Here is a 57671-nt window from a genome sequence, read left to right on the forward strand (position 1 = left end):
GTACGAGCCGGGGCCGGGCGAGCAGGTGGCCGTGGTGCTCTGCGGCGCGAACACCGACCCTTCGGACCTGATCGCCGGGGCCGGATCCGGCACGGTCTAGGGACCGGAGCCAGGACCGGGGCCGATCACCACGGTGCCGGGGCCGGGGCCGGCGAGTGCCTCGTCGACGGCGGGCGCGAGGTGGACGGTGACAAGATTGCCGAGATCCCGGGAGAGCAGGGCGGCCAGCGCGTCGAGCCGGGCGGGCCAGTCGGCGGGAGCGCCGTCGGGGGCGACGGCCACGATCTCCAGCAGGTCGGCGGGGTGGGCGGCGGTGCCGTCGGCGACCTTGCCCCGGACGGCGAGCAGCGCGGGCGGCGGCGCGAGGCCCTCGGCGGCCCGCCGCCGCACCTCGTCCACCAGCCGCCCGCGCAGATCCGCGAGCTGCCCCACCGCGTCCCACACGATGTGCCCCTCGACCACGCGCACGTCCTCGCCGCGTCGGCGCGGCTCGACCATGCCCAGCAGACCGAGCCGGAAAAGCACGCTCTCCAGCTGGGTGGCGGCCACCGAGGACTCCCGGGCCAGCTCCGGCACGCTCAGGGCGGTGCCGCCCGCCGTCTCACGATGGGCGGAGAGGGCGGTCACCGTACGGCCGGAAGCGCCCGGGAAGAGGGCGGTGAGCGGGCTGTCGAAGTTCACGGAGGTCCTCGGTGGGAGTGCTGCGTACGGGTGCCCCGCCGGCCTCGCCAGGTGATGTTGGGCATCGACGCGGGCCGGCGGGGAGTTCTCCGCGCCCGTGACCGGGCGGGCCAGCCCCTCAGGGGCCTGCGGCCATCGCGTGCGCGCCGCCCAGCAGCGCGTCGAAGGCGTCGAGCAGCTCCCGGAGCGGGGTCTCGCCCCAGGAGGTGAGCGCCAGGGCCGTCGCGAACACGGCCCCCGCGTGCAGACCGCCGGAGCCGTCGGGGCCGCCGGAACCGCCAGGGCCGTCGGGGCCGTCGGGGCCGTCGCTCATGAGCGTCCGCAGCGGCCCCTGGTCGCCGCCCGCCCAGGCGCGTACGGCCCGCGAGAGCGCGGGCCGGTGCCGGGCCGGGGCCGCCTCGGTGATCCGTTCGGCGGTACGCACCACATCGGCCGGGGCGAACGCGCGGGGCGCGGACATCACCGTGCCGACGACGACGCCCAGCATCTCGCAGAGCACCGCGCGCAGTTCGGTCCGCGCGGCCGGGCCGAGTCCGCCGAGGACCGAGGAGACGGCCGGGGCGTCCTCGCGGGCGTACGCCCGCACCAGCGCCACGCCCCGGTGCGCGGCCTCGCGCCGGAGCGCCGCCCCCGGCTCGGCGGCGCGGCGGCCGTCGGGCCCGGGCGGGCGGCCGTCGGCCGCCGGGCGGCTTTCAGGAACGCGACGCAAGGCCGTACCCCTTCCTCTGGAGACTCCCCGATTCTCGGACTTCAAGTCGACTTGAAGTCAAGCGCCCGGCCGGAAGGGTCAGCCCTGAAGCCGGGCGGTGATGGTCGCGAGGCGCTGTCCCTGGTAGCGGGCGGCGTCCAGGATGTTCTCGCCGGGCAGATCGCCGGCGCCGGAGGCGTGGGCGGTGCCGTACGGGTTGCCGGTGGCCGCGTAGACGCTCTGGTCGGTGTAGCCGGGCGGCACGATGAGCGAGCCCCAGTGGTAGAAGGTGTTGTAGAGGGCCAGCAGGGTCGACTCATTGCCACCGTGCAGGTTGGAGGCGCTGGCGAAGGCGCTGGCGGGCTTGTCGGCGAAGACGCCGCGCTGCCAGAGGCCGCCCGTGCCGTCGATGAACTGCTTGAGCTGCGACGCGACATTGCCGAAGCGGGTCGGCGTGCCAAAGGCGTAGGCGTCGGCCCACTCCAGGTCCTCGTGGGACGCGATCTCGACGTCCTTGGCGGCGTCGACATGGGCGCGCCAGGCCGGGTTGGAGTCGATGGCGGCGTCGGGGGCCAGCTCGGTCACCCGGCGCAGCCGGACCTCGGCCCCCGCCTTCTCCGCGCCTTCCGCGACGGCCTGGGCGAGGTGGTGCACGCTCCCGGTCGACGAGTAGTAGATGACGGCGATCTTGGGGGATACGGCGGCGGTCATGACGGCCCTCTCTGCAACGACGCACAAGAATGGAAACGGATAGCTATCCGCTTCAGTGAAGGTACGTGATTCAATGAAGCCTTGGCAAGCGGCAACCGGATACTTATCCGTTAGTCTTGTACCCGGAGAAACCCACCAAAGCGCCCCGAGCCAGGCAGCACGCCGGGCGGCCGAACGAACAGAACGGAGCCCCTGTTCGTGCACCCTTCCGAGCCCGGGCCTGAGCCCTGTCCGCCCGATTCAGCCCCTCCGGGCGTCCGCTCGTCCGGCGCCGACGGTCACCGCGCCGACGGCCGTCGCGTGGACGTCGCGATCATCGGCCACTCGCTCCTGGGCGGCCCCGACCCCGCGCCCGCCGCCCCCCGCGCCGACGCCGTGCACAACCGCCGCAAGATCCTGGACGCGGCCGCCCGCATCGTGGCCGACGAGGGCCCCGAGGCCCTCACCATGAACGCGGTCGCCCGCGCCTCCGGCGTCGGGGTGGGCACCGTCTACCGGCGCTTCGGCGATGTGGCCCAGCTCTTCGCGGCCCTCCTGGACGAGCGGGAGCGGCAGTTCCAGACGGCGTTCATGGCCGGGCCGCCGCCGCTCGGGCCCGGCGCCCCGCCCGGGGAGCGGCTGCGCGCCTTCCTCCACGCGATGGTGGACCGCGTCGTCGAACAGCGGGAGCTGCTGCTCGCCGGGGAGAGCGCCTCCCCCGTCGGCCACTACGACCACGACGCCCATCTGGCCCGGCACACCCATGTGACGATGCTCGTCCGTCTCCTCCGCCCCTCGGCCGACGCCGCGCTGACGGCGCATCTGCTGCTCGCGCCGACCGCCGCCGGCCTGATCACCCATCTCACCCTCGGCAGGGGCCGGAGCCCGCAGCAGCTCAAGGACGGGCTGGACACCCTGCTCGACGGGGTGCTGAGCGGCTGACGCCTCGCCGGCGGGACGGTACGCCGACGGGGCGTCGCGCCGCGCGGCGAACACGCGGCACGACGCCCCGGCGGGAGCGGCTCAGAGCGCCAGCAGGGCGCGTACAGGAACGCTGGAGTCGGCCAGCGGCCGTATCGCGATCCGTACCAGGGCCAGGGCGTTGTCGTCCCCGGCGATCCGGTTGGCGCTCAGCTCCCCGCAGGAGAGACAGGAGTGGATGATCATCCACTCGCCGTCCTCCCGTACTGACATGCTCAGCGCGGTCATCCGCCCCCGGCACGCCGAGTCGCGGTCGCCCGGCACCCGCCGGTCGACATGGAGACTGGCGAGACAGTTCGGGCAGTGATTGCGGTGGGCGGTGCCGGGCGCGGCCAGCGGCACATCGAGCCGGCAGCCGACGCAGCGGAACGCGTCCCCCGCCTCGCCGCCCCGGCCGTGCAGCACGTCCTTGTGCCGCTGGGGCCGGGTGGATCCCCGCCGTCCGTGACGGTGGTTGTCGTCGCTCTTCTTCTTTCGTGGCACGGCCGTCTCTCCTCCGTCCTTTCCGTTCCGTCCTTCTTCCGCCGTCTCACATGTCCCCGAAGACTTCGAGCGGGAAGGGCGGCTGGGCCAGCGGCCGGACGGCCATGCGCATCAGGATGAGCTGGTTGTCGTCGGCGCAGACGGGACTGGAGGTGAGTTCGTCGCAGCGGGTGCAGCGGTGCACCACCATCCAGTCGCCGTTTCTGAGCACGGCGATGGAGATGGGCGTCATCCGCGACCGGCAGTCGGAGGGGCCGCCCTCGACATGGTCGTGGATGTGCTGGGAGTGCAGACAACTGGGGCAGTGGTTGCGGTGGGACCCGTCGGGCCCGAGGGTGGCCACGGTCAGTCCGCAGCGTACGCAGGTGAATGTGCTGGTGCGCAGCGCCGGGCTGGGGTCGGCGACCGGTCCGGTCGGGGAGAGGCGGTGATGAAGGTTCGGCTTGTCGATGGACACTCGGATGGCTCCTTGCTGGGGCTTGTCGCATGGGCAGCAAGAGGAGGCCGAGCGGTCTTCGGCGAGGCGTTGGCCGGTGGCGTCCGGGCGGCAGGGCACGGCCGCGCACCGTCGTACGTCCGACGTCGGTGACGTGAGCTCAGATCAGTTCAGGCCAAAGAAGGCGGGCTGACACCCAAAAGGTCAGGGTCAGCGGCCGGACGGTCGGACGGTTCGCCGAGAGGGGCTCGGCGCGGGCCGGGGCATACATCACTGCTTTCCAGGGCTCGACCGAGCCCGGTGAGGTCCATCGGGGGGACACCGGTGAAGGCGGCGGCCAACGTAACAACAGTCCGCCGGGCCGCACCACCGAATTACGGCTCGCCGTCATCGCGGCTCCCCGTCCGCCGGGGGCCGGCCGCTCAGCTGCTCGTCCAGCTCGTCGAAGAGCAGCCCCTCCCGGCCCACATGGCCGGTGCGATAGGCGACCCGGGCCACCAGATGGGCGGCGACCGGGCCGGTCAGGAGCTGGAAGAAGCCGATGAGCCCGAGCGTCCCGAGGTCGATGCCGCTGCGGAGCCGCAGCGCCACCCCGGCGAGCACCAGCAGCATGCCGAGCGACTGGGGGTTGGTGGCGGCGTGGCCCCGGGAGAGCACATCGGGCAGCCGCAGCATGCCGATCGCGCCCAGCAGGCTGACCGCCGCGCCGAGGAGGAGGAGCACCGCTCCGGCGGTGTCGGCGGTCTGCTCCCAGCCGCTCACCGGCGCTCATCCCGTACGCCCGGCCCCGACCCCGTACCCGTGGGGCTGTCCGGGGCGCGGTCGCGGACCGCGATGAAGCGGGCGATGCCGACCGAGCCGGTGAACCCGAGGAACGCCACCACCAGCATGATCGGGAAGTAGTAGGCGTCCCGGGTGAAGGCGGACCGCACCCCGATCCCCGCGATCATGAGCGCGGCGAAGACATCGAGGGCCATCGCCCGGTCCAGCATCGAGGGGCCGCGCCAGATGCGGTAGAGCACCAGCGCCCCCGCGACGACGATCATCACCGCCGCCGTCGTCAGCAGCGCCTGGTCCACGGTCTCGGCGGCGCTCATCGCCCGCCCCCCTCGGGGCGCGGCGCACGGCTGACGCGGGCGATCTCGTCCCGGTCACCGAAGGCCCGTACGGTCAGCTCCTCCATCCGCCACACCGAGCGCCGGGCGCGGTCCGCCGCGTCCGGGTCGTCGGCCTCCAGGATGTGGACGAAGAGGGTGGCGTTGGAGCGGCGCACCTCCACCACCGATCCGTCGGGGACGTTGGAGACGGCGACCGCCGTCGCGGTGAGCATCAGATCGCTGCGGCAGCGCAGCGGGACCGCGAGCACGGCCGCCCGGTAGGGCCTGCTGTCGAACATCTGCCGGGAGACCTTCAGCCCGGAGGTGTACATGTCCCACAGCAGATGGACCACCAGCCGGGCGATGCCCAGCGGATGGAGCCGCAGCCCCAGATCGACCGAGGGCAGCGGGAAGAGCAGGCAGAGGACCACGGCCACCGCGAACCCGGTGATGACATTGGCCCAGCTGAGATTGCCCCACAGCAGCACCCAGACGACGGCGAGCCAGGTGATCAGCGGCAGCTCCAGCACCCGGCCGTGCCCCACCGCACAGCTGAGCGGGGGCAGTTCCGGATCACGGAACTTCAATGTCATCGGCCGAGCACCGCCTCGATGTAGGGGGAACGTTCCAGGAGTTCGGCCGCCGCCCGGTCGGTGAGCGAGGTGAAGGGGTCGCCCAGCACGGTGTACGCGAGCGAGAGCAGCACCAGGGCCGCCGTCGCCCAGGTCATGGTGGCCGGCAGCCGGTCGGTGGTGGTCGTGATGGTCCGGCCGAAGAGGGTCGCGGTCACGGCCTGTCCGGCGGGCCGCCCCCGGCTCCTTTCCCTTTCCCTTTCCCTTTCCCTTTCCCTTTCCCTTTCCCGGTCCCGGTCCCGATCCGCGTCCCGGTCGCGGTCGCCACCCGCCTCCCGGTGCACATCGCCCGTCTCGTCGCCGCAGTCGTCGTGGGTGTCCCGTTCCTCCAGGACCGTGCCCCGGGCGGGCTCCTCCGGCGGCGCGGTCCGCCAGAAGGCGAGGTTCCAGACCTTGGCCATGACGTACAGCGTGATCAGACTGGTCAGGGACGCGGCGGCGACCAGGGTGTACGACCAGCCGTCGGCCGTGGCGACACCGGCCCGCAGCAGCTGGAGCTTGCCGATGAAGCCCGACATCGGCGGGATCCCGGCGAGGTTCAGCGCGGGCAGGAAGAAGAGCACCGCGAGCGCCGGGGCCGCCCGGGCGAGACCGCCGACCCGGGTCAGCTCGGTGGTCCCGGCGCGCCGCTCGATCAGCCCGGCGACCAGGAACAGGGCGGTCTGCACGGTGATGTGGTGGACGACGTAGACGATCGCGCCGCCGATCCCGTCGCGGGTGCCGAGTCCGATGCCGAAGACCATGTACCCGATGTGGCTGATCAGTACGAAGGAGAGCAGCCGCTTCAGATCGGTCTGGGCCACCGCCCCGAGCACCCCCACCAGCAGCGAGGCCAGGGCGGCGGCGAGCAGCAGATGCCCCAGCCGGTTGCCGGGGAAGAGGAGGGTCTCGGTGCGGAGCATGCAGTACACGCCGACCTTGGTGAGCAGTCCGGCGAAGACGGCCGTCACCGGGGCGGGCGCGGTGGGGTACGAGTCGGGCAGCCAGGCCGCCAGCGGGAAGACGGCCGCCTTGACCGCGAACACGGTCAGCAGCGCGGCCTCCAGCAGGGTGCGTACGCCGACGGGCAGTTCCGCCAGCCGCAGGGCGAGCTGCGCGAAGTTGACCGTGCCGGCCGCCGCGTAGGTCAGGGCGACGGCGGTGAAGAAGATCATGGACGAGATCAGCGAGACGACGACATAGGTCGAACCGGCCCGCAGCCGGGAGGCGGTGCCGCCGAGGGTGAGCAGGACGAAGCTGGAGACCAGCATGATCTCAAAGCCGACGTACAGATTGACCAGGTCACCGGCGAGGAAGATGCACGAGACCCCGGACACCAGCACCAGATAGGCCGGGTGGAAGACGGCGATCGGGGTGCGGTCGTCCCGGTCGGCCATGCCCTGGCCGAGGGAGTACACCAGTACGCACAGGGTCACGGCCGACGAGACGGTCAGCATCAGCGCCGACAGCCGGTCCGCGACCAGGGTGATGCCCAGCGGCGGCGCGAAGTCCCCGAGGTGGACGGCGAGCGGGCCGCCGGTGTCGGCGGCGATCAGCAGGGTCACGGAGAGCGCGAGCACGGCGGAGAGCACCACCACGCTGACGATCCGCTGGCCGCGCGGAAAGCGGATTCCCAGGGTCAGCCCGAAGCCGGTCGCGAGCAGCGGGAGCAGCACGGGCAGCGGTACGAGAGCGTTCATCCGGAACCTTTCTCACCCGGCCCCGGGGGGACGGACGGACCGGCCGCGCGGTCCTCCGGGTCCTCGCCCAGGATGTCGTCCCACAGATCGCCGGAGGCGTCGCGCGCCCTGGCCTGGAGTGCCCGGTCCTCGCGGAGCACGGCGCGCAGCCGGCGGCGCTCGGAGCGGTATTCGGCGAGGTCCCCCTCGGGTCCCCGGCCTCGGGGCCCGTGCCGCTCGCGCAGGGCGGCCCGCTGCTCCTGGACCTCCGCGCGGAGCGCGACCCGGCGGTCCTCGATGTCGTCCTGGACCTCGTCACTGCCGCTGACGCGCTGGCTGCGGTACGCCATGGCCAGCAGGAACGCCGTGGTGGCGAGGGTGATGACGATGGCGGTGAGCGCGATCGCCTGGGGCAGCGGATCGGTGACCCGGGACAGCTCCACCCCCGGGTAGAGCAGCGGTGCGAGCCCGGCCGCGCCGCCCGCGCCCAGCATCAGCAGATTGATCCCGTTACCGAGGATCACCGCGCCGATCAGGATCCGGCTGAGCGCGCGCATCAGCAGCAGCACCCCGCCGACCGCGCAGAGCACCCCGGCGGTCACCAGCAGACTGAGGCTGACGGTCACCGGCCCGCCCCCCGGCCCGCGGCTTCGCGCTCGGCGGCCTCGCGCTCGATCTGGCGGTCGACCCGGGCCCCGAGCGCCCGCACGATGTCCAGCACCACGCCGAGCACCAGCAGATAGACCCCGAGGTCGAAGAGGACCGGCGTACCGAGGTGGACCTCGCCGAAGACCGGCCAGTGCCCCTCGTACGACAGGGCGCGCAGCGCGGTCCCGTCGACGAGTCCGAGCAGCGCGACGCCCGTGGAGAGGAAGAGCCCGAGGCCGGTGAAGAGCCCGGGGTGGCCGGGGGCCGCCTCGCCGAGTTCGTACCGTCCGCCCGCGAGATAGCGCGCGGTCATCGCGACGCCCGCCACCAGTCCGCCGACGAAGCCGCCGCCGGGCAGATTCTCCGCGCAGAACAGCAGATAGACGGAGAGGACGAGGATCGGGTGGAAGACCAGCCGGGCCACCACCTCGAAGACCACCGAGCGGTGCTCGGGGGCGAGGGTGCGCCCGGCGGCGAGCCAGGTGCGCTCGGGCGCGGTGTCGTCGGCGGCGGCGGTGGGTACGGGGGTGCGGGCGCCGGATCCGAAGGACCAGGCGGTACGGCCGCCCGGGGGCACGGCCGGGGCGGGCATCCGGGGCGCGGTGGCCGCCTCGCCCACGAGGTCGTCGGGGGAGCCGGTCCGGCGGTGGAAGTAGATCAGGCTGGTCACGCCCACGGCGGCGACGGCGAGCACGGCCGACTCGCCCAGGGTGTCCCAGGCCCGGTACTCGACCAGGATCGTCGCCACCACGTCCTTCACCCCGTGGTGCGCGGTCTCGTACACCAGTGCCCGGCCCGCAGGATCGGCGTGCCGGGCGGCGGCCACCACCCAGAGCACGAACGAGACGCCTGCGGCCACCGCGAGCGCCAGCGGCACCCGCACCATCAGCCGCCAGCGGCTGATCGTCTCCTGGAAGTACACCGGCATCCGCCGCATGACCAGCACGAACACCAGCAGGGACACCGTCTCCACACAGAATTGGGTGAGCGCCAGATCGGGCGCGCCGTGCACCACGAAGAGCAGGGCGGTGCCGTAGCCGGTCATCCCCGCCATCACCACGGCCTTCATCCGGCGGTGCACCTGGAGACAGAGCAGCGCCGCCAGACAGGTGAGCAGGGCGATCGCGCCCTGGACGGGCGAGTCCCACAGCCGGGGCGGCGGCGCGCCGTGCCAGGGCCGGTCCACGGCGAGGACGGCGAGCTGTCCGACGAGCAGCACCAGCAGCACGGTGGCCAGATAGACGGAGAGCGAACCGCGCTGGAAGAAACCGGTCACCTGGAGCGCGAGGCGCTCCAGCCCCAGCAGCCCCAGGCCGAAGACCCGGTCGGCGGTCGGCCACGCCACCCGGCGGGAGAATCTGATCACCGGCCCGCGCGCCAGGAACAGTGCGAGGCCGCCCGCCCACGCGGCTCCCGAGAACAGCAGCGCGAGGCCGAGTCCGTGCCAGAGCGAGAGCCGGTACGGGTGCGCGGGGGCCGGGAAGGCGTCGGCGTACGCCCCCAGCAGGCCGTTCAGCCACACCACACCGGGCCCCAGGAGGACACAGCCCGCCGCGAGCAGCGCGGGCGGCGCGAGGAACGCCGGTCCCACGCGGTGCACGGGGATGTCCGCGAGGCCGGGCTTACGGGCGAACGCCCCCCACAGAAAGCGCAGGGTGTACGCGGCGGTCAGCGCCGAACCCACGACGCAGCAGGCCAGCGCCCACCTTTGTGCCGTACCGCCGTGCTCCAGCGCGGTGAAGGCCGCCTCCTTGGCGGCGAAGCCGAGCAGCGGCGGCAGGCCCGCCATCGACGCCCCGGCGACGGCGGCGACCGCCGCGACCTGGGGCAGGGACCGTCCGACGCCGGAGAGTTCGCGCAGGTCGCGGGTGCCCGTCGCGTGGTCGACGATCCCGGTGACGAGGAAGAGCGGGGCCTTGAAGAGCGCGTGCGCGAGGATCATCGCGGCGGCGGCCAGCGCGGTGTCCCGGGTGCCGGACCCGGCGAGCACGGTGAGGAAGCCGAGCTGGCTGACGGTGCCGTAGGCGAGCACCAGCTTGAGGTCGTTGAGCCGTAGCGCCCGCCAGCCGCCGAGCAGCATGGTCAGCGCCCCGAGGACCAGCAGTATCGGCCGCCAGGGCGGGGCGTCGGCGAAGGCGGGGGCGAGCCGGGCGATGAGATAGACGCCCGCCTTCACCATCGCGGCGGCGTGCAGATAGGCGCTCACGGGCGTCGGCGCGGCCATCGCGTTGGGCAGCCAGAGGCTGAACGGCCAGATCGCCGACTTCGACAGGGCCCCCAGCAGGACGAGCACGACGGCGACCGAGACGGTGGTGGAGGGCGCGGGCGGGTCGGCGACCAGGGCGGAGATCCGGTAGGTGCCCGCCGCCCGTCCCAGCATCAGAAAGCCGACGAGCATCGCCAGCCCGCCGAGGGTGGTGACGGTCAGCGCCTGGAGCGCCGAGCGGCGGTTCTGTTTGCGCTCGCTGCCGTGGCCGATGAGCAGATAGGAGAAGACCGTGGTCAGCTCCCAGAACACATAGAGCAGCACCAGATCGTCGGCGAGCACCAGTCCGAGCATCGCCCCGGCGAAGGCCAGCAGATTGCCGGCGAACCGGCCGAGCAGCGGGTCCCCGGCGGAGAAGTACCGTACGCAGTAGAGCAGCACCAGCGCGCCGACCCCGGCCGCGAGCAGCGTCATCAGCAGCGACAGCGCGTCCAGCCGGAGCGCGAGCCAGACTCCGTACTCCGGCAGCCACGCCAGCGACCAGCTCACCGAGGAGCCGGCGGCAGCGCCGCTCCAGTGGGCGAGGGCCCAGGCCAGAGCGGCGGCGGGCGGCAGCGCCAGCACGGCGAAGGCGCGGGTGCCCAGCCGCTTGACCAGCGGTCCCGCGCAGGCGGCGAGCAGGAAGTGACAGAGGATCAGCGCGGCCATGCGGCCCCGGACATCGGCCCGCCGCCGTCGGCGGCCACCAAGCAGAGCACACGCACAGAAGGCACGGAGACATTGCTATAAGCACCCGGGCCGCTTCCCCCTCCGGCGCGCCGACGAGCCGCCATCCGGAGCCGAGGTCGACCCCCGCCGGCCCAGTACGCACCTGTACGGGGGGCTCAGCCGCCGGAGCGGGGTCCGCCGTCCCGGTACTCGTCCGCGAGCAGGTCGTCCATGGTCGTACGGAGACGGGCGACGAGCTCCTCGAACTCCCTCAGCCGCTCGGGCGGGTACCGCGCCGTCACGGCGGCCATGCGCTCGGCGTACGGCGCGAAGAACTCCTCGGCCCGGGGCCTCACATGGGGGCTGCTGCGCAGGGTGACGATCCGGCGGTCGGTCTCCTCACGGGTGCGTACGACATGTCCGGCCGCTTCGAGACGGTTGACCAGCGCGGTCGTCGCACCCGACGACAGGGACACCCGCTCGCTGAGCCGGGCGGGCGAGAGCGGGCGGCCCTTGTCCTCCGCGTACAGGATCTCCGCCAGGGCGGCGGCGTCCGTGGAGTGGAGCCCGAGCCAGGAGGCGAAGCGCCGGGTGAACTCGGTGTAGTGGGCGCCGAAGGACCGCAGCCCCTCCATGAGGCCCTCGTACCGAGCCGCGAGCTCCCCGGACTCCGGTGTCTCCATCGCCGTGCCGCCCTGCCTTCCGGTCTGCGCGGGTGACTCGCTCCACCGCGCGGTTTGACAACCTATCGCAAGCAATTTACCTTCACCGCAAAGATACTTCACCATGGAGGTAACTTGTCCGGCGAACCTCTCCTCTCCCCTTCCCCCTCCCCTTCACCGACCTCCCCCTCACCGACACCGTCGGCGCGCCACTGGCTCGGCCTCATCGCCGTCTCCCTGGGCGTGGCGCTGATCGTCGTGGACATCACCATCGTCAATGTGATCCTCGCGCCGATCATCGAGGACCTCTCGATCGACTCGGTCGAGGCCCAGTGGATCCAGGAGTCCTACGCGATCGTCTTCGCCGCGCTGGTCCTGCTCACCGGACGCCTCTCCGATCTGCACGGCGCGCGCAAGATCTTCCTCATCGGCCTCGCCGTGTTCGGCGTGACCAGCCTGCTGGCCGCGGCCGCCCCCAGCGGCGGACTGCTGATCCTCGCGCGCTTCCTCCAGGGCGTCGGCGGGGCGATGATCCTCCCGGCCTCCCTGGCGCTGGTGAACGCGACCTTCACCGGCAAGGCCCGCAACCAGGCCTTCGCCATCTGGGGTTCGACCATCGGCGCGGCGGCGGCCGTCGGCCCGCTGCTGGGCGGCAGGCTCGCGGACATCCACTGGCGGTGGGCCTTCGGCATCAACATCCCGCTGGTGGCGCTGATCGTCGTGGGCACCCTGATGTTCCTGCCCGCGTCACCGCGCGTCCGGGGCCGGGTCGACGCCGCAGGGGCCGTGCTCTCCGCGATCGGGCTCGGACTGCTCGCCTTCGGCCTGATCGAGGGGCGCGACCACGGCTGGCTCGCCACCACCGCGCCGCTGGACATCGGCGGGCTCTCCTGGCGGAGCGGCCCGTCCCCGGTCCTTGTCGCGCTGATCCTCTCGGCCCTCGCGCTGTACGCGTTCTGGCGGCGGCAGACCTCGCTCGGCCGCCGGGGCGAAGAGCCGCTGATGGACGTACGGCTCTTCTCCATCAGCTCGTTCCGCAACGGCAACCTGGTGACCCTGTTCGTCGGCCTCGGCGAGTTCGGGATCATCGCGGTACTGCCGCTCTGGCTCCAGTTCGCCCTGGACTACAGCGCGCTCCAGGCGGGGCTGGCGCTCCTCGCCCTCGCCGTGGGCAGCTTCTGCGCCAGCGGCGGAAGCTTCGCGCTGGCCGCCACCGCCTCCCCGCTGACCCAGGTGCGGCTGGGGCTCCTCCTGGAGGCCGCCGGACTGGCGATGCTGGGGCTGATAGCCGCCGCCGACAGCGCCTGGTGGCTGATCGCGCTCGCCCTGTTCGTCTACGGAGTCGGCGTCGGCTTCGCCACCGCCCAGGTCACCAATATCGTCCTCGCCGATGTGCCCGCCCACAGCGCCGGACAGGGCTCAGGCATCCAGAGCGCGGCCCGCGAACTCGGCTCCGCGCTGGGCATCGCCGTCCTCACCACCCTCTTCTTCAGCACCCTCGCCGCCTCCCTGGCCGACCGCCTCGGCGGCTCCGCCGGGCTCCCGGAGCAGGACGCCGAACAACTCAGCCGGACCGTCACGGAGAGCGCCGGGTCGGCCATCCCCCATCTCGCCGAGGACCCGGGGACCGCGCCGGTCGCGGACGCCGCCCGCGAGGCGATGACCAGCGCCCTCGAACTCTCCAGCTACATCTGCGCGGGCCTGCTGCTCCTGGCCCTCGCCGCCACCCTCTTCGTCAGGCCGCGCCCCGACGCCGGGGCCGAAGCCCGCGCCGGGGCCGGGGCCGGGGCCGGGGCCGGTCACGACGGCTGACCGACCCGGCGGGCCCGGCGACCCCGTCAGCCCGGTCAGCCCCCGTGCCTCCGCGCGGACTCGCTCTCCTGGGCGAGCCGCCGCAGCGCCAGCAGCACCGGCTCCAGCAGCACTGTCAGCACCAGGGCCCGCTCGGCCTGTTCGAGCGGGTCGTCGGCGTCCCGGAGCTGATCCAGGTCGAGCACAGCGGTCCGGCCGGCGAGTTCCGCGTACGGCAGGAGGGTCCGCCAGTCCACGTCCGCGCCGAGCGAGCGCAGGGTCGTCAGCGTCTCGGCGATGACCCGCTTGGCGGGGGCGTGCTCGGAGACCTCCCAGCCCGTACGCTCCAGCAGCTCGTCGACCTCGGCGAGCCCCTCCGCCAGGGGGTCGTCCCCGGCCTCGGCCTCGGCCTCCTTCTCGCCCTTCTCCTTGTCGACGGGACGGGCCCCGATCACCAGCCCGAGCATCTGATGCGTGTCGTCCACGTTCTCCGAGACGGCGGCGAGGATCTCCTTGGCGGTGCCGACCGACAGCCCCCGGATCCCGACCAGGGCGCGGATCAGCCGCAGCCGGCGCAGATGCTGCTCGCCGTACTCCGCCTGATTGGCCGCCGTCGGCTGCCCCGGCGGCAGCAGCCCCTCACGCAGATAGAACTTGATCGTCGCGATCGGCACCCCGCCGGTCCGGCTCAGCTCGGAGATTCGCACAGCCACCCACCCTTGACTAGATACTGGATAGCACCACACTCTATTATAGGTAGTGCAACTTCCTATTCCCTACCCGTGAGGGCGGCCACGCCATGCCCACACTGCCCTGGACACCCCTGAACCCCACCACACCCGGCACCCGTGCGTACGCGATGGCCGGCTGCTTCCAGGCGGCCACCCCGAGCCAGGTGCCCCGCTTCCTCCTGAAATCACTCGCCGCCTGGAACCAGATCAAGCACGCACCGGGCGCGATCGGCGCGTCCCTCATCGCCCAGCCCCTGGAGCGGACCTTCTACACCCTCTCGGCCTGGGAGGACCGCGACGCCCTCTACACCTACGTCAGAACCGAGCCGCACCGGAGCATCATGACCGAGCTGCGGCCGTCGACACGGAGAGCGGTCTTCACCTTCTGGGAGACACCGGTCGAGGAACTCCCGATCAGCTGGGACGAGGCCCGGCGCAGGCTGCGGGAACAGGAGTCGGCCGACCGGGCCGGGCAGATCCTCCGGCAGTACTGACCCGGCACCGCCCCCGGCACCGGGAAGACCGCCCACGGCACCGCACGGCACCGCACCGCCGCTCCCGTCACCGCGGGGGCGCCCCCGCCCACCCGAGCCAAGGACTTCTCATGCCCCAGCAGCACGCCTCCGGCGAGAGCGGCCCGGCGGACCGGACACCGGCCGCCCCCGGCCGGGCCGTACCCCTCTGGCTGACCATCGTCGCCACCGGCCTCCCGATGTTCATGGTCGCGCTCGACAACCTCGTGGTCTCCGCGGCGCTGCGCACCCTCGCCGTCGAACTCGACGCCACCACCTCCGACCTCCAGTGGTTCGTCAACGCCTATGTACTGACCTTCGCCTGCCTGCTCCTCACCGGCGCGGCGCTCGGCGACCGCTTCGGACGGCGCGGGGTCTTCATCCTCGGCATCGCCGTCTTCACCCTCTCCTCCATCGGCTGCGGCCTGGCCGACACCACCGGCGAACTCATCGCCGGACGCGCGCTCCAGGGCATCGGCGCCGCGGCCGTCATGCCGCTGTCGCTGACCCTGCTCTCGGCCGCCGTCCCCGAGCGCAGGCGCGGCCTCGCCCTCGGCATGTGGTCCGCGATCAGCGGTACGGCCGTGGCCTGCGGCCCCGTGGTCGGCGGCGCGGTGGTCGACGGGCTCGCCTGGCAGTGGATCTTCTGGGTGAACATCCCCGTCGGCATCGTGGCGATACCGCTGGCCCTGCGCGTACTCAAGGAGGGCTCCCTCCCGAACACCCGGCTCGACCTGCCCGGCATGCTCTTCGCCACCGGTGCCGTCGTCGGCCTGGTCTGGGCGATCGTCCGGGGCCCCGAGGACGGCTGGACCTCGGCCGGCGTCCTCGGCGGCTTCGCCGTCAGCGCCGCGCTGTTCGTGGTCTTCGTCGTCTGGGAGGGCCGCGCGCCCCACCCCGTGCTGCCCCTGGGCTTCTACCGGGTCCGCGCCTTCGTCCTCTGCAACATCGCCTCCGGAGCCATGTACTTCGGCGTCTTCGGCTCCATCTTCCTGCTCTCCCAGTACCTCCAGATCGCCCCGGCGCGCACCCCGCTGGAAGCCGGTGTGCTGACCCTGGCCTGGACCCTGATGCCCATGGTGATCGCCCCCGTCGCCGGCGCCCTCACCGACCGCGTCGGCGGCGGCCGTCTGATGGCCTTCGGCCTCTTCACCCAGGCCGCCGGCCTGGCCTGGATCAATCTCGCCGCCACCGACGACACCCCCTACCACCGGCTCGTGGCCGCCATGGTCCTCGGCGGCATCGGCATGGGCTTCGCCTTCGCCCCGACCGCCGCCGTCGTCCTCGGTTCCGTCTCCCCCCAGCACCAGGGCAAGGCCTCCGGAGCCAACACCACCGTCCGCGAGATCGGCGGCGCGCTCGGCATCGCCATCCTGAGCAGCGTCTTCACCCAGAACGGCAGCGACCGCAGCGCCCAGGAATTCGTCGACGGCCTCCACCCCGCCGTCTGGGTCGGCGTCGGCGTCGTCCTCCTCGGCGCGATCAGCGCCCTGTTCATCCCCCACCGCCCCACCCCGCCGCCGCCGTACCCGTCCGACAGCGGCCCCCACCCGGCGGAGGAGCCCCTCCGGCTCCCCCTCGTTCAGGAGGAGCCACTCCGCAGCATCCGCTCCATGGCGGCGACATCCTCGGTGAAGGAGTCCCGCCGCCGGTGAGGACCACAGCCCTGGACCAAGCGGGCGTAATCGGCCGCCGCACGGCCGATGCGCTCACCCAGGGCCGCGCCGCTCTCACGGGAGCCGAAGTCGTCGGTGGCCGCGTAGACCCCTCGGGGCGACACGATCGCGTGCAGATAGGAGAACATCGGCCGCAGCGCGTGTTCGAGTACGAGGGAGTGCCGCTCGGTGCCACCGGTCGCGCCGATGAGCACGGGCATGTCCGCGAGAGTGTCTTCCGGCAGCACATCGAAGAACGCCTTGAACAGCCCGCTGAAGGAGGCGTTGAACGCCGGAGTCACCGCGATGACCCCATCCGCCGCGGCCACCTTCCCGAACGCCTCCTCCAGAGGCTCGGCGGGAAAACCGCTCAGCATCGCGTCGATGATCGCGTGCCCCACCGGCCGCAGTTCGACGAACGCCGACTCGACCTCACCGCCGGCCCGCGCGAGTTCCTCCCGCACCGACGCCTCAAGCCGATCGGCCAGCATCCGCGTCGAGGACGGCTCCCTCAGCCCGGCTGTGACGACCGCGATCCTGGTGACCATCTCAGTCCTCCGGGGTCTGCGGCGCTTGCTGCGGCTGCGGCTCGGTCCCGGTCCCCTCGTCGCGCGCCCGCAGCAGCGACTGATGCGTCGGGGCGTCGGGCGCGTCGGGCGACCTCCCGACGGCGAACTCCTTCCGGAGCACCGGCACGACCTCCCCGCCCAGGAGATCCAGCTGCTCCAGCACCGTCTTGAGCGGCAGCCCGGCATGATCGACGAGAAAGAGCTGACGCTGGTAGTCCCCCGCGTACTCCCGGAAGCCGAGCGTCTTCTCGATCACCTGCTGGGGAGATCCCACCGTCAGGGGCGTCATCGAGCTGAAATCCTCCAGCGACGGCCCATGCCCGTACACCGGCGCGTTGTCGAAGTACGGCCTGAACTCCCGTACCGCGTCCTGACTGTTGGGCCGGATGAAGACCTGCCCTCCCAGCCCGACGATCGCCGCCTCCCGTGTGCCGTGCCCATAGTGCTCGAAGCGCTTCCGATACAGCTCGATCATCGTGCGGGTGTGGGACGAGGGCCAGAAGATGTGATTGGCGAAGTATCCGTCCCCGTAATACGCCGCCAGCTCCGCTATCTCCGGCGTACGAATCGAGCCGTGCCACACAAAGGGCGGAATGCCGTCCAGCGGGCGGGGAGCCAGCGTAAAACTCTGCAACGGAGTCCGCAGCTTCCCCTCCCAGTCGACCACCTCCTCCCGCCACAGCCTGCGCAGCAGCCCGTAATGCTCGACCGTCAGAGGAATCGCCTGGCGAATGTCCTGCCCGAACCACGGGTACACCGGACCGGTGTTCCCCCTCCCCAGCATCACATCGGTCCGCCCGTCGGCCAGATGCTGGAGCACACTGAAGTCCTCGGCTATCTTCACCGGGTCATTCGTGGTGATCAGCGTCGTCGACGTGGACAGAATGATCCGCTCCGTCAGCGCCGCGACATAGCCCAGCAGCGTCGTCGGCGACGACGGCACAAACGGCGGATTGTGATGCTCCCCCGTCGCGAACACATCCAGACCGACCTCCTCCACCTTCCTCGCGATGGCCACCGTGTCCCGGATCCGCTCCGCCTCGGTCGGCTCACGATTCGTGGTCGGGTCGGGGGTCACATCCCCCACCGTGAAGATGCCGAACTGCATTCCACTCATAGCGCTGCCACTCTCCCTCCTTGTGCGTCACACGCACTCGGGGAACTACCGCAACACCTGCCTCACCAGCCTCATGGCACACCTGAGTGTTCCCCCTACGGGCCGAAACCGAACCAGACCCGCGCCTCGAAGAAGCTCGCCCCCGCCCCGGAAAAACGAAAAAACCCGGGATAGTCTGCTGCGTGGCACTGATCAGAAGTACAGGAATGCAGAGCCAGGCAGCCTTCCAAGGAGAGAAAACGGTGGACCGGTTGCCAAGCGTCCACACTTGCGCTAGCCACGCTGGAGCCGGGAGCCGGGAGCCGGGAGCCGGGAGCCGGGAGCCGGGAGCCGGGAGCCGGGAGCCGGGGGTGTGCGATCCTGCCGTCGGGCGGAGGTACGCGATGGAGTCCGACGAGCGCATTCTCGTCCCCGTAGGACCTGATGCCGCGCGCTGGCGGACCTTCGGCAGCGTACGCACGCTGGTGGTCGCCGCGCGGACGATGACGTCGCTGGTGCGCGTACTGGACGTGGTCCCGGAGATCGTGCCCGACGACCCGCGGATCGCCGTGGTGTTCGCGTACGACCCGACATCCGCTTTCAACGACGGTGTGCTCGATCTGCTCCGGTCGCTGGGCTGCCGTACGCTGCCGTGGTCGCAGCTCGCGGACATCTCGCCCGACCTGCTGATCTCCGCCTCCGAGAACATCTCGGTGCCGCCCGGCGACTATCCGGTGGTGGTGCTGCCGCACGGGATCGGGTTCCAGAAGCAGGTCCCGGATTCCGCCGGGCGGGGAACCCGCCTGTCCGGGCTCGTCCAGGACGATCTGCTGGCGGCCGGCCGGGCCTGGCTCGCCGTCTCCCATCCCGACCAGGAGGCCCAGCTCGCGGCCGCCCACCCCGGCACGGTCGGGAGGACGGTGCTCGTGGGCGACCCCTGCTTCGACCGGCTCCGGGCGAGTGTCCGATGGCGGGAGCGCTACCGGGCGGCCCTTGGCGTGCTTCCGGGGCGTCGACTGGTGGTGGTCAGCTCGACCTGGGGCGAGGAATCGCTGGTCGGGTCCCGGCCGGGACTTCCGGCGGACCTGCTGTCGCAGCTCCCTTCCGACGAGTTCCGCGTGGCGCTGATCCTGCACCCGAACGTCTGGTCCGGTCACGGCGCCTGGCAGGTCCGGGTCATGCAGCAGCGCGCCGCGGAAGCCGGTCTGATCGCCGTGGACCCCGCGGACGGCTGGCAGCAGACCCTGGTGGCCTCGGACGTGATCATCGGCGATCACGGGTCGGTGACGCTCTACGGGGCGGCCCTCGGACGCCCCGTGGTGCTCGGCGCGTTCGGTTCGGAAGCCGTTCCCCGGACCGCCGGTCACGCGCTCCGCTCGGCCGCGAGCCGGCTGGAAACAGACAGGCCGCTGCGGGAGCAGCTGGAGACGGCCATGGCCGTACACCGGGCGGACCGCTTCACGGCGGTCGCCGACAGCGCCTTCGCGGAGCCGGGGGAAGCCCTGCCCCGGCTGCGGAAGCTGGTCTACGGCCTCCTCGGCCTCCCCCGGCCCGAACATCCCGCTCGCGGGCCGCGCGCCTTCCCGCTCCCGGCGCCGGACACCGCACGGGCCCGGTCCCTGATGGTGCGCACCTCCGTCGTACCCGGGGCCGAAGGCGAACTCTGGGCGGAGGTAAGCCGCTTCCCCGCCGCGCTCACCGGGGAGAGCGCCGAGAGCGAAGCGTCGTTCTGGCACTTGGCATGCGATGTCGACGAGCCGGACACGCGTCTCGTCGACAGTGCCACCGTCGTGTGCTCGGCCTCGGAGATCCTCGCTCCCGGGACCGGGCGGCAGCGCGTGGCGGCTCTCCTGGCCGACTTCCCCGGGGCCCGGATCGCCGCGCTGACCGGGGACGCCGGGGAGGCCGGCTGCGTCGTCGGACTGCGCGACGGACGGCTGGTGCGCGTTCGCGCCGCCGACGGTACGGTGCCGGACCCGGGCACCGCCGCGACGGCGGTCTATGTGTGCCTGCGCCTCGGCTCACCGCTGGACGGCGCGGTGGTGGTCCTGCTCCACGGCGCGCGGCGGCAGAGGCTGCTGCTCGGCCCCGCCCGGCCGGCCGCGGATCAGCCCTCGGTGAGCCTGGCCAGGACCTCGGCCGCCCGGGGACTGCCGCCCTCCTCATAGACCGTGAGGGCACGGCGGAGACAGTCCCGGATCTCCACCGGGTCGTCCAGCAGGTCCGCGAGGTCTTCCAGGGCCCCGGCCTCATAGTGCGAGGCCCCGACGCGGTGCAGATCGTCGGCGGCCCGGGACAGGGCGGCGGCCGCCTCGGCGAGGTCACCGCTCCGGGCCAGGGTCCGGCCGGTGTCGGCCAGCGACCGCGCCGCCATCCGCTCGTCGCCCAGCGCGAGGAACGTCTCCCGCGCCCGGCCGAGGGCGGTCAGCGCCGTGGCGTGGTCACCGGCCGCGCTCTGCGCACAGCCCAGGAAGTAGCGGGCCAGCGCCTCGCCCCTCGGCTCCTCCGCCTCGATGTTGAGAGCGAGCGAGGCGCGGTACGCGTCCACCGCACGGGCCGGATCGTGCCGGTCCCAGTAACGGCCCAGGAACTCCTGCACCGACGCTTGGAGGACGGTGTGCCCCGACTCCACCGCGAGCTGCTCGGCCCTGTCGAGTTCCGCCTTCGCCCGCACATCCTGCCGCAGGTCGAGGAGCGGCCGGGACAGCAGACTCCGCAGGCGCGCCTCGGCCGCCGCGGCGCCGTCGAGCCGCGCGGCTTCGGCGCCCAGTTCGAGCGACTCACGCCAGTCCGCGAGGTGTCGATGGTGGAGGAAGAGGACGGTGAACCCCTCGGCGAGCTGCCACACCGGACGGTGGAGGCCGAATCCGGACGCGGCCCTGAGCACGGCGAGGATGTTGGCCCGCTCGGCCTCCAGCCAGCTGATCGCGTCACTCCCGGGATCGCTCGCACCGGCGAACGGCCCCGGGGCGGCGGGACCGGAGACCTCACCGGAACCGGAGAGAAGGGGCGGCTCGGCGATCCGAAGCCGGTCGGCCCGGACCGCGCGGTCCGCCGAACCGGTCAGCGCGAGATAGTGGCCCGTGACCGCGCGTACCGTCTCCCGTTCCGCTCCGGGCGGGTCGTCGAGGGCGCGGGCGGTGTCCCGGGCGTGCAGCCGGACCAGGCCGTGCAGCACATACCTCCGGTCGTCGGCGACGGACAGCAGACTGGCGGCTTCCAGCACATCCAGCGCTTCCTGAGCCTCGGCCGCCGAGCGCAGCCCGGCCGCCACCGCGGCGACGGCGGTGTCGAAGCTGAGGCCGGGCAGCCGGCCGAGGACCCGGTACATGCGGGCGGCGGCGTCAGGGAGGTCCCGGTAGGCGAGTTCAAGGGCTGCGGACACGGTGCGCTCCTCGTGGGCTGAGGACACGGCGAGACGGCTCAGACGGCTCTGTTCGTCGGAGAGTTCGGCGGCCAGCGAGCCGATCGTCAGACGGCGGTGGATCAGCAGCCGCGCGCCGCAGATGCGCAGGGCGACCGGAAGGCCGCCGCAGAGTTCCACCAGCCGTGCCGCCGCCTCCGGTTCGTCCATGACGCGCTGCCGGCCGCAGAGGGCCGACAGCAGCTCCAGAGCGCTGTCCGCGTCCAGGACGTCGAGCTGGAGGAGGGCCGCCCCGTCGAGGACGAGTTCGCCCAGCCGCCATGTGCTGGTCGCCAGTACGGCGCTGCCCACCCCCTGGGGCAGCAGAGTGGTGACCTGAGCCGGGCGCGTCACATCGTCCAGCACCACCAGCATCCGCTGCCCGGCCGACAGATCGCGGTAGAGGGCCGCACGGTCGGCGAGGCTCGCGGGAAGGTACTGGTCCCGCACTCCCAGGGCGCGCAGACAGACGGCGAGTGCCTCCGAGACGTCCCCTCCGGCGCCCGAACGCAGCCCGGCGAAGTCGATGAAGATCTGACCGCCGGGAAATCGCCGCTGGTTGTTGTGGGCCCATTGGCAGGCGGCGGCCGTCTTGCCGATTCCGGGGAGCCCGCTGAAGACGCCGATCCGGCAGCCGTCGGCGTCGCCGTACCCGAGTAAGCCGTCCAGCTCGGCCAGCACCCGGTGGCGGTTCACAAACCCGCGTGGCGGTCTCGGCACCTGGTCGGGACGGCGGCCGAGGTGCGGTTCCCGTACCTCGTGGTAGTTGAAGGTGATACCGCCGTGGACGACGCCCGCTTGTACGAGCTGCCCTTCGACATGACCCGGGATGCTGTTCGTGATCCCCGGCGCCGCCGGGCGATCCGGCTCGCCTCGCGTGCTCATGAACCACCGCCTTCGAGATCTCGGACCACTCGTCACCGTACTGGACACCGGACGAGAAGGAATGCGTTTCCGCAGCCACTACGATCGGGCGCATGCCGCACCGGGCTCCAGACAACCCCTCCGAATCACCTGTTCCGCCCGCACCTCGCCATATGGGTATAATTAACACTTTTCGGACAGCGGACAGCGGACAGCGGACAGTGCTGGTCGCTGTGCGCTCCGCGGGAGCCCTGCACCGGCTTCTCGACGTACTGCCCGCCTTCGACGGCGACAGCCGCGTCGTCACGCGGTTCACGCTGGTGCCGGGCTCGCGCTTCGACGTCGACGCGCTCTCGGCCCTGGACCGCGCAGGCGCCCGCACCCTGCCCTGGGAAGAGGCGCTTCGTGGCGCGCACGATCTGATCCTGGCGGCGAGCCCGAAGGGAGAACTCCGACGGCTGTCGGGCCCCCGGGCGCTGCTGCCGCACGGAGCCGGGTTCAACAAGACGATCACCGACGACGGATCGGCCGGGGTCCCCTCGGGCCTCGATCCCCACTATCTCCTCGCCGACGGCGGGCCATGGGCCGGGCTGCACGCCCTGGCGCACGAGGAGCAGGTGTCCCGTCTGGAGCGTACGAGCCCCGTCGCCGCGCGGCACGCCGCGGTGGTCGGCGATCCCACCCTGGACCGCCTCCTCGCGTCCGCCCCCCGTCGTGAGGACTTCCGCGACGCCTTGGAGACCGGGCCCCGCAGACTCATCGTCCTGACCTCCACCTGGGGACCGGAATCGCTGGTGTCCCGCCGCCCCGGGCTGGCGGCCGACCTCAGTGGGCTCCTGCCGTACGACTCCTTCCAGCTCGCCCTCGTCCTGCACCCCAACGAGCACAGCGACACGGGGCTGTTCGACCTGTCCCGGCGGCTCGCCCCGGCGCTCTCGGCGGGCCTCGTCCTCTCCCGCCCCCATGAGGAGTGGGCCGCGCTGCTGATCGCCGCCGACGCCGTGATCACCGACCACGGCTCCACCGCTCTGTACGCCGCGGCTCTCGGCCGCCCGGTCATCGACGCCTACGACGGCGGCCACGAACTGATACCGGACAGTCCGATGGCACGGCTGCTGGCCGCCTCGCCCGGGCTCCCGGCCGCCCCGGAACTCCCGGACGCCCTCCGGGCCGCCCTGGCGGTGGACACCCGTACTCTCGCCGCCGGCGCGTTCTCCCGACAGGGCCAGGCCCTGACCCGGCTGAGGCACCACCTCTACCGGCTCCTCGGGCTCACCCCTCCGCCCGGGCCGGTCAGGACGCGGGCGTTCCCCCGCCCTTCGACGGCACCCCGCAGGCCGTCGGCCTTCGCGGTACGGACAGAGGTGTCGGGTGAGCGGATCACCGTCCAGCGCTTCCCCGCGCACACGCGCGAGCACGTCCACCACCTGGCGGCCGAGCATCCCACCGCCGGACAGCGCGAGGCGCAGAGCGCCTCCGTACTGTGGCGACGCGCCCAAGACACCGCCGCGCACCCGCACTCGACCGCGTGGACGGTGTGGACGGCGGGCGGCTGGACCGCGCACGCCCTGGCGGAGTCACCGGCCTGCCGCACCGCGGTCGCGGTCCTGACGCCCCGGCGATGTCTGCTGAGGCACCGCGCAGCCGGACTGTTCAGCCTCCGGCTGGAGCCCCATCGCGACGCGGGCCGCGTCTCCTACGCCGATCCGGCGGCCGTGGCCTCCGCGGTCCACGCGTGGCTGGGCACCGGCGCGTCCCACGCTCCACCCGTGTCGCTGCTGTGCGACACGGGCGCGATCACCGTACGCGTGCACCTGGAAACCGCGGTGGCGGACGACCTCGACTACGAGCTCTGATCTCCGGGGGAGGCTCCCCCGTACTGAACCGCGATACGGTTCGCGGCCGTACGGTGCTCCCGCGCGACACGTGTATCGCCGCGGTCGTCCGCCAGGCTCGCCAGCTCCTCCAGGACACGGACCTCGTCCGTACGGGAACCACGCGCCCGGGCGCCGTCCAGAGCGGCGCTGACCAGAGGGTGAGCTTCTTCCGGGCGCCCCGCCAACCGCAGCGCGCGGCCCAGCTCGAACCCCGCCCGCGCCGTCATCCGCTCCCGTTCCTGAAGCCCGGCCATCCGATGTGCCTCGCCGAGGAGGGCGACGGCCTCCTGATGCCGCCCGCTCCGCAGAGCGGTCCGTCCCAGCAGATAGGTCTGAAGCAGCACCCCGTACACATTGCCGATCTCCGCATGGGCCGCTTTCGCCGCCTCGAAGTCGGCGGCGGCCCCGGCCCAGTCCCCCGTCTCGGCCTTGAACAGGCCCTGGAACTCCACCGTCGACGCCCGCAGCTTGAGCTCCCCGGGCGACTCCCCAAGAGCCGCCGCGGCGGCGAGAGCATGTCGAAGCTGCTCGGCCGCCTCGTCGTACAACCGCTGCTCCCACAGCGGGCGGGCCAGCTGGCACCTCATGCGCACCATCGCCGGCAGGTGCTCCATACGGTCGGCCGCGGCCACCCCCGTACGGAAGGCGTCCGTGATGTCCGCGTAGTGCGGATGGTCGAGGAAGTGCGTCCACAACGGCTCGCACAGCGCCCACGCGTCCTCGTACAGACCGTCCTCGAAAGCCAGGCGGACACACCCGTACAGAGCCGACCGGTGGGACTCCAGCCACCGGAGCGCTTCCGGTTTGCCCGGCAGGCCGACATCGGGCACGGAGGCCGCGACGGGCTCCGGCGTCGTCGCGAAGGTCATCCGCTCCCCGGCGGCGAGCAGGTCCGCGCGGGCGGCCTGGCGCCGGTACCACGCGATCAGCGAGCGCCGCGCCCCCGCTCGCTCCGTCCCGTCCCGGTCCTCCTGCCGCGCGCGGCGCTCGGCGTGCCCCCGCAAGAGGCTGTGCATGCGCCAGCCCTCGGCCGAACCCTCCAGCAGCCCGGCGGACTCCAGTTCCTCCAAGGCATCGCCCGCGGCGGCGGGATCGCGGCCGAGCAGAGCGGCGGCGGTCAGCTCCTGGATCCGCTGGCCCGGAAGCTGGGGCAGCACACGGTACAACCGCGCCGAATCCGGTGCCAGACTCGCGTACGCCGCGTCCCACACCGCTTCGACCATGGGAATCCCCTTGCCGCGCAGCTCCGCCGCGAGCTCCTCGACGAGCCGGGACAAGCTGCGCCTGCGGTACTTGCGGACCCACTGCCCGGCCACCTGGAGCGCGGCCGGCAGTCCGCCGCAGCCCCGCGCCAGATCGACCGCCGCGTCGGGCTCCTCCGTCAGCCGTGGGTCGGCCACCAAGCGCCCCAGCAGCCGTACCGCGTCATCCACCGCCAGCGGCCCCACCGGCACCTCGACCGCGGCGGTGCCGTCGAGGTCGTACAGCGCGCCCTGACTGGTGACGATCACCAGCCCCCGGTCCGACGCCGGGAGGAGCGGGACGACCTCGGCCCCGTAGCGGGCGTTGTCGACGACCACGACGATCCGCTTGTCCCGGGTCCGGCTCCACAGCTGCTTCGTACGGCCGCCGAGCGATCTCTCCCACCACTCCGGCGACACTCCCAGACCGCTCAGGAGTTCCCCGACCGCGTCGGACACCTCGACGACACCGTCCCGGCGCAGATCGTCCAGATCGACATAGAGCACCCCGTCGGGATACCGGTCCACGAGCCCCCTGGCCACATGAAACCCCAGAGCCGTCTTGCCGATGCCGCCGATACCGGTCAACGCGACGACCAGAGGCCCCTGTTGAGCGGGGTGATCCCGGACCGCACGGGCGATGCGCTCCTGCTCGTCGCGCCTGTTCTCGAACCATGCCGGCGCTGGCGGAAGTTGGAAGGGGACGGGCTGAGCAGGCGCTTCCCCGGCATACAGATGCTGGTGCAGCTCGCCGATGCGCCCCGCTTGGACAACCGCGTCCGCACGACCGTCCAGACTGTTCCACGTCTCCTCAGCCATGCGCCAACAGTAGGGGCTCACCGGCTCCATGACGACGACGCGCGAGTTTTCCGGATGCGCCGGAGCATCCCCGTCCCCCCATGCGGCAGACCTAAGGTAGAACAATCCGACGTCGACCCAGGGAGACCAGCATGGACCCGATCACCGCAGCGACCCTCGCCGCACTGGCCGGCGGCATCGGAAGCGAGGCCGGACGCCACGCATGGCAAGGACTCACCGCACTGGTACGACGCCCGTTCCAGCGGGGATCCGCACAGGGGACGGAAGAAGACGGACCGTCCCAGATCAGCTCCGGCGAACTCGAAGCCGCCGCCCTGCAGAACGACCCCACCGACCCACTGCGCGCCCAGGCCCTCGCCACGGCCCTCGGGGTACGGGCCGCCCTGGACGGGGAGTTCCGCGCACTGCTGGAAGAGTGGCAGCGGCAGTCCGAGCCCAAGCCCTCGGGCGGTGTGGCCCACAACAGCGTCGGCAACGCCCACGACAGCACGGTCGTCCAGGGCCAGTCCTTCTCCGGCCCCTTCACCATGCACATGACGCGCAACTCCGCCGCTTCCGGCCGGGAGTAGCCGGCCTCGCCCGATCGGGGTGCCGTGTGGGGCTAGCGGATCGAACCGGCCACGGCCCGGACCACCGAGATCGCATCAGCACATCGCCGACCCACTCGGCCGATCACGAATAGCGGACGAGGGCGGACTCAAAGGTCCGCCCCGCTCCGCCCGTAACCCCTCGCCGCACGGACCCACGCTCCGGCCGCCCGTTTCGATGCGATCGGCCATCGCGCCCCCCATTCGGCGACCTCGCCGAGCGCCCCGATCGGGATCACGGTGCACTCCTACCGGGCCGCCCGACGGCGGCGCGGCTTGGACCTCCCCGGCTTCCGCCTCTTGCCCAAGAAGGGACGCGGCTCCGATCCCTGAGCGAGCGAGGGCAGGAGGGGGAAGACGTTGATGCCGAGATTCCTCAGGGCTGCGTCCTGAGCGGTCTTGCCCCAGTGGGGCATCCTCCTCAGTTCCTCTTCGTACTCCATCAAGTCCCGGCGGTAACGCTGGCGGACCCTCTCGGCCGCATCTGCTGTCACCTCAGCCAGCGCATTCCATGGAAGCACCTCTCGATGGCGAGCCCACCTGTTCGTCACCAGGTGCTGGCGCTGTTCCCGGTGCCACACCCGACGCCACGCCTCCACCCACGCCGCCTCCTCCTCCCAAGGAACCTCGCAGACCTCCAGGAAGGCGCGGAGCTGGTCGATGGTAAGCATGGTGGCACCGTGGAGCATGCGGTGCAGGGTGCTATGCGGCAGGCGGTTGAGTCCCGCCCGCGACTCCATCTCCGCCAACGGCATGGAACCTGCGCGGTAGTAGAGGTGACGGAGGCCGGCGAGGAGGTCGGCGGAGTTGCCGACCAAGTGCGCCTTCGGCACCGTCTTTCCACCTTGGTGCGGGTTGGGGTGGTCCAGGACGCGGGCGTCGCGCCAGTACTTGCGCGCCACGCTCGGGCTGGCCCCGCACGCCTTGGCGTACGCCTCCACAACGGGCAGTCGCGGTATCGCGTCACCCGACGCCGCGCGGCGCAAGGTGGAGGCGGAGCAGTCAACGGCGTGCAACTCGGTGCACCGCTGAGCGAGCTGCGCGTAGGTCAGGCCCGCCTCCGTGCGCCACCGGCGCAGATGCGCGGCGAGCATCAGGTGGCCGGGGTTGGCACCGCCGACCGGCAACGGCTTCTCGGGACGTCCCATCGGTACCCCCCCTCACACCAGGCGCAGGGCGCTGAGGTGGGCGCGGCGCATGAAGCGGAGGGTGGCGACGACTCCCATACCGATGAGTGCGGCCCCAGCCACAAGCTGGAGGACCGTCGTGAGGTCCAGCCGCTGTGCGTCTGGACCGGGAGAGGCATACAGGGCGGTGGCGGTGAGAACGATGACGATCACCACGACCGCCTCGGTGCCCCGCAGGCGGTGGGGTGCGGGCGGCGGGACGGGGCGGGAGGCATGACGAGAGCGGCTCACTGGCAGGTTCCCTCAGGATCATGTCGGGGGCGACTGCGATGCGGTACCCCCGGACGGATGCGGACTCCTTCGTCACCGAAGGGCGGTGGTAGACGCCCCGTGGTGTGATCAGTAATCCTGCCTCATGAGCCACGGAGGGTGGGGAGTTGATGCAGTGACATCCCGCCCCCTGGGTCCCGTGCCCAGCTGGTCAGCTCACGCTGCCACCTCGCAAGTACCTGACCTGCTGTTTTCTTTATCTGGCCAGATTTACCGGATGAACGTGATTGAGGTTGAGCCACCTGCGTCCCTCTTCAGCTTGCTCCCAGGCCTGCACGGGTGCGACGCTTCTTGGACCGGCTCGCGGGACGCGAACGTCTCGATTCCCCTCATGCGGACTCCTTCGAAAACTTCGCGAGGTTCAAGGTCGGTAGCAACGGATCGTGTGTGGTAGCACGCCGTGGCATCGTTGAGGGCTGGACCATTGAGGTCCAGCCCTCACGCGTTTCACTGGGCGTATGACCACGTCGTCATCTCGCCACTGGCACTAGCGATGCCCGGCACTCCGGCTTCCCGCCCAGGGCCCAGGGCCCAGGGCCCAGGTAGGCGTACGCGGCCCACCAGCGCACCGCCTGGTCGGCACCGTTGAAGATCTGAAGCACAGGGGAGGAACGGCCCAGCCCTGCGAAGGCGTCGCCGGCACGGCTTGCGCGTCCGCCGCACGCGCGGCCACCCCTTGGCCACCCCTGGGCTCACGCGCCCTCGGTCCGGGGGTCCGGCGGGCCCGTCCCCTGGCCCCGAAAAAGCGAAAAACCCCAGGTCACGGCGAGTGAGTCCTGAGGTTCTTCAGAGCCGCCTTCGGGATTCGAACCCGAGACCTACGCATTACGAGTGCGTTGCTCTGGCCAACTGAGCTAAGGCGGCAAACTGCCGATAGAGCCATCCCCGCAGAGGGAGGTTCTCATCAGCAGCGGCACCAAGTCTACAGGCTTGTTTCGGGTGCCCCGGACCACCCCGGAGCGGTCTCGCGGGGCTGCGACCTGGCTCTCGACTTGCACACCGCGGGGGAGATCCCTCAATACTGGCCGAGAAGTACATAGGCGGGCATAGCGCTACTTTCACCCCGAAGGGATGGAGCCGTGGCCCAAGCCGTGAACCCCGGGGGCACCGCGGAGGGCAGTCCGGGGGCCGGGCGGTGGGCGGTGCTCGCCGTGTTGTGCGCGAGTCTGCTGTTGGTCGCGATGGACGCGACGATCTTGAATGTGGCGCTGCCGTCGCTCATCGACGATCTGCGGCCGAGCGCGATCGAGCAGCTGTGGATCATCGATGTGTACGGGCTGGTGCTCGGCGGGCTCCTGGTCACCACGGGGGCGGTCGGGGACCGGTACGGGCGGAAGCGGCTCTTCATCGTGGGGATCGTGATCTTCGGGCTGGCGTCGGTGGTCGCCGCGACGGCCGAGACCACATGGCAGCTGATCGGTGGGCGGGTGCTGCTGGGGATCGGGGGCGCGATGGTGATGCCGTCGACGCTGTCGCTGATCAGGAATGTCTTCACCGACGCCCGGGAGCGCGCGCTCGCCATCGGGATCTGGGCGGCGGTCGCCGGGGCCGGGGCCGCGATCGGGCCGCTGGTCGGCGGGGTGCTGGTGGAGGAGTACGGGTGGGCGGCGGCCTTCTGGGTCAATGTGCCGGTGGTCGTGGTGACCGTCGTCGCGGGGCTCTGGCTGCTGCCCGAGTTCAAGGACGCGGGGCACGGGCCGCTCGACCGGGTGGGCGCGGTGCTGTCGGTGGTCGGGATCGTGGCGCTGGCCTGGGGGATCAAGCATGTGGCGAAGGGGAGCCCGGGCGCGGTGGACATCGTGGTGCTGGCGGCCGGGATCGCGGCGCTGTGGCTCTTCGCCCGCCGGCAGCTCACACTCGCCGATCCGCTGCTGGACGTACGGCTCTTCAAGAACCGCACCTTCACCGCCGCCGCGCTGGTCATCCTGATGGCGATGCTGGCGATCGGCGCGGCGCTCTTCCTGGTCTCGCTCTGGCTCCAGTACGTCCATGGCTACTCCCCCTCCCAGGCCGGGCTGCGCACGCTGCCCGCCGCGCTGGCCATGCTGATCGGGGCGCTGCTCGCGCCGTGGGCGATGGAACGGGCCGGGGTCAGAACGGTCATGGCGGTGGGGCTGAGCGGGGTGGTGGCCGGTTTCCTGGTGCTCGCGCTGTCGCCGGAGCCCACCACGTACGGCTATGTCGCCGCCGTGCTGGTGCTGCTCGGACTGGGCGACGGGATGGCGATCACCACCGCCTCGTCGGTGCTGGTCTCCTCGGTCCCCGCCGAGCGCGCCGGGCAGGCGGGGGCGGTCTCCGAGACCAATTACGAGCTGGGCGTCGGCCTCGGGGTGGCGCTGCTCGGCTCGATCCACGGCGCGGTGTACGCGTCGCACATGGCCGGGCAGCCGGAGCTGGCGCGCGAGTCGATCGGCGGGGCGTACGAGCTGGCCACCGGCGAGGGCGGCGGCGCGGGCGAGGCGGTGCTGGCCGCCGGGCGGGCCGCCTTCGACAGCGCGCTGACGACCACGGCGTTCGTCTCGGTCGGGATCGTCGGCGCCGTCACCCTGCTGGTGGTGTGGCTCGTACCCGGTGGTCTGCGCGCCAGTGCCGGCCACCACTGACACGGGCGGACGCGGGCGGGCTCAGCGGCAGCGCTTGCCCTTCGGCGGAACCGTGCCTTCCAGCAGATAGGCGTTGATCGCCGTGTCGACGCAGTCGCTGCCCCGGCCGTACGCGGTGTGGCCGTCGCCGTCGTAGGTGAGCAGCCTGCCCGAGGAGAGCTGCGAAGCGAGCCCGCGCGCCCAGGTGTACGGCGTCGCCGGGTCGCGGGTGGTGCCCACGACCAGGATCGGGGCCGCGCCCTCGGCCTCGATGCGGTGCGGCTTCCCGGTGGCCGGGGTGGGCCAGTACGCGCAGTTCAGGGCGGCCCAGGCGAAGCCCCGGCCGAAGACGGGCGAGGCCTTCTCGAACTCCCCGACCGCGGCCGAGGCCTGCTTCGGGCCGGTGAAGGCGGGCGGCAGGTCCAGACAGTTCACAGCGGCGTTCGCGTACATCAGATTGGAGTAGGAGCCGTCGGGGTCGCGCTCGTAGTAGCTGTCGGCGAGGGTCAGCAGGGAGGCTCCGTCGCCCTTCATCGCGGCGGCCAGTGCCTCGCGGAGCTGCGGCCAGGCGCCCTCGTCGTACATCGCTGCCAGCACTCCCGTGGTCGCCAGCGCCTCGCCCAGCCGGCGGCTCTCCCCGGTGGGGATCGGCCGCGCGTCGAGTTCGGCGAAGAACGCCTTGAGCCGGTCGGAGGCGTCCCGCTCGGAGCCGGTGCCGAGGGGGCAGTCCGCCCGCTCGACGCAGTCGGCGGCGAAGGACTGGAACGCGGTTTCAAAGCCGGCCGTCTGATCGCGGTTGACCTGGCGGGCGGGGAGCGCCGGGTCCAGCGCGCCGTCGAGCACGAGCCGGCCGGTGCGGGCGGGGAACAGCTCGGCGTAGGTCGCGCCGAGGAAGGTGCCGTACGAAGCGCCCACGTACGTCAGCTTCCGATCGCCCAGCACACCCCGCAGCACATCGAGGTCGCGGGCCGTCTCGACGGTGGAGACATGCGGCAGGACCGTGCCGGAGCGCTTCGCGCAGCCCTGCGCGAACTTCTGGAAAGCGCGGGTGAGGAGGGTGGTCTCGGCGGCGTCGTCCGGGGTCTGGTCGGTCTGGGTGTACGCGTCCATCTCCTTCCCGTCGAGACACTCCACGGGCTCGCTGCGCGCCACCCCGCGCGGGTCGACGGCGACCATGTCGTAGCGGGCTCGGACCGGGGCGGGGTAGCCGATGCCCGCGTACATCTGGAGATAGCCGACGGCCGAGCCCCCGGGGCCGCCGGGGTTGACCATCAGGGAGCCGAGCCGCTTCCCGGGGCCGGTGGCCCGTTTGCGGGCCACGGCGAGCTCGATGGACTCGCCGCCGGGCTCGGCGTAGTCGAGCGGCACCTTCAGCGAGGCGCACTGGAAGCCGGAGGCCCCGCACTCGCGCCAGGAGAGCTTCTGCCCGTAGTACGGACGGAGCTTCTCGGACGGCTCGGCGACGGCAACCGCCCCCGCGCCGTCGGGGGTGGACGCCGAGGCGCTGGACGAGGAGCCCCCTCCCGTGCACCCGGAGGCAAGCAGGGCCGCTGCGGCCACCGCGAGGACGGAACTGCGGAATGTGCGCCTTGGGTCCATCCCCGGAGCGTAGGGGACGATGCGCGAGGAATGCCGTTTTCCGCCCGGACGGGTGAAGCGCGTCGTTGACGAGGAGACGGGACGGGGACTGCGAGTACGGGGGACGGGTGTGCGGTACGGAGCCGTCGAGCCGGTCGGCAGGCCGGACGGACGGCGGGCCGGGGAGCGTCAGCCCGCGCGCAGGGCCATCGTCATCGCCTCGACCGCCAGCAGCGGAGCCACATTCGCCTCCAGCGCGCCCCGGCAGGCGACCACGGCCTCTATCCGGCGCAGGGTGCGCTCGGGGGTGGAGCCTTGGGCGACCCGGTCGAGCGCGTCCCGTACGTCGCCGTTGGCGATGGCGATCTCGGAGCCCAGCTGAAGCGCGAGCACATCGCGGTAGAAACCGGTCAGATCGCTGAGCGCCAGATCGAGGCTGTCGCGCTGGGTACGCGTCTTGCGGCGCTTCTGCTTCTCCTCCAGCTCCTTCATCGCCCCGGCGGTACCGCGCGGCATCCGGCCGCCCTGGCCCGCGCCGAGCGCCGCCTTCAGATCCTCGGTCTCCTTGACGTCGGTCTCCTCCGAGGCCTGCTTGGAATCCTCGGCGGCGGCGTCGATCAGCTCCTGGGCCGCCTTGAGGCAGGCGCCGACGTCGTCGACCCGCAGGGGCAGCTTCAGCACGGTGGCCCGGCGGGTGCGGGCCCGCTCGTCGGTGGCCAGCCGGCGGGCCCGGTCGATGTGCCCCTGGGTGGCGCGCGCGGCGGCCTGTGCCCGCTCGGGCTCGATGCCGTCGCGGCGGATCAGCACATCGGCGACGGCCGCGACCGGGGGCGTACGCAGGGTCAGATGGCGGCAGCGGGAGCGGATCGTCGGCAGCACGTCCTCCAGCGAGGGCGCGCACAGCAGCCACACGGTGCGGGGAGCGGGCTCCTCCACCGCCTTCAGCAGGACATTGCCCGCGCCCTCGGTGAGCCGGTCGGCGTCCTCCATGATGATCACCTGCCAGCGGCCCACGGCCGGGGAGAGCTGGGCGCGGCGGACCAGGTCCCTGGTCTCCTTCACTCCGATGGAGAGCAGATCTGTGCGGATGACCTGGACATCGGCGTGGGTGCCGATGAGGGCGGTGTGGCAGCCGTCGCAGAAGCCGCAGCCGGGGATCCCGCCCAGGGCCCGGTCGGGGCTGACGCACTGGAGCGCGGCGGCGAACGCGCGGGCGGCGGTGGCCCGCCCGGAGCCCGGGGGGCCGGTGAACAGCCACGCGTGCGTCATCTTGGAGGCGTCGGGGCCCTGCTCGCCCTCCGCCACGGCGGTGACCAGCGCATCGGCGTCCCGCGCGGCGGCGGCGAGCTGCTCCTGCACCCGCTCCTGACCGACGAGGTCGTCCCACACGGCCATCTGACGTCACCTGCCTTGTGTGCTGCCCACCTGCCATGGGCCGCCATGGGCTCCCATGGCTCTCCCATTGTGGGGCAGAGGTCTGACAACGCCCTCCCCCCAGGCCCCGGACGTGCCCTCAGCGCCGCCGCGGGCGGCCGTCCTCGTCGTCGCGCGGGCCGCCCAGCAGCTCGTCGGCCAGCGTCGGCAGATCGTCGAGCGGGGTCTCCTCGGCCCAGTCCGAACGCCGTCGTGGACGGCCCGTCTCCGGGTCGATCTGCGGAAGCTCACGGGTGCGGTCGTTGGGACCACGAGAACCCCGGTCGTCCCGACCGTCCCAGCCGTCCCGACCATCCCGTTCGTCCCGTTCGTCGCGGAAGAACCCGGGCGGCACCCGGTCCGCCGGCCGCTCGTCGCGCACCGCCGGAAGGATCGCGGTCTGCTCGGTCGGCGAGAAGGCGGAATCCGGTGAGAAGGCCGCGTCCGGCTTCGCCGGGACCCTCGGCACCTGCTGGGTCTCGTCGTCCGGCCGGACGACGGGCGTGGCCACGGTGGCCGCGTCGGCCGACGGGTCCCCGGGGCGCACCAGCGGCGTGGTCACGGTCGTCTCATGGGCCGCGGCCTCGGCGGCCGCCGCCGCCTTCACCGCCGCGGCCTTCGCGGCGGCCCGCTCGCGCTCGGCCTCCCGCTCCGCCTCGCGCCTGGCCTCCTCGACGGCGGCCTGTCGCGCCTCCTCGGCGCGCAGCAGGGCCTCCTCCGCCCTGCGCTGCTTCTCCAGGCGGCGCTCCTCGGCCTCGGCGCGGAGCCTGGTCTGCTCCTCCGCGAGCTTGCGCAGCCTCTCCTGCTCGTCCAGCCTGGCCTGCTCCTCCGCCTCGCGCTTGCGGCGCTCCTCGTCGGCAAGCCGGCGGGCCTCCTCGGCGCGCTGCCGGGCCTCCTCCGCGAGCCGTTCGGCCTCGCGCTGCCGCGTGGCCTCCTCCTCGGCCTTGCGGCGGGCCTCCTCCTCGGCGCGGAGCTTGGCGAGCTGCTCCTGGCGCTCGCGCTCCAGCCGCTCCTCCTCCGCCTTGCGCGCGGCCTCTTCCTCGGCCTTGCGGCGGATCTCCTCCTCGGCCTTGCGCCGCGCCTCCTCCCGGGCCCGGATCTCGGCCTCGGAGAGCGGAAGCATCCGGTCCAGCCGATGGCGTACGACCGTGGTGACGTCCTCCGGGTCCTGCCCGGCGTCCACCACCAGATAGCGGGCCGGGTCGCTCGCCGCCAGCGTCAGAAAGCCCGCGCGGACCCGCCGGTGGAACTCGGCGGGCTCCGACTCCAGCCGGTCGGGGGCCTCCGTGAAGCGTTCCCGCGCGGTCTCGGGGGAGACGTCCAGCAGTACGGTCAGATGCGGTACGAGGCCGTCCGTGGCCCATCGGGAGATCCTGGCGATCTCGGTCGGCGCGAGATCGCGGCCGGCCCCCTGGTAGGCGACCGAGGAGTCGATGTACCGGTCGGTGATCACGATCGCGCCCCGCTCCAGCGCGGGCCGGACCACCGAGTCGATGTGCTCGGCGCGGTCGGCCGCGTACAGCAGCGCCTCCGCGCGGTTGGAGAGACCGGCGGACTCCACGTCCAGCAGGATCGAGCGGAGCCGCTTGCCGATCGGGGTCGCGCCCGGCTCGCGGGTGACGACGACCTCGTGGCCCTTGTTGCGGATCCACTCGGCGAGCGCCTTGGCCTGGGTGGACTTCCCCGCGCCGTCGCCGCCCTCCAGGGCGATGAAGAAGCCCTTGGCGGAGGTGGCCTGGGCGGGGTCCGCGCCGCCGCGGAGCGCCTCGCCCAGATCGCGGCGGAGCGGCACTCCGGCGCGGTCGTCGGTCTTGGCGAGGACGACCGCGGCGACCGGCAGCAGCAGCGCGCCGGCCAGCATCAGGGCGAAGGCCGCGCCGCCGTGGGCGAAGACGAAGTCCCCGGCGGCGAGACGGTGCGGTCCGATCGCGGCGGCGAGCAGCGGGGCGGCGATCGCGCCGAGCGCGACGGCGACCCTGACGACCGCCTGGAGGTGCTCGGTGGTCCTGGCCCGCCGGGGGGCCTCGGACTCCTGATCGATGAGGGCGTGGCCGATGTTCGCGGCGACGCCCGCCGACGCTCCGGCGAGCAGCGCGAGGAAGAGGACGGTCGCGGTGTCCGGGACCAGCGCCATCGCGAGCAGCGCGATTCCCGTGGCGGCGAGCGCGAGGGCGAGCAGCCTCCGGCGGGACAGGGTGGGCAGTACGGACTCTGCTCCCCGGATGCCCACGGCGGTGCCGCCGGTCAGCGCGAGGACGAGCAGCGCGAAGGCGACGGGCCCGCCGCCGAGGTCGACGGCGTGGAGTACGGAGACGGCGACGGCCGCCGAGATCGCGGCCGCGACCGCGGCGCAGGCGAGGACGAAGACCGGCAGGGCGCCGGTGCGCCCCTTGTCGGAGCCGCCCTGCGGGGTGGACGGGCGGCGCAGGCCCTCCAGCGGCGAGCGGGGTCGCGGGGTGGCCGCGCCGGGCAGTTCGACGAAGGCGAGGATCGAGAGGGAGGCGGCGAAGAGGCCGGCCGCGACATAGGAGCCCAGGGCCGCCTGGTGCAGCGAGAACCACTCGATGCCGGTGCCGAGCAGATTGCCGATCAGGGTGGCGACGAGCAGGACGGCCGCTCCGGCGGGGACGGCCGCGAACGCGGTGCGCAGCCACAGCCTGCGCAGTACGTCGAGATGGTCGGGGAGCGGCCGTACGGCGGCTCCCTCCAGCGGCGGCGAAGGCAGCAGCGCGGGGGCCGCTCCCTCACGGGCGACGGTCCAGAACCGTTCGGCGGCGGCGAGGGCGAACACGCTGCCCAGCAGGATCGGGACGGCCGCGTCGGGCGTCCAGTCCAGCCACAGCGGGGCGACGATCAGCAGCGCGAGCCGTACCCCGTCCGCGCCGATCATGGTCCAGCGGCGGTCGAGCGGCCCCTTGGCGGAGGTGAGCGCGGTGAGCGGGCCGAGGAGTACGGCGCCGAAGAGCACCGTCGCGAGGACGCGCGCGCCCAGCACGGCGGCCACCGAGAAGGCGGCGCCGCGGTATCCGCCGCCGAAGGTGCCTTCCGAGACGGCGGCCTGAAGGGTCAGCAGCAGCAGGACGAAGACGGCGACGGCGTCTCCCACGCCTCCGGCGGCCTGGGCGTTCCAGAGCCTTCGGAGCGGCGGGACTCTCAGCAGGGCGCGCAGCGCCCGCTCACGGGAGTCCGCGGTGAGTGCGTCGGAGGCGTCGGTACCGGTGATGGTCTCCGCGACGGGGCCCACGACCGCCTGCTGATCGGCTGGCTGCTCGGATCGCGTCATCCGCCCAGCCTATCCGGACCGCGCCGCTGCTCGCGGGGGTGTGGAAATACGCCAAGGGGCGACGGACGGTTCCGGGCGGCCCGCCGTCACCCCTCGCACGCCGCCGGGAGCGGGCCGTACACATCGCCATGGAACATCACGTCCGGCGCACAACCGGCGGGATGGGCCGATACGGGGTGATGCCGGGCGGGCCGACCCCTGGCACTGGGTCGGCCGCGCTCCGTGCTCGTTCGTTACTGGTCGGACGCCTTCGCCGAAGCGGCCGTCTTCTTCACGGCCGTCGTCTTCTTCACGGCCGTCGTCTTGGCGGCCGCGGTCTTCGTGGCCGTCGTCTTCTTGGCGGTCGTCTTCTTCGCCGCGGTCTTCTTGGCGGTGGCCGTCTTCTTCGCGGCCGTCGCCTTCTTCGCCGGGGCCTTCTTCGCCGTCTTCTTGGCGGGTCCCTTGGCGCGCTTCTCGGCGAGCAGCTCGTAGCCGCGCTCGGGAGTGATCTCCTCGACGCTGTCGTCGGTCCGCAGGGTGGCGTTGGTCTCGCCGTCGGTGACATACGCCCCGAAGCGGCCGTCCTTGACGACCACCGGGCGCTGGCTGACCGGGTCGGTGCCCAGTTCCTTCAGCGGCGGCTTGGCGGCGGCCCGGCCGCGCTGCTTGGGCTGGGCGTAGATCGCGAGCGCCTGCTCCAGGGTGATGGTGAAGAGCTGGTCCTCGCTCTCCAGCGAGCGCGAGTCGGTGCCCTTCTTCAGATACGGGCCGTACCGGCCGTTCTGCGCGGTGATCTCCACCCCGTCGGCGTCGGTGCCGACCACCCTGGGCAGGGACATCAGCCGAAGCGCGTCCTCCAGGGTGACCGTGTCCAGCGTCATCGACTTGAAGAGGGAGGCCGTGCGCGGCTTGACCGCGTTCTTGCCCGTCTTGGGGGTGCCCTCGGGAAGGATCTCGGTGACATACGGGCCGTATCGCCCGTCCTTGGCCACGATCTCGTTGCCGGAGACCGGGTCCGTGCCCAGCGCGAAGTCACCGCTCGGCTTGGCCAGCAGCTCTTCCGCGTACGCCACGGTCAGCTCGTCGGGGGCGAGATCCTCGGGCACATCGGCGCGCTGGTGGCCCTCGGAGTCCTTCTCGCCGCGCTCGATGTAGGGGCCGTACCGGCCGACGCGCAGCACGATGCCGTCGCCGACAGGGAAGCTGGAGATCTCCCGGGCGTCGATCGCGCCGAGGTCGGTCACCAGCGCCTTGAGGCCGCCGAGGTGGTCGCCGTCACCGCTGCCGGTGGCTGTGCCCGTGCCGGGGGACGTTCCGGAGGCCGCGCCCCCGGTCGTCGTCGTGGCGGCCGTGCCCTGGGCCCCGCCCTGGGCCTCGCCCGCGCCGAAGTAGAACCGCTTCAGCCACGGCACCGCCTGGGCCTCGCCCCGGGCGATGCAGTCGAGGTCGTCCTCCATCTTGGCGGTGAAGTCGTAGTCCACCAGCCGGCCGAAGTGCTTCTCCAGCAGATTGACCACGGCGAAGCTCAGGAACGACGGGACCAGCGCCGTCCCCTTCTTGAAGACATAGCCGCGGTCGAGGATGGTGCCGATGATCGAGGCGTAGGTGGAGGGGCGGCCGATCTCGCGCTCCTCCAGCTCCTTGACCAGGGAGGCCTCGGTGTAGCGGGCGGGCGGCTTGGTGGCGTGGCCGTCGACCGAGATCTCCTGGGCGGCGAGCGCGTCGCCCTCGGTGACCTGCGGCAGCCTGCGCTCGCGGTCGTCCAGCTCGGCGTTGGGGTCGTCGGCGCCCTCGACGTAGGCCTTCATGAAGCCGTGGAAGGTGATGGTCTTGCCGGAGGCGGTGAACTCCACGTCCCGGCCGTCCCGCGCGGTGCCGCCGATGCGGACGGTGACCGAGTTCCCGGTGGCGTCCTTCATCTGGGAGGCGACGGTCCGCTTCCAGATCAGCTCGTAGAGCCGGAACTGGTCGCCGCTGAGTCCGGTCTCCGCCGGGGTGCGGAAACGATCACCCGAAGGGCGAATCGCCTCGTGCGCCTCCTGGGCATTCTTGACCTTCCCGGCGTACACCCGCGGCTTCTCGGGGAGATAGTTCGCCCCGTACAACTGCGTGACCTGCGCCCTCGCGGCCGTGACGGCCGTCTCGGAGAGCGTGGTGGAGTCCGTACGCATATAGGTGATGAAGCCGTTCTCGTACAGCTTCTGCGCGACCTGCATGGTGGCCTTGGCCCCGAAGCCCAGCTTGCGGGAGGCCTCCTGCTGGAGCGTCGTCGTGCGGAACGGGGCGTACGGGGAGCGGCGGTACGGCTTCGACTCGACGGAGCGGACCGCGAACGCGGCGTCCTCCAGCGCTGCGGCCAGAGCGCGCGCGTTCGCCTCGTCCAGGTGGAGCACCCGGGTCTGACCGGCCTTGATCGCGCCGTCGGAGCCGAAGTCGCGGCCCTGGGCGACGCGCTGTCCGTCGACCGTGTTGAGCCGGGCGACCAGCGAGGAGGGGTCGGACGCGTCACCGGCGCGGCCGGTCGAGAAGGTGCCGGTGAGGTCCCAGTACTCGGCGGAGGTGAACGCCCTGCGCTCCCGCTCCCGCTCGACGACCAGCCGGGTCGCGACGGACTGCACCCGGCCGGCCGAGAGCCGGGGCATGACCTTCTTCCACAGGACCGGGGAGACCTCGTAGCCGTAGAGGCGGTCGAGGATCCGGCGGGTCTCCTGGGCGTCGACCATGCGCTGGTTCAGCTCGCGCGGGTTGGCCACGGCGTCGCGGATGGCGTCCTTGGTGATCTCGTGGAAGACCATCCGGTGGACGGGGACCTTGGGCTTGAGCACTTCGAGCAGATGCCAGGCGATGGCCTCGCCCTCGCGGTCCTCATCGGTGGCGAGGTAGAGCTCGTCGGACTCGGCGAGCTGCTCCTTGAGCTTCCTGACCTGAGCCTTCTTGTCGGCGTTGACGACATAGACCGGCTGGAAGTCGTGCTCGACGTCGACACCGAGGCGGCGCACCTCGCCGGTGTACTTCTCGGGCACCTCGGCCGCGCCGTTCGGGAGGTCGCGGATGTGCCCGACGCTCGCCTCGACGACATAGCCCGGGCCGAGGTAACCCTTGATCGTCTTCGCCTTGGCGGGCGACTCGACGATCACGAGGCGTCGGCCGCCCTGTGCGGTCTCGCTGGTCGGGGACAACTTCGCTCTTCTCTCCGGTCGGCACTCGGTGGCGGACACGGCCTGACGCGCTGGTGGCGCACGGCTGTGGCGCTGTGATGCTGCTGCGTGGTGCTGCTGCCGCTGCGGAGTGTGACGGTACAACCCGCCCCTGTGTCAAACGGCAAAAGCCCGCAACGGCCACTCGAACGGTAACCCGAGTCCGGCTATTCCTGCCGCCCGGACCGGTACGAGGGTGTCCGGGGCGCTTTCTCAGAGCCGTCCGAAGCACCACGCGCCGAGGGCGAGGGCCACCACCGAGGCGGTGGCGGTGAGGGCCGCGGCCCTGCCGGGGCTCACCCCGTGGGCGACCGGCGCGCGCTGGGCCAGCCGTACCCCCGTCCACAGCAGCAGTGCGGCCCCGAACAGCCCGAACGCCGTTCCCGCGAAGATCGCCGGCCCGCTCTCCATGTCCGTACCCCGTCTCTCTCCCGATGCCCAGGTGGTGCGGGGTCGCCCCCGGGGCCGAGGCTGGCACCTCCGGGCGTCGGGGGCGCGACATCGGGGTGAACGGCGCGCGGGTTCACTCGGGCGGGGGCGGGCCGGGCTCCGGCCGGGGAATGCGGGGGAGTGCCGGGGAGAAACGGGGAGCAGATGGGCGGCGGCATCGGACCGTAAACAGAATATTGGCCGATTTGCCCTCAATGGACGGCGTGATTTACCCACTGCCCCGGCGGCCGTGGGCGCTCACGGGCGGGTCGGTCCGGCGGCCTCGCCGGCGGGCCCGCCGACCGGCAGCAGGAAGCCCTCCTCCACCAGCAGCCGGATCGCCCGGGGGGTACGGTCCCGCAGCAGCACCGGGTCCTCGTCGATGAGCTGGGCGATGGCGTCCAGGATCCGCCCGGCGCTCAGCGTCCCGTCGCAGGCCCCGGCGAAACCGGCGCCCACCGTGTCGACCTTGGTGGCCCGCCGCATGCCCCGGTTCTGCCGGAGGACGACATGCTCGGGGTCCTCCTCGCCCGGGAGCCCGACCTGCTCCTGCGTGATCTCGGGGGCCAGTGTGAAACGGTCGGCCAGCAGGGCGGCGTCGTCGTGCGCCCGGAGATAGTCCTGCCGGGCGAAGTGGGCCCGTACGGTCTCGCCGAGCGGCTGCTCCACGGGGTGCGGCCACTCCTCGACGAGGATCGAGGGCCGCTCCGCGCCGGACTTGCGCAGGGTGATCCAGCCGAAGCCGACCGCCTTGGTGCCGCGCGCCTCGAACTCGTCGAGCCACTCCTCGTACCGCCGCCGGTACCGCTCGGGGTCGCCCCGGTGGTCGCCGCTGTCGCGCAGCCACAGCTCGGCGTACTGCGTGATGTCCTGGACCTCGCGCTGCACGATCCAGGCGTCGCAGCCGCCGGGGACCCAGGAGCGCAGCCGGTCCTGCCACTCCTCGCCCTCGATGTGCTGCCAGTTGGCGAGGAACTGGGCGTATCCCCCGGTGTTCAGCCGGGCCCCGGCCCGCTGGACGAGGGAGCGGCACAGATCGTCGCCGCCCATTCCGCCGTCCCGGTAGGTCAGCCGGGCCCCGGGGGAGATCACGAACGGCGGGTTGGACACGATCAGGTCGAAGGTCTCGTCGCCGACCGGGTCAAAGAGCGATCCCTCGCTCAGCACGGCCTCCGGGGCGGCGGAGAGCGCGAGGGTGAGCCGGGTGAAGTGCAGGGCGCGCGGGTTGAGATCGGTCGCGGTGACCCGGGTGGCGTGCTGCGAGGCGTGCAGCGCCTGGATGCCGGAGCCGGTGCCGAGGTCGAGCGCGGAGGAGACCGGTGTACGCACGGTGAGCCCGGCGAGCGTGGTGGACGCGCCGCCGACGCCGAGCACGACCTGCTCGTCCTGCCCGTCGGCGCCGCCCGCGCCGCCGACCGCGCACCCGAGGTCGGAGACGATGAACCAGTCCTCGCCGTCGGGCCCGCCGTACGGGCGGACGTCCACGGTGGCGCGGACCTCGTCGCCGTCGCGGACCAGCCAGCCGCCGGCGATGCACTCCTCGACGGGGAGGGCCGCCCGGGCCCGCTCGAACGGGATGGGCCGCTGGAGCAGGAAGAGCCGGACGAGGGCGGCCAGGGCGCCGTCGCCCCGGGTGGCGCGCACGGCGGGGACGGTCTCGCTGCGGGCGAGCGCCGCGTACGCGGAGGCTCCGAGCAGATCGAGCAGCCCGTCGGCGGTGAAGGCGCCGGCGAGCAGCGCCTCGCGCAGCCGGGGGGCGAGGGCGGGCGAGGGCGGGTGCGGGGCGGTGCTGGTCGTACTCACACCGCCCATTGTGGCCGCCGCCACTGACAATCGCGGCCGGGGCCCGCCCTTCCGCCCCGGCCGAAGGTTCCGGATCGGGAACGCGCCGTCAGGAACCCCGGGCCGGGGAGCCCGCGCCGGGGAGCCCGCGTCAGAGGTCCCGGGCCGGGGAGCCCGCGTCAGGAGCCCGCGGGGCTCTGGGCTGCGGCGGGCTTGCAGCCGGGCTGCTTGGCCATCGCCTTGCCCGTCTCGCTGGACCGCAGCTTCTCCCGGGCGCTCTGGTTCTGCTCGATCTTCGCGAGCCCGTCGGCGACGGGCCGCAGGCCGTCCGCGAACTCCTGCTGGTCGGACACGTCGAGGGCGTCGACCTGCTTCTTCAGATCGAGGTAGGACTTGGCGTTGGCGTCGTACTCGGCCGCAGCTTCCTTCACCAGTTGCTCGCCGCCCTCGACCGGCGGCGTGCCCGCCGTCCTGAAGGCGCCCGCGTACCCCTTGTAGACGTCCGAGAGGTCCTGGAAGGCCTTGGAGTCGGCCGTCCGGATGTCGCCGGGCTTGCCGTCCGAGGCGGTCGCGCGGATGAGCTGCTCCGCGTCGGCCTCCTTCTTGATCTGCGGCTTCGCGGCGTCGCAGTACTTCTTGGCCCAGTCGTCGACCGTGAATTCGTCTTCCGAGCTGCATCCCGACAGCGTGAGGACGACTACCGCAGCGCCGGAGAGTGCGGCCGCAAGCTTCTTGTTCACCGAATGGGTCCCTTCCAAGGCTCCTCGGCCCGGAACATACACGCCGCCCGGGTGACTTCCCCATGCCGTGCACCCGGTTCATCCGCTTTAAAGCCATTTGCACCAAGGGAGAGAAGCCTCACCACGACGGAAACGACGGGCGGGCGGCGCTTCAAAACGCGCCGCCCGCCCGCCTTTTGGATCCTCCTGATGGAGTCTCTGGCGATATGCCCGGTGTGCCGGTGTTACGACACCACTGCGGGATCGGGTGACTTCTTGCCCTGCTCGACGACGGTGGGTTCGGCGTCGCCCACGGCGATGCCCCTCCGCTTGGAGATGTACACCGCGCCGATGATGATCGCGACCGAGAGGACCGCGACCACCGCCCTGACCCCGGCGCTGGCGTCGTCCCCGTAGCTGAACTGAATGACCGCCGGGGCGATCAGCAGCGCCACCAGGTTCATCACCTTGAGGAGCGGGTTGATCGCGGGGCCCGCGGTGTCCTTGAACGGGTCGCCCACGGTGTCGCCGATGACCACGGCCGCATGCGCCTCGCTGCCCTTGCCGCCGTGGTGACCGTCCTCGACCAGCTTCTTGGCGTTGTCCCACGCGCCGCCGGAGTTCGCGAGGAAGACCGCCATCAGGGTGCCGGTGCCGATCGCGCCCGCGAGGAACGCGCCGAGCGCCCCGACCCCGAGGGAGAAGCCGATCGCGATCGGGGTCAGCACCGCGAGCAGGCCGGGGGTGGCCAGCTCGCGCAGCGCGTCCTTGGTGCAGATGTCGACCACCCGGCCGTACTCCGGCTTCTCGGTGTAGTCCATGATCCCGGGGTGCTCGCGGAACTGCCGCCGCACCTCGTAGACCACCGCTCCGGCCGAGCGGGAGACCGCGTTGATCGCCAGGCCCGAGAAGAGGAAGACGACCGCCGCGCCGAGGATCAGACCGACGAGGTTGTTGGGCTGGGAGATGTCCATCACGAGATTCAGGGGCGCGCCGTCGCCGACCTTCTCGCCCACCTCTCTGGCCGCGCCCGCGATGGCGTCGCGGTACGAGCCGAAGAGCGCGGCCGCCGCCAGTACGGCGGTGGCGATGGCGATGCCCTTGGTGATGGCCTTGGTGGTGTTGCCGACGGCGTCCAGGTCGGTGAGGACCTGCGCGCCGGCGCCCTTGACGTCGCCCGACATCTCGGCGATGCCCTGGGCGTTGTCGGAGACGGGCCCGAAGGTGTCCATGGCGACGATGACACCGACGGTAGTGAGCAGTCCGGTGCCGGCCAGCGCCACCGCGAAGAGGGCGAGCATGATCGAGGTGCCGCCGAGCAGGAACGCCCCGTACACGCTGAGGCCGATCAGCAGCGCGGTGTAGACGGCGGACTCCAGGCCGATGGAGATGCCGGCGAGGATGACGGTGGCCGGGCCGGTCAGCGAGGACTTGCCGATGTCCTTGACGGGACGCCGGCTGGTCTCGGTGAAGTACCCGGTCAGCTGCTGGATCAGGGCCGCCAGCACGATGCCGATGGCGACGGCGACGAGTGCGAGGACCCGGGGGTCACCGCCGTGGGTGCTGATCGCGGACTCGGTGACGCCCTTCAGGTCGGCGTAGGTGGACGGCAGATAGAGGTAGACCGCCGTGGCGACCAGTACGAGCGAGATCACCGCGGAGATGAAGAAGCCGCGGTTGATGGCGGTCATACCGCTGCGGTCGGCGCGCCGCGGGGCGACCGCGAAGATGCCGATCATCGCGGTGACCACGCCGATCGCCGGAACGATCAGCGGGAAAGCGAGTCCGGCGTCACCGAAGGCCGCCTTGCCGAGGATGAGCGCGGCGACGAGGGTGACGGCGTACGACTCAAAGAGGTCCGCGGCCATTCCGGCGCAGTCCCCGACGTTGTCGCCCACGTTGTCCGCGATGGTCGCCGCGTTGCGCGGGTCGTCCTCGGGGATGCCCTTCTCGACCTTGCCGACCAGGTCCGCGCCGACATCGGCGGCCTTGGTGAAGATGCCGCCGCCGACTCGCATGAACATGGCGATCAGCGCGGCCCCGAGGCCGAAGCCCTCCAGGACCTTGGGCGCGTCGGCCGCGTAGACGAGGACGACACAGGAAGCGCCCAGCAGGCCGAGGCCCACCGTGAACATGCCGACCACTCCGCCGGTGCGGAAAGCGATCTTCATGGCCTTGTGCGCGACGGCCGTCAGATCCTTCGCGGGTTCTCCCTCCGCCGGTGTCGCCTCTCGCGCGGCCGCGGCCACGCGCACATTCGCCCGTACGGCGAGCCGCATCCCGATGTATCCGGTGGCCGCCGAGAAAAGCGCGCCGACCAGGAAGAACACGGAACGCCCGGCACGCTGCGACCAGTCGTCGGCCGGGAGGAGCAACAACAGGAAGAACACCACGACGGCGAAGACGCCGAGAGTGCGCAGCTGTCGTGCCAGATATGCGTTGGCGCCTTCCTGGACCGCCGCCGCGATCTTCTTCATGGAATCGGTGCCCTCACCGGCGGCCAGCACCTGGCGCACCAGCAGCTGGGCCACGACCAGCGCGGCCAGCGCCACCACGGCGATGACAATCACGATCAGCCGATTGTCATCCGTGAGCACCGCCGCCGCGAGAGAAGCGCGGTGATCGATTTCTTGCGAGCTGAAGAGCCCCGCCATTCGTCCTCCTTGAGGTCGTTCAGAAGCCCAAGATGTGGACGGATTGTAGGTAGCGGAACACGATCAAAACAGGGCGCGGTAAACGGAATTGACCTTCAGTTGCTACTCAGCAAATGATCGCGTCCTGAAAATACCCCCGAAAGCGGTAATGGGGCGAAAGCATTGACGCGTGATCAATGATCTATATAAATGATCTGCCAAAAAGAAAAGAGGCCCTGCTCAGCAGGGCCTCTTCCAGAAGCTTGAATCACCCGGGAGGCTTCCCGGGGCGGCGGAGCCCGTCAGGGGAGCACGGAGACCGGTGTCACCGGCCAGCTCATCCTGATCACTCCGCCCACGTCGGTGGAACTGACCTCCAGATCGTCGACAAGACCGCTGATGACGGCGAGACCCATGTCGTCCTCGCCGTCCGCGTCCTCTTCGGCGGCATCACGCGGACCAGATGCGGTCCTGCCGTCGGCACCGGGACCGGGGACCTCGTCCCCGACCTCGATGGAGAACGTCTTGTCCTCATCGGTCAGCACCACCCGTACGGGAGCGGTGATCCCATGACCGCGGTGGAGACCGACAGCACGGCTGCAGGCCTCTCCGACCGCGAGCCGGACCTCGTCCAGCACGGCCTCGTCGACCCCGGCCCTGCGCGCCACGGCAGCGGCCACCAACCGGGCGGTCCTGACATGTTCGGGCTGGGCACTGAAGCGAAGTTCGACGGTGGCCATGCCATCCCCCTCGGACGTACGGGCGTGCATCTCAGAGGCCCGGGCTGGATGCCCGGTGCCCCATCTCTTCTTCCGGCGGCTCCGGCCGGTGTCAGTCGGTGGCCGCTACGGCTTCCTCGACCGTGTTGTGGATCGGGAACACCTTGGTCAGACCAGTGATCCGGAAAATCTTGAGAATGCGCTCCTGGTTGCAGACGAGACGCAGCGACCCTTCGTGCGCACGCACACGCTTGAGGCCGCCCACCAGCACGCCGAGCCCGGTCGAGTCGAGGAAGTCCACGCCCTCCATGTCGACGACCAGGTGGTAGCTGCCGTCGTTCACCAACTCGACCAACTGCTCGCGCAGCTTGGGCGCGGTATAAACATCAATCTCGCCACCGACCTCGACGACCGTACGGTCGCCGACAGGGCCGGACACATTGCGAGTCGACAGGGACAGGTCCACGGATCCTCCAGCACCTTGCTATCGAGCGCCCGCCCCCTGAGGTCTCCCCGGCGGAGCCGGAGGACGGTCGCCAGCCGCGATGGCATTCAATCACTTACCAGCAGCCATGCACGACGCCTTGGGACCATTGTCCGTCACACCAGTGACACACTCGGTGCCGATGGCCAGGAATCTCCGTCCCAGACGACCCCCCGAGAGCGGGGAAACCCGCCCCACTCCCGGTGAGGTCCTCGACCGGCTCGCCGCAGGGGCGGGCCGGGCCGCGCGCATCACTCATACGGAGCACTTGCCCCCCAGGCAGGGCCGCCATGCCGTCTGGCCGCACCGCATCCGCCCAGAAGTGATCAACGCCATTCGACTGGCGGGGGTCGAGCACCCCTGGGCCCACCAGAGCGCCGCCGCCGAGCACGCCCTGGACGGCGAGTCGGTCGTCATCGCCACCGGCACCGCCTCGGGCAAGTCGCTGGCCTATCTGGCCCCCGTCCTCAGCACCCTCCTGGACGGCTCCGAGGCCCCGAACGGGCGCGGCGCGACCGCCCTCTACCTCGCCCCGACCAAGGCGCTCGCCGCCGACCAGTGCCGCGCCGTGAAAGATCTCGCCGCGCCGCTGGGCAACCGCGTCCGCCCGGCGGTCTACGACGGCGACACCCCGGTCGAGGAACGCGAATGGGTCCGGCAGTACGCCACCTATGTCCTGACCAACCCCGACATGCTGCACCGCGGGATACTGCCCTCCCACCCCCGCTGGTCCTCCTTCCTGCGCTCCCTGCGCTATGTCGTCATCGACGAGTGCCACACCTACCGGGGCGTCTTCGGCTCCCACGTCGCCCAGGTGCTGCGCCGGCTGCGCCGGATATGCGCCCGCTACGGGGCGGATCCCGTCTTCCTCCTCGCCTCCGCCACCGCGGCCGAGCCCGCCTCGGCGGCCGGCCGGCTCACCGGGCTGACCGTCCACGAGGTCTCCGACGACGCCTCCCCGCGCGGCGAACTCGTCTTCGCCCTCTGGGAGCCCCCGCTCACCGAGCTGCACGGCGAGAAGGGCGCCCCCGTGCGCCGTACCGCCACCGCGGAGACCGCCGACCTCCTCACCGATCTGACCGTCCAGGGCGTCCGCACGGTGGCGTTCGTGCGCTCCCGCAGGGGAGCCGAGCTGATCGCCCTGATCGCCAGGGAACGCCTGGCCGAGGTGGACCGCTCACTGCCCGGGCGGGTCGCGGCCTACCGGGGCGGCTATCTGCCCGAGGAACGCAGGGCCCTGGAGCGCGCCCTGCACTCCGGGGAGCTGCTGGGGCTCGCCGCCACCACCGCCCTGGAGCTGGGCGTCGACGTCTCCGGCCTGGACGCGGTGCTGATCGCCGGATATCCCGGCACCCGGGCCTCCCTGTGGCAGCAGGCGGGCCGCGCGGGCCGCTCCGGGCAGGGCGCCCTGGCCGTCCTCGTCGCCCGCGACGACCCGCTGGACACCTTCCTCGTCCACCACCCCGAAGCGCTGTTCCAGCAGCCGGTGGAGTCCACCGTCCTCGATCCGGACAACCCCTACGTCCTCGCCCCCCATCTGTGCGCCGCCGCCGCGGAGCTGCCGCTCACCGAAGCCGATCTGGAGCTGTTCGGCCCGGCGGCCGCAGGACTCATGCCCCAGCTGGAGTCCGCCGGGCTGCTGCGCCGCCGCGCCACGGGCTGGCACTGGACCCGCCGGGAGCGGGCCGCCGACCTCGCCGACATCCGGGGCGGCGGCGGCCGGCCGGTCCAGATCGTCGAGGAGGCCACCGGCCGGCTGCTCGGCACGGTCGACGAGGCGGCCTCGCACACCGCCGTCCACGAGGGGGCCGTCCATCTCCACCAGGGCCATACCTATCTGGTCAGACGGCTGGACCTGGAGGACTCGGTGGCCCTGGTGGAGGAGGCCGTGCCGCCGTACTCCACCACCGCCCGCGACGTGACCTCCGTCTCCGTGCTCGAAACCGACATCGAGCTCCCGTGGGGCGAGGGCCGCCTCTGCTACGGCTCCGTCGAAGTCACCAACCAGGTCGTCTCCTTCCTCCGCCGCAAGCTCGTCACCGGCGAGGTGCTCGGCGAGACCAAACTCGACCTGCCGCCCCGCACCCTGCGCACCCGGGCCGTGTGGTGGACGGTGAGCGAGGCGCAGTTGGACGCCGCCCGGGTGAACCCGGAGCAGCTGGGCGGGGCCCTGCACGCCGCCGAGCACGCCTCGATCGGGATGCTCCCGCTCTTCGCCACCTGCGACCGCTGGGACATCGGCGGGGTGTCCGTGCCGCTCCACCCGGACACCGCGCTCCCCACGGTCTTCGTGTACGACGGCCATCCCGGCGGCGCGGGCTTCGCCGAACGGGCCTTCCACACGGCCCGCGAGTGGCTCACCGCGACCCGCGAGGCGATCGCGGTCTGCGAGTGCGAGGCCGGCTGCCCCTCCTGCGTCCAGTCCCCGAAGTGCGGCAACGGCAATGAGCCCCTGCACAAACGGGCGGCGGTGCGGCTCCTCACCGAGCTGCTGCGGGGCGCGGAGAGCACCCCCGGCACCGCCGACGGCTGAGACACCCCGTACCGCCCCGGAGTCCCCGCCGAAGCCGTCATACGCCGCGGTGCGGGCCCCGGGCGGATACGGATGGCGGGGCTCCGGAGGGCGGGGCGTGCCGGGCGGGCCCGCGCGGGACGCGGCCCTCGGGGCGTAAGGGCCGAAGCTCACCGAGGCCGTCACCTCCGCGATCTCCCCCCGCAGGGCGCACCGCACCGCCTCGGCGCCCTGCGCGTCCGCCACCTCGGCCGCCTTGGCGCAGGCGACGGCCTCGCCCAGGAGCGCGAGGTCGGCCGCGGCCAGGGCCGCCAGATCCGCCGCCGCGCCCGCCCGGTGGCGGGCCGCCACCGCCTGGCCCATGGCGAGCACGGCGGCGAACACCACGCACAGCGCCGTCGCCGCCACGGCCACCCACACCGTGGCCGAGCCCCGGTCCCCGCTCCGGCCGGACGTGCGCGCCGGGAGCCCGCGCCCGGTCACGGCCCGGCCCCCGCCGGGACGGAGCCGACCGTGTCCTCCGCGAGGGCGACCGCCTCTTCGGTCAGGGTCAGCGCCAGGGCGTCCGGTCCCGGAACCGCCGCCGCCACGGTGACCCGCCACAGGTCCCCCGTCCGCCGCAGGGTGACCTCGGCCCCCGCCGGAGCGGCCGAGCGGGCCGCCGCGAGCACATCGGCGTGCGGCTCGGACCGGGCCGCCGCCCGGGCCCCGGCGCGGGCCGCGTCGACGCACTGGATCTGCGCCGAGGCCGCCGTCAGCGCCCACACCAGCGCCATGGTGAAGGCCACCAGGGCGGGGAGCGCGACGGCGGCCTCCGCCGTCACCGACCCCCGCTCCTCCCCCAGCCGGCGCGAGGCCACTCGGCCCTGCCCGCGGCGGCGCTCAGAACCGCGCATCGAGCGCCTGCCCGATCAGCGATTCGAGCGCACCCGAGACCGCCCCACTGGTGACGATCTTGTACAGAACGGCGGCGAAGGCACACGCGGCGATCGTCCCCATCGCGTACTCGGACGTGGTCATCCCCGCGTCCCCTCGGCCGCGGAGCGACCAGCCGCCCAGCCGTCCGCGCCACCGCTTGAGCAATGGACTCATCATGAAAACCTCCAAGAATTCCGCTTATCGACCGTTCAGCAGTCCTTCGGCGAGCCCGATCACCACGGGGGCAACCCCGACCGCCAGGAACGCGGGGAGAAAGCACAGCCCCACCGGAGCGGTGATCAGGACCTGTGCCCTGCGGCCCCGGGCCACGGCCGCGCGCGCCCGGTCCGCCCGCAGACGGTGGGCCAGCCGGGAGACCGGCTCGGCCGCCGGAGCCCCCGTGGCTCCCGCCCGCTCCAGGCAGCGGGCCAGCTCCGCCGCGCCCGGTATCCGGGCGAACGAGGCCCAGGCCCGTGCCGGTTCGCCGCCGAGCCGCAGCTCCGCTGCCGTCTGTGACAGCCGTTCGCCGACCGGGCCGCCCAGTGCCTCGCCGACCGCCTCCGCCGCCTCGCGCGGGCCCGCCCCGGCCGCCAGACAGGCCGCCAGCAGATCCGCCGCGAGCGGCAGCCGGGGGTCCTCGGCCGGCTCTTCGTCCGGGACCGGCGGCCGGGACCGGAGCCGACGCCGTACCCCGTAGGCGGCGATGAACCCCACGGCGACGCCGAGCGCCCCTTCGACGAGGACGCATCCGACGATCAGCGCGCCCAGGGGAGGGGCCCACGCACGGACTCCCGCCCGGTACTCGGGCCACCGCCGACGGCGGGCGCGCACCACCCCGAGCAGTGCCGCACCACGCCCGCGCGTCCGACGTCTCCCCCGCAGCGCGGCGACCCCGAGGCCCAGCAGAACCATCACGGCGAGCATCAGCACCGCCACCGCGGGCCGGTGCGCGATCTCCCCGGCCGTCACCGCCGCCCTCCCTTGATGATCCGTGCGGCCCAGCACACCCCGGCGGCCTCCAGGGCCCCGCCGGCCAGCAGGCACAGCAGGCCGGCCGGGGTGTGGAACAGGACTCTCAGCGGATCGGCCCCCAGGGCCCCGCCCATGGCTAGGCCGACCGCGGGAAGCAGCGCCAGCAGACCGACGGTCGACCGGGCCCCGGCCAGCTGGCTCCGCAGATCCTCCCGCCGGTCACGGTCGGCCAGCAGTGCCGCCTCCAGCCGGTCGAGCCCGGCCGCCAGACCGGCCCCGCCCTCCACGGCCACCCGCCAGCAGGCCGCGACTCCCGCCAGGCCGTCCGCGCCCGGCTCCCGGGCCGCGCCCCGCAGCGCCTGCGGCACATCGCCCCCGAACCGGGCCGCCGCCGTCACCGCGGCCTCCCCGGCCCCCAGGGCCCGGGTGTTCACGGCGGCCCAGATCAGGGCCTGTGCGGGCTGGAGCCCGGCCCTCAGCTCGCCGGCGACCGCTCCGCACAGGGCGACGACCGCCTCGGCCCTGCGCTCGCTCTCCCTCGCCCGCCGGACCGCCTTCAGCCGCCGCCCCACCAGCGGCACCGCCACGGCCCCGGCGATCAGCGGCAGCACCGACTCGCCCAGCACCGCCAGAACCAGCGCCACCGGCACGCACAGCCACTCCCGACGGGTCCGCACCGCCGACAGCAGCCGCTCCCAGGTCCACCACGGATCCGGCTCCGCCACCGCGCCGCCCGCGAGCAGCAGCCGCGCCCGCCCCCGCCCGCGGTCCCGGCCCGCCAGCAGCAACGCCGCCACCGCCGTGCACCCCGCCGCCGCGTAGAGGGGATCCGGCGCGATCACCGAGCCCCTCCCGTCAGCCGCCGCAGCCTCTCCCAGCCCCGCTCGCGGACGAACGCCTCCGCTCCCCACCGCAGCGCGGGAACGGTGCGCACCAGCCCCGCCGCGTCCCGCTCCAGGACGTGCAGCTCGGCGATGCGCCGTCGGCCGTCCCGATCGCGCACCAGGTGGATCACCACCGAGACCGCCGCCGCCAGCTGGCTGTGGAGCGCGGCCCGGTCGAGCCCGGCGGCCGTGCCGAGCGCCTCCAACCGGGCCGGGACGTCGGCCGCGGCATTCGCGTGGACCGTGCCGCAGCCTCCTTCGTGGCCGGTGTTGAGAGCGGCCAGGAGTTCGGTGACCTCCGGTCCCCTGACCTCTCCGACGACCAGCCGGTCCGGTCGCATCCTCAGGGCCTGGCGGACCAGGTCCCGCAGGGTCACCCGGCCCGCGCCCTCCTGGTTCGCCGCGCGCGACTCCATCCGCACCACATGGGGGTGCTCGGGCCGCAGCTCCGCCGAGTCCTCGGCGAGCACGATCCGCTCCCGCTCCCCCACGAGCCCGAGCAGTGCCGCCAGGAGGGTGGTCTTGCCGGTGCCGGTGCCGCCGCTGACCAGATACGAGAGCCGGGCCTCGACCAGGGCCCGCAGCACCCGGGCGCCGCCCGGCGGCACCGTCCCCGCCGCCGTGAGCTCCTCCATCGAGAACGCCCGGGGCCGCACCACCCGCAGCGACAGACAGGTCGAGCCGACCGCCACCGGAGGAATCACGGCGTGCATCCGGGTGCCGTCCGGCAGCCGGGCGTCCACCCAGGGCCGGGCGTCGTCCAGCCGCCGCTCCGCCACGGCGGCGAGCCGCTGGGCGAGCCGGCGCACCGCCGCCGCGTCCGTGAAGGTCACACCGGCGGGCTCCAGGCCGCGCCCCCGGTCCACCCACACCCGGTCGGGCGCGGACACCAGCACGTCCGTCACGGACGGATCGGCGAGCAGCGGTTCCAGCGGGCCGGTCCCCACCAGCTCGCACCGCAGCCGCTCGGTACCGCCGAGGATTTCGGTGTCGCCGAGCAGCCGGCCCTGCGCCCGCAGGGCCGCCGCGACCCGTGCCGGGGTGGGCTCGGCCCCGCTCTCCGCGAGCCGCTGCCGCACGGCGTCCAGCAGTCCGGTGTTCATGAGGCCACGCCCCCGGCCAGCGCCCGGTCCCAGAAGGCGGCGCAGAACCGGGCCAGCGGCCCCCCGGGCGGGCCCGGGGGCACCGCCCCGTCCCGCATCTCGGGCGACAGGGTCTCCCAGGGCAGCTCACCGGCGAGCGGAAGGCCCAGCGAGGCGGCGACCCAGCCGTCGTCCAGCCCTGAGGCGTAAGGGCCGCGCGCCACCACGCGCAGATCCTGGAGAACCATTCCGACCACGGACGCCACCCGGTTGGCCGCGGCGACCGACCGCAGCTCGCCCGGCACCACCAGCAGTCCGAGATCGAGCTGGGCCAGCGCCTCCGCCACGCCCTCGTCCACCCGGCGCGGCAGATCGACCACGACCACCCCGCCGCGCCTGCGGGCCGCCGCCAGCACCGAACGCATCGCCTCCGGCGGGACCAGCACCGAATCACCGCGGTCCCAGCTGAGCACCCGCATCTGATGCAGTTCGGGCAGCGACTCCTCCAGCGCGCCGCCCGCCACTCGTCCCTTGGAGGCGGCGAAATCAGGCCATCGCCTTCCCTCGGCCCGCTCCCCGCCGAGCAGCACATCGATGCCTCCGCCGAGCGGGTCGCCGTCGATCAGCATGGTGCGGCGGCCCGCGCGGGCCGCCGTCACCGCGAGGGCGCAGGCGAGGGTGGACGCGCCCGCCCCGCCCCGGCCGCCCATCACACCGACCGTCAGCGCCTGTTCGCCGACGCCCTCGGCCGCGTCCGCGATCCGATCGACCAGCCAGCGCTCCGCGTCGGGCAGCCGGAGCACCCCGTCGGCCCCGATCTCCACGGCGAGCCGCCAGACGTCCGGGTCGTCCTGTTCGCGCCCCACCAGCAGCACACCTCGCCTGCGGGCGGCTCCCCGGCAGCGCGCCGCGGCGTCGTCCCCGACGAGGACCAGCGGGGCGCTCTCCCAGCTCCCCCGCCCCTCCGGCACGGAGTGATGGACCTCCGGCTCGGCTCCCGCGGCGGCGCACAGGCGCAAGAGATCGTCGAGAAGCTCCACATCCTCGGTGACGATCAGAGGTCCGGTCCGCCGCTCCTCGGCAGCCGGCGCACCCTTCGACCTGATAGATCCAGCCACGATCCCCACCCCCTGCTTAGCGCGATCCCGCTTCGTTACGAGATCGGTGATTCCTTGACTCCGCGAACTACGCGGCCGGAATCACGGTGCCGTGCACCGGGAAATCGTGTGGATCTTGCTGAAAAACTGTGGACAAGCAACCGGTTGTGAATATCCCGGTAACCCGGATCGGTGACTCCCACGCGCACCTCTTCCACTACGCACGGTGACGGTGCAGAGTGGTGGAAGGCCACCGCCGACGGTGGTCGAGAGAGCGGGGAGGGATCGCCATGGATCTCGTACGGAGCAAGAAAACGCGTCCGGACATGCGACGACCCCCGCCGGGGGGGAGAGCGGGGGTCGTCTCTCCGGCCGGCTCGGGGGGGGAGGAGCCGGACCGGGTTAGCACGGTCGCGAACGATCCGTGACTTCCATGGTGTACCCGAGAGCCTTCTCAGGCAAACCCACACGCCCGGGCGTACACCGAATGGCGGGCACCTATGCTCTGCTCGTGGATAACCACTCCTTGCCTCGCGCAGCCGCGTTCTTTGACCTGGACAAGACGGTCATTGCGAAGTCTTCGACGCTGACCTTCAGCAAGTCCTTCTACCAAGGCGGCCTGATCAACCGGCGGGCCGTACTGCGCACCGCCTATGCCCAGTTCGTTTTTCTCGCGGGCGGTGCCGACCACGACCAGATGGAACGGATGAGGGAGTACCTCTCCGCCCTCTGCAAGGGCTGGAACGTCCAGCAGGTGAAGGAGATCGTCGCCGAGACCCTGCACGATCTCATTGACCCGATCATCTATGACGAGGCCGCCTCCCTCATCGAGGAACACCACACCGCGGGCCGCGATGTGGTCATCGTCTCCACCTCGGGAGCCGAGGTGGTCGAGCCGATCGGCGAACTGCTGGGCGCCGACCGGGTGGTCGCCACCCGCATGGTGGTCGGCGACGACGGATGCTTCACCGGCGAGGTGGAGTACTACGCGTACGGGCCCACGAAGGCGGAGGCCATCAAGGAACTCGCCGAGTCCGAGGGATACGACCTCTCCCGTTGTTACGCCTACAGCGACTCGGTCACCGATGTGCCGATGCTGGAATCCGTGGGTCATCCCTATGCCGTGAATCCGGACCGCGCACTGCGCCGCGAGGCGAATACCCGAGAGTGGCCGGTTCTCGTCTTCAACCGTCCGGTCCGACTGAAGCAGCGGCTGCCCGCGTTCCCCATGCCGCCCCGGCCGGCCCTGGTGGCGGCGGCAGCGGTGGGCGCGGCCGCGGCCACCGCCGGACTGGTCTGGTACGCCAGCCGCCGACGCGGTGCGGCGGCCCAGGCCGCGGCGACTGCACTGGACGGCCTGGCCCATCGCTTTGCCCGTATTTGAACAGAAAAGTAAAGAACTGGGGCGAAGGGTTCCACTTCCCGGACGGCTGGAGTACAAATGAGTCAACGGCCCGCGAGACCAAGGACATCCGAGAGGATCACCTGTGAAACGCATGAAGGCCCCACGGACCGAGCATGGAAGCTGAGCACCCACGCGACGTCGACCCGTCGAATACGGGCCAGCCGCACCAGGTGACGGGCAACAGTTCCCGGCCTGATGGGCACAGCAGATCGAGGACGCTTGGTACCTCGGCGGATATGCCAGCGGCGGTACCAATTCCGGTACCGCCGCAACCCCGTCCGGGAGTTCCCTCGAATCTCAGGCGGCTCCGCGCTGGAGCGCCTCACAGACCGCCACGGACTCCCTGACACCCAGCTCGGCCGCGCGCCCACAGTGCGCGATCCACGCCGCCACCCCCTCGGGCGTCCCCGACAGATAGCCGTCGAGGGCCGCGACATACGCCGCCCGCCCCTGCTCGGCGTGGCCGACCTCCGCCGGGCAGATCGCCTTCGGATCGAGACCGCCCCCGATCAGGACGATCCGCTCGGCCGCCCGCGCCACCAGACCGTTGTGCGAACCGAAGGGGCGCAGCGCCAGCAGCTCTCCGTGCACCACGGCCGCGATGACCGGCGCCGGGGCCGAACTCCCCGCGACGATCAGCCCGGCAAGACCCTCCAGCCTGCCGCCCACCTCCTCCGCGTCCGGGAGAGCGGCCTCGATCAGCGGCTCCCGGACCGGCTCGCCCGCCAGCCTCGGCCGACCCACGGTCTCGTCGTCGCCGACACCGCCCGCCGCGACCAGATGCAGCCTTGCCAGCACCCGCAGCGGCGACTGCCGCCAGACCGAGAGCAGCTGCCCCGCCTCGGCGGTGAGCCTCAGCGCGGCCCCGACGGTGCGGGACTCGGGGTCGCCGCTGAAGTCGGTCCGCCTGCGGACCTCCTCCAGCGCCCAGTCCGCACCGGACAGCGCGGCCGAGCCGCGCGCCCCGCGCAGCGCCGCCTCCGCCGTGACCTCACCGCTCCGCCGCCGCATGACCCGGTGCCCGTAGACCCGGTCGGTGGCCTTGCGAACGGAATCCACCGATTCGGCGACGCCGGGCAGCGAGGCGAGCACGGCCAGCGGGTCGGCCGAGGGGGCGGATGAGGCGGGCGAGGCATTCGTACTCATAGCCAGCGAGGCTACGCGCCGCCCGGCCACGTCCCACCTTGGAGTGGTCTTCTTCACTCGACTTGACAGCACCAGGCAACCGAACCACTACCCTAGGTGAACATGAAGATCGCTTTCGTAGGGAAGGGCGGCAGCGGGAAGACCACGCTGTCCTCGCTCTTCATCCGCCATCTGGCCGCCAATGAAGCAGCAGTCGTCGCGGTCGACGCCGACATCAACCAGCATCTGGGGGCCGCGCTCGGCCTCGACGAGGAAGAGGCGGGCGTGCTGCCCGCGATGGGCGCCCAACTGCCTCTGATCAAGGACTATCTGCGCGGCTCCAACCCCCGGATCGTCTCGGCCGACACCATGATCAAGACAACTCCCCCCGGCACCGGCTCCCGGCTGCTGCGCGTCGCCGAGGAGAACCCGGTCTACGACGCCTGCGCGCGCACGGTCCACCTCGACGACGGGGACATCCGCCTGATGGCGACGGGGCCGTTCACCGAGTCGGACCTCGGGGTGGCCTGCTACCACTCCAAGGTCGGCGCGGTGGAACTCTGCCTGAACCATCTGGTCGACGGGCCCGACGAGTACGTGGTGGTCGACATGACCGCCGGGTCGGACTCCTTCGCCTCCGGGATGTTCACCCGCTTCGACATGACGTTCCTGGTGGCCGAGCCGACCCGTAAGGGCGTCTCCGTCT

48 protein-coding genes, 1 tRNA gene and 1 pseudogene (2 of these 50 only partly in view) are annotated in these 57671 nt (G+C 72.3%); 12 read left to right on the plus strand and 38 right to left on the minus strand.

Annotated features, from left to right (window positions below):
• Positions 1–100, plus strand: partial view of a serine/threonine dehydratase gene (locus IE247_RS00530; protein ID WP_190120815.1) — the 3' portion only. 884 nt of this gene lie to the left of the window's left edge; 100 of the gene's 984 nt are visible here — the last part of the coding sequence; its start codon lies off the left edge, out of view; it ends in the stop codon at positions 98–100.
• Here IE247_RS00530 and IE247_RS00535 read toward each other — a convergent pair.
• From IE247_RS00535 to wrbA, 3 genes are all read right to left on the minus strand, one after another.
• Positions 97–681, minus strand: a complete 585-nt coding sequence (locus IE247_RS00535) for a hypothetical protein (protein ID WP_190120816.1) — start codon at positions 679–681, stop codon at positions 97–99. The two genes, IE247_RS00530 and IE247_RS00535, sit on opposite strands and share 4 nt — an antisense overlap.
• Positions 682–799: 118 nt before the next feature.
• A complete protein-coding gene (locus tag IE247_RS00540; RefSeq protein WP_190120817.1) occupies positions 800–1390 on the minus strand; it encodes a hypothetical protein in 591 nt (196 codons plus the stop codon).
• A gap of 78 nt (positions 1391–1468) precedes the next feature.
• The gene (gene wrbA / locus IE247_RS00545) at positions 1469–2080 is read right to left on the minus strand and encodes an NAD(P)H:quinone oxidoreductase (protein WP_190120818.1); all 612 of its coding nucleotides are present in this window, start codon (positions 2078–2080) and stop codon (positions 1469–1471) included.
• Between the two features lie 300 nt (positions 2081–2380).
• Between wrbA and IE247_RS00550 the strand changes: the two genes are divergently transcribed.
• Positions 2381–3001, plus strand: a complete 621-nt coding sequence (locus IE247_RS00550) for a TetR/AcrR family transcriptional regulator (protein WP_190120819.1) — start codon at positions 2381–2383, stop codon at positions 2999–3001.
• A gap of 81 nt (positions 3002–3082) precedes the next feature.
• On the opposite strand, the gene IE247_RS00555 is transcribed toward IE247_RS00550, so the two are convergent.
• The 9 genes from IE247_RS00555 to IE247_RS00595 form a co-directional block, all read right to left on the minus strand.
• Positions 3083–3523, minus strand: a complete 441-nt coding sequence (locus tag IE247_RS00555; protein ID WP_190120820.1) for an RNHCP domain-containing protein — start codon at positions 3521–3523, stop codon at positions 3083–3085.
• A gap of 46 nt (positions 3524–3569) precedes the next feature.
• Positions 3570–3908 (minus strand): RNHCP domain-containing protein, encoded by a 339-nt coding sequence (locus tag IE247_RS00560; RefSeq protein WP_190121362.1) that lies wholly within the window; start codon positions 3906–3908, stop codon positions 3570–3572.
• 438 nt (positions 3909–4346) lie between these two features.
• Positions 4347–4721, minus strand: a complete 375-nt coding sequence (gene mnhG / locus IE247_RS00565; protein WP_190120821.1) for a monovalent cation/H(+) antiporter subunit G — start codon at positions 4719–4721, stop codon at positions 4347–4349.
• Positions 4718–5056: an MrpF/PhaF family protein gene (locus IE247_RS00570; RefSeq protein WP_190120822.1), complete on the minus strand. Its 339-nt coding sequence runs from the start codon at positions 5054–5056 to the stop codon at positions 4718–4720. Before IE247_RS00570 ends, mnhG begins: the two co-directional genes overlap by 4 nt.
• Positions 5053–5649 carry a Na+/H+ antiporter subunit E gene (locus IE247_RS00575; protein ID WP_190120823.1) on the minus strand — a complete coding sequence of 199 codons (597 nt, stop codon included), beginning with the start codon at positions 5647–5649 and terminating at the stop codon, positions 5053–5055. The genes IE247_RS00570 and IE247_RS00575 overlap by 4 nt, the downstream gene beginning before the upstream one ends.
• Entirely contained in the window at positions 5646–7367 is a 1722-nt protein-coding gene (locus tag IE247_RS00580; protein ID WP_190120824.1) for a Na+/H+ antiporter subunit D, read from the minus strand. The genes IE247_RS00575 and IE247_RS00580 overlap by 4 nt, the downstream gene beginning before the upstream one ends.
• Positions 7364–7972 (minus strand): Na(+)/H(+) antiporter subunit C, encoded by a 609-nt coding sequence (locus IE247_RS00585; protein ID WP_190120825.1) that lies wholly within the window; start codon positions 7970–7972, stop codon positions 7364–7366. The genes IE247_RS00580 and IE247_RS00585 overlap by 4 nt, the downstream gene beginning before the upstream one ends.
• Positions 7969–10908 (minus strand): Na+/H+ antiporter subunit A, encoded by a 2940-nt coding sequence (locus IE247_RS00590; RefSeq protein ID WP_190120826.1) that lies wholly within the window; start codon positions 10906–10908, stop codon positions 7969–7971. Before IE247_RS00590 ends, IE247_RS00585 begins: the two co-directional genes overlap by 4 nt.
• Positions 10909–11084: 176 nt before the next feature.
• The gene (locus tag IE247_RS00595; RefSeq protein ID WP_190120827.1) at positions 11085–11591 is read right to left on the minus strand and encodes a MarR family winged helix-turn-helix transcriptional regulator; all 507 of its coding nucleotides are present in this window, start codon (positions 11589–11591) and stop codon (positions 11085–11087) included.
• Between the two features lie 204 nt (positions 11592–11795).
• On the opposite strand from IE247_RS00595, the gene IE247_RS00600 reads away from it, so the two are divergent.
• Positions 11796–13382 (plus strand): DHA2 family efflux MFS transporter permease subunit, encoded by a 1587-nt coding sequence (locus IE247_RS00600; protein WP_229868543.1) that lies wholly within the window; start codon positions 11796–11798, stop codon positions 13380–13382.
• A 35-nt stretch (positions 13383–13417) separates the two neighbouring features.
• On the opposite strand, the gene IE247_RS00605 is transcribed toward IE247_RS00600, so the two are convergent.
• Entirely contained in the window at positions 13418–14068 is a 651-nt protein-coding gene (locus IE247_RS00605) for a MerR family transcriptional regulator (protein ID WP_190121363.1), read from the minus strand.
• Positions 14069–14160: 92 nt separating this feature from the next.
• Between IE247_RS00605 and IE247_RS00610 the strand changes: the two genes are divergently transcribed.
• Both IE247_RS00610 and IE247_RS00615 read left to right on the plus strand, forming a co-directional pair.
• Positions 14161–14586 carry a DUF3291 domain-containing protein gene (locus IE247_RS00610; RefSeq protein ID WP_190120829.1) on the plus strand — a complete coding sequence of 142 codons (426 nt, stop codon included), beginning with the start codon at positions 14161–14163 and terminating at the stop codon, positions 14584–14586.
• 110 nt (positions 14587–14696) lie between these two features.
• Positions 14697–16259 carry an MFS transporter gene (locus IE247_RS00615; RefSeq protein WP_190120830.1) on the plus strand — a complete coding sequence of 521 codons (1563 nt, stop codon included), beginning with the start codon at positions 14697–14699 and terminating at the stop codon, positions 16257–16259.
• On the opposite strand, the gene IE247_RS00620 is transcribed toward IE247_RS00615, so the two are convergent.
• Together IE247_RS00620 and IE247_RS00625 are read right to left on the minus strand one after the other, a co-directional pair.
• Positions 16187–16807: a CE1759 family FMN reductase gene (locus IE247_RS00620; RefSeq protein WP_190120831.1), complete on the minus strand. Its 621-nt coding sequence runs from the start codon at positions 16805–16807 to the stop codon at positions 16187–16189. The genes IE247_RS00615 and IE247_RS00620 overlap by 73 nt on opposite strands.
• Before the next feature lies 1 nt (position 16808).
• On the minus strand, positions 16809–17936 hold the full coding sequence (locus IE247_RS00625) for an LLM class flavin-dependent oxidoreductase (RefSeq protein WP_190121364.1): 1128 nt from the start codon (positions 17934–17936) through the stop codon (positions 16809–16811).
• A 392-nt stretch (positions 17937–18328) separates the two neighbouring features.
• On the opposite strand from IE247_RS00625, the gene IE247_RS00630 reads away from it, so the two are divergent.
• Positions 18329–20092 (plus strand): hypothetical protein, encoded by a 1764-nt coding sequence (locus tag IE247_RS00630; RefSeq protein WP_190120832.1) that lies wholly within the window; start codon positions 18329–18331, stop codon positions 20090–20092.
• Here IE247_RS00630 and IE247_RS00635 read toward each other — a convergent pair.
• Positions 20032–22212 (minus strand): NB-ARC domain-containing protein, encoded by a 2181-nt coding sequence (locus tag IE247_RS00635; RefSeq protein WP_190120833.1) that lies wholly within the window; start codon positions 22210–22212, stop codon positions 20032–20034. The two genes, IE247_RS00630 and IE247_RS00635, sit on opposite strands and share 61 nt — an antisense overlap.
• A 152-nt stretch (positions 22213–22364) precedes the next feature.
• Here IE247_RS00635 and IE247_RS00640 point away from each other — a divergent pair, with 152 nt between their 5' ends.
• Complete coding sequence (locus IE247_RS00640) at positions 22365–24047, plus strand: CDP-glycerol glycerophosphotransferase family protein (protein WP_190120834.1); 1683 nt, start codon at positions 22365–22367, stop codon at positions 24045–24047.
• Here the strand turns inward: IE247_RS00640 and IE247_RS00645 are convergent.
• Positions 24035–26128 (minus strand): tetratricopeptide repeat protein, encoded by a 2094-nt coding sequence (locus IE247_RS00645; protein WP_190120835.1) that lies wholly within the window; start codon positions 26126–26128, stop codon positions 24035–24037. The two genes, IE247_RS00640 and IE247_RS00645, sit on opposite strands and share 13 nt — an antisense overlap.
• Before the next feature lie 131 nt (positions 26129–26259).
• On the opposite strand from IE247_RS00645, the gene IE247_RS00650 reads away from it, so the two are divergent.
• Positions 26260–26697: a hypothetical protein gene (locus tag IE247_RS00650; RefSeq protein ID WP_190120836.1), complete on the plus strand. Its 438-nt coding sequence runs from the start codon at positions 26260–26262 to the stop codon at positions 26695–26697.
• A 266-nt stretch (positions 26698–26963) separates the two neighbouring features.
• On the opposite strand, the gene IE247_RS00655 is transcribed toward IE247_RS00650, so the two are convergent.
• The 3 genes from IE247_RS00655 to IE247_RS00665 all read right to left on the minus strand — a co-directional run bounded on the left by IE247_RS00655 (position 26964) and on the right by IE247_RS00665 (position 29036).
• Entirely contained in the window at positions 26964–27863 is a 900-nt protein-coding gene (locus IE247_RS00655; protein WP_190120837.1) for a helix-turn-helix domain-containing protein, read from the minus strand.
• 12 nt (positions 27864–27875) lie between these two features.
• Entirely contained in the window at positions 27876–28133 is a 258-nt protein-coding gene (locus IE247_RS00660) for a hypothetical protein (protein WP_190120838.1), read from the minus strand.
• A gap of 829 nt (positions 28134–28962) precedes the next feature.
• Positions 28963–29036: transfer RNA gene (locus IE247_RS00665), tRNA-Thr, on the minus strand.
• A gap of 215 nt (positions 29037–29251) precedes the next feature.
• On the opposite strand from IE247_RS00665, the gene IE247_RS00670 reads away from it, so the two are divergent.
• Positions 29252–30775: an MFS transporter gene (locus IE247_RS00670; protein ID WP_229868371.1), complete on the plus strand. Its 1524-nt coding sequence runs from the start codon at positions 29252–29254 to the stop codon at positions 30773–30775.
• Positions 30776–30796: 21 nt separating this feature from the next.
• Here IE247_RS00670 and IE247_RS00675 read toward each other — a convergent pair whose 3' ends face one another.
• The 10 genes from IE247_RS00675 to IE247_RS00720 all read right to left on the minus strand — a co-directional run bounded on the left by IE247_RS00675 (position 30797) and on the right by IE247_RS00720 (position 46952).
• Positions 30797–32353 carry an alpha/beta hydrolase gene (locus IE247_RS00675; RefSeq protein WP_190120839.1) on the minus strand — a complete coding sequence of 519 codons (1557 nt, stop codon included), beginning with the start codon at positions 32351–32353 and terminating at the stop codon, positions 30797–30799.
• Positions 32354–32521: 168 nt separating this feature from the next.
• Positions 32522–33727 carry a DNA polymerase III subunit delta' gene (locus tag IE247_RS00680; RefSeq protein ID WP_190120840.1) on the minus strand — a complete coding sequence of 402 codons (1206 nt, stop codon included), beginning with the start codon at positions 33725–33727 and terminating at the stop codon, positions 32522–32524.
• Positions 33728–33845: 118 nt separating this feature from the next.
• Positions 33846–37028 (minus strand): dTMP kinase, encoded by a 3183-nt coding sequence (tmk, locus tag IE247_RS00685; protein ID WP_190120841.1) that lies wholly within the window; start codon positions 37026–37028, stop codon positions 33846–33848.
• A gap of 233 nt (positions 37029–37261) precedes the next feature.
• Positions 37262–40186: a type I DNA topoisomerase gene (topA, locus tag IE247_RS00690; protein WP_190120842.1), complete on the minus strand. Its 2925-nt coding sequence runs from the start codon at positions 40184–40186 to the stop codon at positions 37262–37264.
• A gap of 231 nt (positions 40187–40417) precedes the next feature.
• The gene (locus IE247_RS00695; protein WP_190120843.1) at positions 40418–40615 is read right to left on the minus strand and encodes a hypothetical protein; all 198 of its coding nucleotides are present in this window, start codon (positions 40613–40615) and stop codon (positions 40418–40420) included.
• A gap of 276 nt (positions 40616–40891) precedes the next feature.
• Positions 40892–42445, minus strand: coding sequence for a DUF7059 domain-containing protein (locus IE247_RS00700; protein ID WP_190120844.1), 1554 nt, complete (start codon positions 42443–42445; stop codon positions 40892–40894).
• A gap of 149 nt (positions 42446–42594) precedes the next feature.
• On the minus strand, positions 42595–43155 hold the full coding sequence (locus tag IE247_RS00705) for a small secreted protein (protein ID WP_308433174.1): 561 nt from the start codon (positions 43153–43155) through the stop codon (positions 42595–42597).
• Between the two features lie 224 nt (positions 43156–43379).
• On the minus strand, positions 43380–45788 hold the full coding sequence (locus tag IE247_RS00710; protein ID WP_190120846.1) for a sodium-translocating pyrophosphatase: 2409 nt from the start codon (positions 45786–45788) through the stop codon (positions 43380–43382).
• Between the two features lie 281 nt (positions 45789–46069).
• A complete protein-coding gene (locus IE247_RS00715; RefSeq protein WP_190120847.1) occupies positions 46070–46507 on the minus strand; it encodes an ATP-binding protein in 438 nt (145 codons plus the stop codon).
• 91 nt (positions 46508–46598) lie between these two features.
• Positions 46599–46952: an STAS domain-containing protein gene (locus IE247_RS00720; protein ID WP_190120848.1), complete on the minus strand. Its 354-nt coding sequence runs from the start codon at positions 46950–46952 to the stop codon at positions 46599–46601.
• A gap of 79 nt (positions 46953–47031) precedes the next feature.
• On the opposite strand from IE247_RS00720, the gene sftH reads away from it, so the two are divergent.
• A complete protein-coding gene (gene sftH / locus IE247_RS00725; protein ID WP_190120849.1) occupies positions 47032–49503 on the plus strand; it encodes a DEAD/DEAH box helicase in 2472 nt (823 codons plus the stop codon).
• A 165-nt stretch (positions 49504–49668) separates the two neighbouring features.
• Here the strand turns inward: sftH and IE247_RS34695 are convergent.
• The 7 genes and pseudogenes from IE247_RS34695 to ssd all read right to left on the minus strand — a co-directional run.
• A pseudogene (locus IE247_RS34695) lies at positions 49669–49965 on the minus strand (Rv3654c family TadE-like protein); the annotation flags it as partial.
• Positions 49962–50306, minus strand: coding sequence for a TadE family type IV pilus minor pilin (locus IE247_RS00735; protein ID WP_308433175.1), 345 nt, complete (start codon positions 50304–50306; stop codon positions 49962–49964). The gene IE247_RS00735 and the pseudogene IE247_RS34695, both read right to left, overlap by 4 nt.
• 58 nt (positions 50307–50364) lie before the next feature.
• On the minus strand, positions 50365–50574 hold the full coding sequence (locus IE247_RS00740) for a DUF4244 domain-containing protein (RefSeq protein ID WP_229868549.1): 210 nt from the start codon (positions 50572–50574) through the stop codon (positions 50365–50367).
• Between the two features lie 24 nt (positions 50575–50598).
• Positions 50599–51324 (minus strand): type II secretion system F family protein, encoded by a 726-nt coding sequence (locus IE247_RS00745; protein ID WP_190121367.1) that lies wholly within the window; start codon positions 51322–51324, stop codon positions 50599–50601.
• 41 nt (positions 51325–51365) lie between these two features.
• On the minus strand, positions 51366–52211 hold the full coding sequence (locus IE247_RS00750; RefSeq protein ID WP_190121366.1) for a type II secretion system F family protein: 846 nt from the start codon (positions 52209–52211) through the stop codon (positions 51366–51368).
• Positions 52211–53359: a TadA family conjugal transfer-associated ATPase gene (locus tag IE247_RS00755; protein WP_190120852.1), complete on the minus strand. Its 1149-nt coding sequence runs from the start codon at positions 53357–53359 to the stop codon at positions 52211–52213. The genes IE247_RS00750 and IE247_RS00755 overlap by 1 nt, the downstream gene beginning before the upstream one ends.
• Positions 53356–54456: a septum site-determining protein Ssd gene (gene ssd / locus IE247_RS00760; protein ID WP_190120853.1), complete on the minus strand. Its 1101-nt coding sequence runs from the start codon at positions 54454–54456 to the stop codon at positions 53356–53358. The genes IE247_RS00755 and ssd overlap by 4 nt, the downstream gene beginning before the upstream one ends.
• 466 nt (positions 54457–54922) lie before the next feature.
• On the opposite strand from ssd, the gene IE247_RS00765 reads away from it, so the two are divergent.
• Positions 54923–55819, plus strand: coding sequence for an HAD family hydrolase (locus tag IE247_RS00765; RefSeq protein ID WP_190120854.1), 897 nt, complete (start codon positions 54923–54925; stop codon positions 55817–55819).
• 318 nt (positions 55820–56137) lie between these two features.
• Here IE247_RS00765 and IE247_RS00770 read toward each other — a convergent pair whose 3' ends face one another.
• Complete coding sequence (locus tag IE247_RS00770) at positions 56138–56986, minus strand: Fic family protein (RefSeq protein WP_190120855.1); 849 nt, start codon at positions 56984–56986, stop codon at positions 56138–56140.
• Between the two features lie 102 nt (positions 56987–57088).
• Here IE247_RS00770 and IE247_RS00775 point away from each other — a divergent pair, with 102 nt between their 5' ends.
• Positions 57089–57671 carry the 5' portion of an ATP-binding protein gene (locus tag IE247_RS00775; protein WP_190120856.1) on the plus strand. The gene runs 413 nt beyond the window's last position, so the window shows 583 of its 996 coding nt (coding positions 1–583); its start codon is at positions 57089–57091; the stop codon falls past the right edge of the window.

Source organism: Streptomyces inusitatus (assembly GCF_014651115.1).
GTDB lineage: Bacteria > Actinomycetota > Actinomycetes > Streptomycetales > Streptomycetaceae > Streptomyces > Streptomyces amakusaensis.

Coding starts and splice junctions, on each gene's coding strand:
- IE247_RS00610 (WP_190120829.1), top strand. CDS start 14,161: ATGCCCACACTGCCCTGGACACCCCTGAACCCCACCACACCCGGCACC.
- IE247_RS00695 (WP_190120843.1), bottom strand. CDS start 40,615: ATGGAGAGCGGGCCGGCGATCTTCGCGGGAACGGCGTTCGGGCTGTTC.
- IE247_RS00630 (WP_190120832.1), top strand. CDS start 18,329: ATGGAGTCCGACGAGCGCATTCTCGTCCCCGTAGGACCTGATGCCGCG.
- IE247_RS00615 (WP_190120830.1), top strand. CDS start 14,697: ATGCCCCAGCAGCACGCCTCCGGCGAGAGCGGCCCGGCGGACCGGACA.
- IE247_RS00595 (WP_190120827.1), bottom strand. CDS start 11,591: ATGGAGACACCGGAGTCCGGGGAGCTCGCGGCTCGGTACGAGGGCCTC.
- IE247_RS00765 (WP_190120854.1), top strand. CDS start 54,923: ATGGCGGGCACCTATGCTCTGCTCGTGGATAACCACTCCTTGCCTCGC.
- IE247_RS00570 (WP_190120822.1), bottom strand. CDS start 5,056: ATGAGCGCCGCCGAGACCGTGGACCAGGCGCTGCTGACGACGGCGGCG.
- IE247_RS00755 (WP_190120852.1), bottom strand. CDS start 53,359: ATGAACACCGGACTGCTGGACGCCGTGCGGCAGCGGCTCGCGGAGAGC.
- IE247_RS00620 (WP_190120831.1), bottom strand. CDS start 16,807: ATGGTCACCAGGATCGCGGTCGTCACAGCCGGGCTGAGGGAGCCGTCC.
- IE247_RS00740 (WP_229868549.1), bottom strand. CDS start 50,574: ATGAGTCCATTGCTCAAGCGGTGGCGCGGACGGCTGGGCGGCTGGTCG.
- IE247_RS00575 (WP_190120823.1), bottom strand. CDS start 5,649: ATGACATTGAAGTTCCGTGATCCGGAACTGCCCCCGCTCAGCTGTGCG.
- IE247_RS00640 (WP_190120834.1), top strand. CDS start 22,365: ATGGGTATAATTAACACTTTTCGGACAGCGGACAGCGGACAGCGGACA.
- IE247_RS00715 (WP_190120847.1), bottom strand. CDS start 46,507: ATGGCCACCGTCGAACTTCGCTTCAGTGCCCAGCCCGAACATGTCAGG.
- wrbA (WP_190120818.1), bottom strand. CDS start 2,080: ATGACCGCCGCCGTATCCCCCAAGATCGCCGTCATCTACTACTCGTCG.
- IE247_RS00770 (WP_190120855.1), bottom strand. CDS start 56,986: ATGAGTACGAATGCCTCGCCCGCCTCATCCGCCCCCTCGGCCGACCCG.
- IE247_RS00650 (WP_190120836.1), top strand. CDS start 26,260: ATGGACCCGATCACCGCAGCGACCCTCGCCGCACTGGCCGGCGGCATC.
- IE247_RS00590 (WP_190120826.1), bottom strand. CDS start 10,908: ATGGCCGCGCTGATCCTCTGTCACTTCCTGCTCGCCGCCTGCGCGGGA.
- IE247_RS00635 (WP_190120833.1), bottom strand. CDS start 22,212: ATGAGCACGCGAGGCGAGCCGGATCGCCCGGCGGCGCCGGGGATCACG.
- IE247_RS00675 (WP_190120839.1), bottom strand. CDS start 32,353: ATGGACCCAAGGCGCACATTCCGCAGTTCCGTCCTCGCGGTGGCCGCA.
- IE247_RS00745 (WP_190121367.1), bottom strand. CDS start 51,324: ATGCTCGCCGTGATGGTTCTGCTGGGCCTCGGGGTCGCCGCGCTGCGG.
- IE247_RS00580 (WP_190120824.1), bottom strand. CDS start 7,367: ATGAACGCTCTCGTACCGCTGCCCGTGCTGCTCCCGCTGCTCGCGACC.
- IE247_RS00680 (WP_190120840.1), bottom strand. CDS start 33,727: ATGGCCGTGTGGGACGACCTCGTCGGTCAGGAGCGGGTGCAGGAGCAG.
- IE247_RS00655 (WP_190120837.1), bottom strand. CDS start 27,863: ATGGGACGTCCCGAGAAGCCGTTGCCGGTCGGCGGTGCCAACCCCGGC.
- IE247_RS00625 (WP_190121364.1), bottom strand. CDS start 17,936: ATGCAGTTCGGCATCTTCACGGTGGGGGATGTGACCCCCGACCCGACC.
- IE247_RS00700 (WP_190120844.1), bottom strand. CDS start 42,445: ATGGGCGGTGTGAGTACGACCAGCACCGCCCCGCACCCGCCCTCGCCC.
- IE247_RS00710 (WP_190120846.1), bottom strand. CDS start 45,788: ATGGCGGGGCTCTTCAGCTCGCAAGAAATCGATCACCGCGCTTCTCTC.
- IE247_RS00645 (WP_190120835.1), bottom strand. CDS start 26,128: ATGGCTGAGGAGACGTGGAACAGTCTGGACGGTCGTGCGGACGCGGTT.
- tmk (WP_190120841.1), bottom strand. CDS start 37,028: ATGACGCGATCCGAGCAGCCAGCCGATCAGCAGGCGGTCGTGGGCCCC.
- sftH (WP_190120849.1), top strand. CDS start 47,032: ATGGCATTCAATCACTTACCAGCAGCCATGCACGACGCCTTGGGACCA.